Origin of the sequence: Phytopseudomonas daroniae, assembly GCF_004327275.1 — a bacterium.
GTDB lineage: Bacteria > Pseudomonadota > Gammaproteobacteria > Pseudomonadales > Pseudomonadaceae > Aquipseudomonas > Aquipseudomonas daroniae.
In genome coordinates, this window is record NZ_QJUJ01000011.1 from 115,344 (window position 1) to 173,014 (window position 57,671).

The following is a 57,671-nucleotide window of genomic DNA, read 5'->3' on the forward strand; positions in this document are numbered from 1 at the left end:
AGCGCTCTTCACGCCTGCCGCCGAGCGTTGCGGCAGAGGGCAAGACGATTCGGCACCTTTGGGCAACTGGTTGACGATCAATGGCCAGGTGTTCAACGGTGAGCTCAGGCTGGAGTGGACGTTCAGTCAGGATATGTACAGGCCCCAGACCATCGAGAACCTGGCTTTTGCTTACGAACAGGTATTGCGTGACATCGTTGACCACTGCGCTGATGAACGCCATGGCGGTGTCACATCGTCCGATTTCCCGTTGGCCGGACTGACCCAGCAGCAACTGGATCGCTTTCCGGTACCAGCCACCGATATCGAAGATATCTACCCCTTGTCGCCCATGCAGGAGGGCATGCTGTTTCATACGCTCATCGACAAAGACGCGGGCGACTATATCAATCAGCTACGGGTCGATATCAAAGGCCTCGATGTCACACGATTCAGGCAGGCCTGGCAAAAAACGATCGCACGTCATGAGGTCTTGAGGGCCAACTTCCTGACTGAATTCGACCGACCGGTTCAGGTCATTCGCAAGCAGATTGATCTACCGTTCACTGTTCTGGACTGGCGCCAGCAAGACGGACTCGAAACAGCGCTTGATCAATGCGCTGCGGCAGATCGACAGCGTGGTTTTGATCTGCTCGGTGAGCCATTGTCACGTTTGACGCTCATCCAGACAGGCCCGCAGAATCATCATCTGATTTACACGCGCCACCATATTTTGCTGGATGGGTGGAGCAGTTCTCGCCTGCTTGACGAAGTCCTTCAGCATTATCGTGGCGAACAGCCCGAGGCTCTTCAAGGACGATTCCGTGATCATATCGAATGGCTGGAGGCCCAGGACAAGCACAAGAGCGAAGCTTTCTGGCGTGAGCAGGTCAAAGCACTGGAGGTGCCGACACGACTGGTTCAGGCCATCCGGCAAGACAGCTCGACCCTCGGGGAAGGTCACGGCGACTATTATCAGATGTCAGGCAGGCCGCAAACATCGGCACTGACGGAGTTTTCCAGAAAGAACCGAGTGACGATCAACTCCGTGGTACAAGCCGCCTGGCTGCTGCTGTTGCAACGCTATACCGGGCAGGACTGCGTGGCCTTCGGCGCTACCGTATCGGGGCGTCCAGCCGATCTTAAAGGGGTCGAGCAACAGCTTGGGCTGTTTATCAATACCTTGCCGATCGTGGCCAGTCCGCGAGCCGAACAGCGCGTGGATGAATGGATTGCACAGGTTCAGAGTCTGAACCTGGCGTTGCGTGAGTACGAGCATGCACCGCTCTACGATATTCAACGATGGGCCGGCTCTGGAGGCGAAGGGCTTTTCGATACCTTGATGGTCTTTGAAAACTATCCTGTGTCGCAGGCCCTGCAAAAAGGCGGTACGACCGATCTTGAGTTCACGCAGCCCCATAATCTTGAGCAGACCAATTATCCGCTGACCTTGCTGATTGACTGCGATGACACGCTGTCGATTCGCTACACCTACGACCGCAGGCTGTTCAGTGATCAGACCGTGGTGCAAATTGCCCGGCACTTCGACCACCTGCTGCACTGCATCGTCGAACACCCGAGCCAGTGCATTGCCCGGTTATCCGTGCTCGCCATGGATGAGCAACAACAGGTGATAAGCCAGTGGAATACTCAGCACACCCGCTATCAGGACGCTGCCTGTATTCATCAGCTGATCGAAGCTCAATCCGGGCGACGGCCGGAAGCGGTTGCTGTTGTAGACGGCGAACGCAGACTGACGTATCGGCAATTGAATCAGCGGGCGAATCGAATGGCGCACGCGCTGCGTGAACAGGGTGTCGATCCCGATGTCTTGGTGGGCCTTGCCGTGCAGCGAAGTGCAGACATGGTCGTCGGCGTATTGGCGATTCTGAAGGCCGGTGGAGCTTATGTGCCACTGGACCCTGAATATCCTCAGGATCGTCTTGCCTTTATGATCCAGGACAGTGGTATTCGCTTGCTGTTGACCGATACCCACCTGCAGACGCCGTTATCTGTTCCCGCAGGCGTTCGCTGCCTGTCTTTGCAGGCCCTGGCCGATGAGTCGGCCCACTGCAGCGAGGCCGACCCGCATAACCTGACCCGTCCTGACAATCTGGCCTATGTGATCTATACGTCAGGTTCGACCGGCCATCCCAAAGGCGTGCTTGTGCCTCACGGCAATGTCGTGCGTCTGTTGCAGGCTACGCAGGACGAGTTCCAGTTCGACGAACACGATGTCTGGAGTGTGTTTCACTCCTATGCGTTCGACTTTTCGGTCTGGGAATTGTTTGGAGCCCTCTTGCACGGCGCCAGGGCGGTCATGGTGCCCAAGGATGTCGCGCGTGCCCCCGAAGCCTTTCATGCGTTGCTGGTCAACGAGCAGGTTACCGTGCTCAACCAGACGCCTTCGGCATTCAAGCAGCTGATTCCTGTAGCCTGCAAGGCGGCCGAGGAAGGTGCAGGTCTGGCGCTGCGTTACGTCATATTCGGCGGAGAGGCGCTGGATATCGGCAGCCTGCGTGCATGGTGGGCATGTCATGGCGATAAGCGGCCGCAGTTGTTCAACATGTACGGCATTACCGAAACCACGGTGCACGTGACGTATTGCCCTTTAAGCTGCAACGATCTGGACAGTGGTGCCGTTAGCCCGATCGGCAAGGTCATCAAGGACCTGTCATGGTTTTTACTCGACAACCAGCTCTCTGCGGCAGCACCCGGCTGTCAGGGGGAGCTGCATGTCGGGCAGGCAGGGCTCGCGCGTGGTTATCACCAGCATCCGGCCTTGACGGCCGAGCGCTTCATCCCCGATCCGTTCGACTCGTCCGCGCAGGGAGGCGGCCGGCTTTACCGCAGCGGCGATCTGGCCTGCTCCAGCGCCACGGGTGTCATCGAATACCTGGGACGCATTGACCACCAGGTGAAGATCCGCGGTTTCCGTATAGAGCTGGGAGAGATCGAATCGGCGCTGCGCGAACATGCCGATATTCAAGAGGCCGTGGTGCTTGATGTCGATGGGCCAGGAGGAAGCCGGCAACTGGCGGCCTATCTGATCGCCGCCGATGCCCGATTAACCGGGGTTGAAGATCAGGCTACTTCGCGCACGGCGTTGCGTGAGCATTTGCAGGCTGTTCTGCCCGACTACATGGTGCCTGCGCACCTTTTGTTCCTGGACGAGCTGCCACTGACGCCTAACGGCAAGCTGGATCGCAAGGCGCTGCCTGCGCCAGAGGGTGGTCTGCAACGCGATTATCTTGCGCCTCAAAGCGATCTGGAGCAGCAGATCGCCGCCGTCTGGGCCGATGTACTGCGCGTCGGGAACGTGGGTCTTGGCGATCATTTCTTCGAGTTGGGCGGGCATTCATTGCTGGCAACCCAAGTCGCCAGCCGTCTCAGTGAAGAGGCCGGAATCACGGTTTCATTAAGGGATGTTTTTGAGTTTCCCAGGTTGATGGATCTGGCAAAAATGCTGACCGGCAAATTGTCCCAGGTCGATCCTGCGCATGCCGAACTGGCTAAATCCATAGAGGCACTCAAACGTCTTACAGCAGAGGAAATTGATGAACTGATTTCATAGGGGATATTCCAGTGCAAGCGTTGCTCGACTCCGTACAATCGTTGTCCACTAAAGAGCGTAAGGCTCTGGCTGCTCTACTCAAACGTCAAGGGGTCAACCTTTACGGAGTCGCGCCCATTTGCGCAAGGGATAAAGGAGAGTCTTTGCGGCTCTCCTACGCTCAACAACGCCAGTGGTTTTTGTGGCAGTTCGACCCCCACAGTACGGCCTATAACATCCCCATGGCCCTGCGCCTGAAAGGCGCGCTCGATGTTGAAGCCTTGAGCAAGAGTCTTGAGGCTCTGATCCAGCGTCATGAGACGCTTCGGACCACGTTCGGGCAGGTGGGTGATCAGGTTGTTCAGATGATTCATCCGCCTGTGCCCTTCATTCTGAACGTTGAACCGGTCGAGCCAGCGTCCATGGATGAGCGAGAGGCCAGGCTTCAGGCTCAGGTCGAGGAGGAAGTACAACGAACCTTCGATCTGGAGAAGGGGCCTTTGCTGAGGGTCAAACTGCTTCGACTCGAAGAAGACGAGCATGTTCTTATTCTGACGCTGCACCATATCGTCTCTGACGGCTGGTCGATGCCGATCATGATCGACGAACTCATTCAACTGTATCAGGGGTACTGCACAGGGCACGCCGTGACGTTGCCGGCGTTGCCGATCCAGTATGCCGATTATGCAATCTGGCAGCGTCACTGGATGGAGGCCGGTGAACAAGAGCGGCAACTGGCGTATTGGCAGGCTCAGTTAGAGGGGGAGCAACCGGTACTGGAGCTGCCTTTCGATCGTCCTCGGCAGGCCTTGCAGGCGCACAGCGGGGCCAGCCTGGACATTGAGCTGGAACAAGGGCTTGCCACTGCTCTCGGTCGACTGGCGCAGAAAAGTGGTGTGACCCTGTTCATGCTGCTTCTGGCCAGTTTTCAGACGTTGCTGCATCGCTATACCGGGCAGCACGATATTCGCATTGGCGTGCCCATCGCCAACCGCAGCCGTGTCGAGACTGAGCGGCTGATCGGTTTTTTCGTCAACACCCAGGTGCTCAAGGCCCGGTTCGATCACGGCATCACCTTCAGCGAGCTCTTGCAGCAGGTTCATGCAACCGCTCTGGCTGCCCAGTCATATCAGGATCTCCCTTTCGAGCAGTTGGTCGAGGCACTGCACCCCGAACGCAATCTGAGTCATACGCCGTTATTTCAGGTGATGTACAACTATCAGACCAGCCGCCAGGGCGACCGCCGCCAGCTACCGGGCCTGATGATGGAGCATCTGTCATGGGCGAGAACGTCGACCCAGTTCGATCTGACCTTGAATACCTTTGAGCACGAAGGGGTTATCAGTGCGTCCCTGATCTACACAAAGAGCCTGTTCGATTCGTCGACCATCGAACAACTGGGCCGGCACTGGCTGAATTTGCTGAAAGGTATCGTCGAGCAACCTGCGCAACGCGTCGGTCAATTGCCGCTGCTGAGCCACGATGAGCGCCAATTGATGCTCCATGACTGGAAGGGTGCCGACATGGACTATCCGGTTTCATCCAGCCTTCATCAATTGATTGAAGCGCAATGTACGCTTGATCCCGAGGCGGTGGCAGTCGTTTTCGACAGTCAGACGTTGAGCTATCGGCAGTTGAATCAACGGGCCAACCGGTTGGCTCATAAATTACGAGAACTCGGGGTCGGTCCCGATGTACTGGTCGGCGTGGCTGCAGAGCGCAGTATCGAGATGGTGGTGGCGCTGCTGGCGGTGTTGAAAGCCGCAGGGGCCTATGTCCCCCTCGACCCTGAATATCCCCGGGATCGACTGGCTTACATGATCGAGGACAGCGGTATCGGTTTGCTGCTGACCCAAGAGCATCTGCAAGGGCAACTGCCGATTCCCGAGGGCGTAAGGTGCCTGGAGTTGCAATCAGGGCAGCAATGGCTTGAGGCATACAGCGAGGAGAATCCGGATAACGTCATTCACGCAAGCAACCTGGCTTATGTCATTTATACCTCCGGCTCGACGGGGCGGCCCAAAGGCGCAGGCAATACTCACGCCGCGCTGATCAATCGACTGTGCTGGATGCAGCGTGCCTATGCGCTCGATAACAGCGATGTCGTTCTGCAAAAGACCCCGTTCAGCTTTGATGTTTCTGTCTGGGAATTCTTCTGGCCGCTGTTGACGGGGGCCTGTCTGGTCGTGGAGCAGCCCGCAGCGCATCGTGAGCCTGAGCGTCTGATCGAAACGATCAACCGCTTCGGTGTCACGACCCTGCACTTCGTTCCTTCCATGTTGCAGGCCTTCATGGCCAGTGAGACGGTTGAAACGTGTACAAGTATCAAGCGCATCATCTGCAGTGGCGAGGCCCTTCCGGTGGCCTTGTCGCTTCAGACACTTGCAAGGCTACCGCAGGCCGGTTTGTACAACCTGTACGGTCCGACAGAGGTGGCAATCGACGTTACGCACTGGACATGCAGTCAGGAGGCAACGAACAGCGTGCCAATCGGCGTGCCGATCGACAACCTCAAGACGCATATTCTCAGCGAGCATTTGCAGGCTGTTGCGCCACGTACTACCGGGGAGCTTTACCTGGGCGGTGCAGGGCTTGCTCGTGGCTATCATCGGCGGGCCGCCCTGACTGCCGAGCGCTTCGTTCCTGACGCCTTCGATCAAAGCGAGCGAGGTGGGGGGCGGCTGTACCGTTCCGGTGACCTGACGCGTTATCGCCCCGATGGCGTGATCGAGTACATGGGACGTATCGACCATCAGGTAAAGATCCGGGGGATGCGCATAGAGTTGGGCGAGATCGAAGCCACATTACAAAAACACCCGGGTATTCGCGAAGCCGTGGTGATCGATATCGACAGGGCAGGCGCAAAGCAACTGGCAGCCTACCTTGTGCCGGCGCCCCATCAATCCTCGGACACGGAGGCGCTCGATCGTTTGCGTCACGGGCTACGCGATCATTTGAAGGCGGTTTTGCCGGAGCACATGGTTCCGACGTACCTGATGTTCGTTGCCGGTTTGCCGCTGACCGCCAACGGCAAGCTCGATCGCAAGGCACTGCCCAGGCCTGACGGCAGTCACGTGCAGAAAAACCATGTCGCCCCTCGCAGCGAGCTGGAGCAGCAGCTCGCAATGGTATGGATGCAGGTGCTCAACGTCGAAAATGTCGGGGTTCTCGATAACTTCTTCGAGCTGGGCGGGCATTCCTTGCTCGCGCTGGACGTGATCAGTCATATCCGCAGGCTGGGATGGACGGCGTCGGTCAAGGATCTGTTCCAGAACCCCGGCCTTGGCGAGTTTGCACAGGTCGTCACACCTGCGGATAGCCATGTCGAAACAGTGATTGCGGCCAACCGGATCCCGCATGATTGTGAGTCGCTTGCGCCGGAAATGATCTCGCTGGTCGAGCTGAGCGAAGAGGAAGTTCGCAGTATCGAGGCCGCCGTGCCCGGCGGGGCCGCCAACATACAGGATATCTATCCACTGGCTCCCCTGCAGGAGGGCATTCTGTTTCACCACCTGATGCAGAGTGAAGGCGATATCTATATCACCTCACAAGCCGTCAGTTTTGCTCAAAAGGCCGACCTTGAAGAGTTTGTCGACATTTTCAACCAGGTCATCGACCGACACGACATCTTACGCACGGCCATTGTCTGGGAGGGACTGAGGAACCCGGTGCAGGTCGTGTATCGCAAGGCGGTGCTGAGCATAGAGTGGCTTGAGTTCGATCAAGACACTTCTGTCATGGCGGCGCTGGAAAACCATGTCGACTCTTCCTGCTATCGAATCGATGTTCGCCAGGCCCCCCTGATCAAGGCGCTGGCGGCTTACGATCCGGTTCTGGAACGCTATGTGTTGCAAGTGCCCAATCATCATCTGGTGTCGGACCATACCACTCTGGAGATCGTGGTTCGCGAAATCTCCCTGATCAAGCAGGGGCGCCGGCACGAATTAACGGTTCCCCTGCCATTTCGCAATTATGTGGCCAAGGCCAGGCTCGGCGTCAGCGAAGCGGAGCACGAAGCATTTTTCAGCGAGATGCTGGCCGGTCTCGAAGAGCCATCAATACCGTTCGACCTGCAGAACGTACATGGCAATGGATCGCGGATCAGAGAAACGCGCAAACCCGTCGACCATGATCTGGCCGCAGCCATTCGTGTTCAGGCCAAGCGCCAGGGTGTCAGCGCCGCCTCTGTGTTTCACCTGGCATGGGCTCTGGTCGTGGCCCAGACCTCGGGTCGTGAGGATGTGGTATTCGGCACGGTACTGTTCGGCAGAATGCAGGGAGGCGAGGGCGTCGAGCGGGCACTAGGGCTGTTCATCAATACATTGCCCGTACGCATCCGGCTCGATACGGACAGTGTGCAGCAGGCGCTCAAACAGACGCATGCAACACTGACCAACCTTTTGCAGCATGAGCATGCCAGTCTGGGCCTGGCGCAAAAATGCAGCACCCTGCCCAAGGGCGCAGGGCTTTTTTCGTCCTTGCTCAACTACCGCTACAGCATGAAGACTCAAGCGTCGGATACTGAAGTGACGTGGCACGACATGGAGGTGTTGGGTAGCAAAGCCAGGAACAACTATCCGATTACCCTGTCGGTGGACGATTCAGGTTCTGGGTTCAATCTGGTTTCTCTCGTCGACGAGACACTCGATGGCGCGTCTATTTGCCGTTACATGGACACGGCACTGAGGGGCATCGTCCAGTCGTTGTCCGCCGACCCAGACTCTCCAGTGGTCAATATCAGCATTCTTTGCGAGGCCGATCAGCTACGCATTCTGGCCTTGTCCAGGGGGCAGGCGTGTGCGTTCGAGGTCGGGTCGGTCTATGAACTGTTCGAGCGCCATGCCCTGGCGTGTCCCGATGACATGGCCGTGTGTCACGAAGGCAGCAAACTGACCTATGGGCAGTTACTTCAGAGCGTTGATGAACTGGCAGACAGGCTGTTCGATCATGGTGTGGGCGCAGGCGACAGGGTTGGCATTCATGCACAGCGCTCCATTGACTTCGTCATTGCAATGCTGGCTGTCCTCAAGGGTGCAAGTACTTACGTGCCACTTGACCCTGCCTTGCCGCCGGATCGACTGGCGTACATGGCGACAGACAGTGGCCTCTCGATTCTGTTGAGTACGGCACCTCCTTCCTGGTCTACGCCGTTGCCCGTATTGCTCATTGAGGGCAAGGGGGCCGACAAGCCTCTGTCGACGAGGCGTGATCGTGCCCGTGTGGCCATGAGCAGCCATTGCCCCGCCTATATCATCTATACCTCCGGGTCTACCGGGCGGCCCAAGGGGGTGGCTGTCAGCCAGGCGGCACTGGCCAACTATGTCCAGGCCATAAGGACGCGCATTGGGCTGTCCCCAAGCCTTGCGAATTTCGCCATGGTGTCGACAGTCGCGGCGGATCTGGGGCATACCGTCTTGTTCGGCGCACTGTGCTCCGGCCGCTGCCTGCATATGATTGCGTCCGACGTGACCCTCGACCCGGATCGTTTCGCCTCTTATATGAGGGAGAATGAAATTGATGTGCTGAAGATTGTGCCCGGTCATCTACAGGCCCTGTTGAGCGCGGCCAGTCCTGCCGATGTGTTGCCGTCAACCTGCCTCATTCTAGGGGGCGAGCAGATCCGGACATCGCTGCTGACATCTATCAGGACGCTTAAAAAGACCTGTCGCGTGCTGAATCATTATGGGCCGACCGAAACCACTGTCGGTGTGCTGAGCCAGGATCTGAGCGATGACTATTTCGCCCTGAATACCCCGCTGCTGGGCAAACCCCTCGCCAACTGTGAAGTCTATGTGCTGGATGCCCGGCAGCGTCTGGTCGCTCCGGGGGTGGCGGGCGAACTTTATCTCGGCGGCGCCCAATTGGCACAAGGCTACGTGGGCCGTGCAGGGCACACCGCCGAGCGTTTTGTAGCCAGTGCGCTGCACAACGGTGAACGGCTGTATCGCAGCGCAGACAAGGCGCGCCTGCTTGAAAACGGCTGCATTGAGTTTTTAGGGCGACTTGATGATCAGGTCAAGATTCGCGGTTATCGGGTAGAAACCCGTGAAATCGCAGAGCTGCTGAAACGTCAGCCAGGTATCGTGCAAGCCGAAGTGGTCGCAGTCGAATCTGCCGATGGACAGAAAAAGCTCCATGCATACGTGGTTGCCGGCCTGGGCGTGACAGTCGATACGGACTATATACGCCAGCGCCTGACTACAGAGCTTCCGGATTACATGGTGCCCGAATCGATCATTGGCCTCGATGCCCTGCCATTGAATGCTAATGGCAAGCTAGATCGTGCGGCGTTACCGCTGCCCGATGTGCAGATACGCACTACCAGCGAGCCTGCACAAGGCCCGGTCGAGCAAGCATTGGCAGAAGTATGGAGTGACGTGTTGGGCCTTCAGCACGTGGGCCGCCATGACAATTTCTTTGAGTTGGGGGGCGATTCGATTCTCACGCTGCAGATCATTGCCAGGCTGCGAAAGCGTGGCTTGAAGGTTTCTCCCAAACATCTGATGCAACTGCAGACGGTTGCAGCCATTGCCGAGGTCTGCACCGTGCTTCCCGGCAAGACAGGGGCAGACACCGTTTCCAGGGGAACGTCTGCTTCTGCTGGAAAAACCTTTGAATTGACGCCGATTCAGCACTGGTTTTTTGAGCAGAAAATCGATGCTCGTCATCACTGGAACCAGTCGGTTATGTTGACGGTGACTGAAGTGCTCGACCTGGTGCATTTGCGTGCTGCTCTGGAGACTGTGATCGCCCGGCATCAAGCGCTTCGTTTGACATTCATCCGGCAGGATGGCCGTTGGCAGCAGACGTACGGGCAGGCGAACGACCTGAATCCTCTTGAGGTGGTGGATCTGAGCGGCACGCCGGACATCGATTCGACCATTACGGCGACGGCTGACAAGGCTCAGCGTAGCCTTACGCTCGAAAAACCGTTCAAGGCCGTGTGGATGGATCTCGGGCCTGCGCGTCCCGGCAGGCTACTGTTGGCAGCGCATCACCTTATTGTCGACGCGGTGTCCTGGCGGATCATTCTGGACGATTTGCAAGTCGCTTATCGTCAATGCTGCGATGGCAAAGCAGCCCTGCTGCCAGACCCCGAGACATCATTGTATGAATGGTCGCAAATGCTCAGGCGATATGCCGACAGTGAGGGCATCCGGGATGAACTTCCTTACTGGCGCTCGGTAGTCGATCAGGATGATCCCGACCTTCCTGGTCGCGTCGACGGGCAAAACCGGGTGGTCGATACTCGAATTCTTGAAGTCGCCCTTGATGAAGAACTGACCGAGCGTCTGCTCACCGAGGCGCCTCATGCCTACCGGACACAGATCAATGATCTGTTACTGACAGCGCTTGCACGCGCATTGTGCGCATGGGCACAGCGCAGCAGCATGCTTGTCGAGATGGAGGGGCACGGCCGCGAAACGCTGGAAGAAAGCACGGACTTATCGAGCACCGCAGGCTGGTTCACCACCTTGTTCCCTGTTCGTCTGACCCCGGCCGCAGACATGGGCGCCAGTATCAAGGCCATCAAGGAGCAGCTCCGGGCGGTTCCTGGTAAAGGCATAGGCTATGGTGTCTTGCGCTATCTGACCCAGGAAGGAAGAGTGTTGTCCCGGGCGGCCTACCCTCAGGTGACGTTTAACTATCTCGGGCAACTGGATCAGAGTTTCGATTCAACATCCTTGTGGCGCCTGGCCCGTGAGGATGCCGGTGCTCAGCGGGATCCTTTGAGCCCTCGGCGTACCCGGCTGGAAGTAGGTGCCCTGGTACACAGAGGGCAATTGCAGATCAGCTTCAAGTACAGCGAACACCTTCATGATGAGTCCACAATCCGGCAGGTGGCCGAGCGTTTCACCTCTGAATTGAAAGCGCTCATCGAACATTGCACCTCTGGCATCGTGGGCGTGACGCCTTCCGATTTCCCCCTGGCGGCTATTTCGCAACAGCATCTGGATCAACTCCCTGTCGCCTGGAATAACCTGGTCGATTTGTATCCACTTTCGCCCATGCAGTCCGGCATGCTTTTCCATAGCCTCTACTCGCCTCAAAGCACGGCCTATGTGAACCAGCTCCGTGTCGATATAACGAAGCTGGATGCCAAGCGCTTCAGGGCTGCCTGGCAAGCGATGCTGGATCGACACGAAATGCTGCGCACGGGGTTCATACACGGCGAGAAAAACCTGCAATGGGTCGCCCGATCCGTGCCATTGCCTTTTCGTGAAATAGACTGGCGCCATCGTGCAGATACGACGAATGCCTTGAATGAACTGGCCGCTCAGGAACTGAGCCAGGGCGTGGATTTACTCACGCCTCCGCTGATGAAATTTACTCTGGTTCACGTGGACGGGGGGCATCACTTCATCTGGACCCGCCATCACGTGTTGCTGGATGGCTGGAGTTCGTCGCAACTGATTGCGCAGGTACTCAGTCATTACATGGGCAAGGATTTACCGGCCAGCAAAGGGCGGTATCGCGATTATATTGCCTGGCTGGAGAATAAGGACGGTGCCCTGTCCGAGGCCTACTGGAAGCACCTCTTCGGCCGGCTGGAAAGCCCTACCAGACTCCCCGCCACAGCGGGGCCCGAAAGCGAAGACGCGGGCTATTTGCAGTACACGTATTCATTGGATAAAGAAAAAACGGCCCGTTTGCTCGATTTCGCGCGAACGACGCGCGTCACGGTCAATACGCTTGTACAGGCGGCCTGGGCCTTGGTATTGCAATGTGAAACCGGGCAGGCGACTGTGAGTTTCGGGGCGACCTCTTCCGGGCGCTCTGCAGATGTACCCGGTGTCGAAGCGCTTCTGGGGCTGTGCATCAACACGATACCGGTGGTGGTCGAATCGTCGCCTGGCGCCACGGTCGGACAATGGCTGCTCGATCTGCAGTCACAAGGTTTATCCTCGCGAGAGCATGAGCATGTTCCGCTGTTCGAGATGCAGAACTGGGCCGGTTTCGGTGGCCAAAGCCTGTTCGACAGCATCCTGGTGTTTGAAAACTACCCGGTGGATGAGGTGTTGCGCCAGTCGCCGCAAGAATCGGTAAACTTCACGATCAGCGGTCTTTATGAGGAAACCCATTATCCATTGACCTTGATCGTCACCCAGGGAAGTACGATCACGATCAAGGCCGCATACCAGGGCCAGGTTTTCAGCAACGCATCGGTCACCCGGTGGGTCGAGCGCCTGGCAAGGTTGCTGATGCTGCTGACCGACAGTTCCGAGCGTTACCTGGCCGACCTGGATCCTCTCACGTCGCAAGAGCGCACGTGTCTGTTGGGGTGGCGTCAGGCTTGCTGCAATGTGCATGGCGCAAACGGGGTGCATCGAGCGTTCGAGCGCCAGGCACAGGAGCATCCCGATGCCTGTGCGCTGGTGTTTGGTCGTGAGACGCTCACCTATTCAGCACTTGATCGCCTGGCCAACCAGGTTGCGCATCGCCTCATCAGGCAGGGGGCGAGGCCTGAAACCAGAATTGGCATCGTTGCCCGGCGATCCATTGAAACGATTGTCGGATTGCTTGGAATCCTGAAGACAGGTGGCGTGTATGTTCCGCTGGATCCGGAATATCCGGTGCAGCGTCTGAAGTACATGGTACAGAGCAGCGGCATAGCGTTTCTTCTTGCTCAAGGTCAGTGTGAACACGTTGTCGGTGCCTCAGGCGTCGTGCCCCTGGCGCTGGATCTGGCAGGCCTCATTGGCGAGCCCGAGCATGCCCCCGAAGTTCAGGTGCATGAGGACAACCTTGCCTATGTGCTGTACACGTCCGGCTCGACAGGGCGTCCCAAAGGCGTAGCCATGCCCCATGGCGTGATCACCCGGCTGGTTGAATGGCAGGCGCTGCACATGCCAGGAACCTGGCGCACACTGCTCTTTGCATCGCCCTGTTTCGATGTCTCTTTTCAGGAAATCATGAGCGGGCTCAGTAGCGGGGCAACGTTGATCCAGACCCTGGAAACAGAGCGTCGAGACTTTGCCCGCCTGATCGCTCTGGTCTCGATCCAGAACGTCGAGCGGATCTATCTTCCTTTCGCTGTGCTGCAGTTGTTTGCCGAACAGGCCTTATCTTCCGGCACCCGGCTGCCTGCGCTCAGGCAGATCATTACTGCAGGTGAACAGCTCAAGTTCACAGGAGCCCTGGCGCATTGGGCGAGCGTGGAAACACAGTGTCGGATCATCAACCAGTATGGCCCTACGGAATCTCACGTCGTGAGCAATTACATTCTGGCGGCGGACGATGAACATGAGCTTCCCTCCATAGGCGCGCCGGCTTCGTCAGCGTGCCTGTATGTACTGGACAACAATTTGCAGTTGGCGCCGGCCGGTGCTTCAGGTGAGCTTTACATCGGCTCGTCTGTACTCGCCAGGGGCTACCTGAACCGCCCTGACTTGACCGCAGAGCGCTTTATCGCCGATCCGTTCGCCCCTCATGGCGGACGCCTGTATCGGTCAGGTGATCGTGCACGCTGGCGTCCCGACGGTTTGCTGGAGTATCAGGGGCGTCTCGATGACCAATACAAGATCAGGGGTTATCGTGTCGAAGTGGCGGAGGTCGAAGCGCAGCTACTCGCGTTGCCAGGCATCAAGGAAGCCGCTGTTGTCGTACGCCAGGGTGTGTCAGGTCCAGGCCTGCTTGCCTTTGTCACCCGGCTTGGCGATTCGCCGCTGGATGCTGGTGCTTTGAAGCGACAACTGAGTGAGGTATTACCCGATTACATGGTTCCGTTCATGATCACGGCCGTGGATGCCTTGCCCTTGAGCGTCAATGGCAAGGTCGATAAAAAGGCACTCCACGCCTCGGGGGGGCTCCCCGAGAGAGAGTACCAGGCCCCTACAGGCTTTCTGGAGACGGCGCTGGCGCAGATATGGGGTGAGGCCCTGGGGATGGAAAGGGTCGGTCGCGAGGATAATTTCTTTGAAATGGGGGGCCACTCCATTCTGGCTTTGCAAGTGGTCATGCGTGCGGGTGCTACAGGCCTTTTCAATCCACCGCTGGCGGTACAGGATCTGATGCGATTGCCCACAATCGCAGCGTTGTGCGGCCCTCTGCAGGCACCCTCGGACAGCGATATGCTACTTCCTTTGAACAAGGTGCTGGCTGATAGCAGCCCGTTGTTCTGTATCCATTCAGGCTGGGGAACCTCACTGGGTTATTTGCCGCTGGCCAAAAGTCTCAACGGGCTGAAAACGGTCTATAGCATTTGTTGCAAGGCTCTCAGTGATCCAGCGGCACGGCACCCTTCTCTGGAGGCGATGGCCGATGACTACTGGGCACTGATCCGGCGCGTCCAGCCCCAAGGCCCCTACAATATTCTGGGATGGTCCCTGGGCGGGGCTGTAGCCGTGATGATGGCGGCGAGAGCCGAGCGCGATGGGCAACACTTGAGTTTTCTGGGGCTCGTGGACACCTATATCCCCGTACTCGAGCACATGACAGAGAATCAGACAGGATGGCAGTGCCAATACCCGATATTTCTGGAGGAGATTTCAACACCGTCAGGGGAGCACTGGAGCGTGCCGTCCGATGTGTGCGATCCGTTCGAATCACTGGCTCCCTTAACGCGGGTGACACAGGACCTGTTGACGACCGGGCGCTTGCGTCTGTCTCCTGATTATGAGGGCCTCAGTGCGCTGGAAATCGTCAGGTTCTTTGTCGCCAACCATAGTGTGAGACTGGCCAGAATGGCCTCTGCCAACAATCGCTTGCCAGCCTTGCAGGGCAACGTCTGCTGCTGGTGGGCGGATGATCGGCATAACAAGTCGCAGGCTTTGCATAGTGTGTCCGAGGACCTGGCGACCGAAATTGACCATATCAGTGTCAATGCCAGTCATACCGACATTATTTTCAATCAGGCGTTTCTGCAGGGGTTACATCGCAAGGTGCTTTGATACGGTTACCTGTGAGGGGCTACTGCAGGCCTGATGCTGGATGAAAAGGGTGTCCCCTGACAGGGGACACCCTTTTTTTCGCCTGTCAGAGTGTGTGACCGAGGCGCTCAGGTGCGTCAAGGCATCGGGCGCCGGCGATCGGCACAGAACCATCAAGGCTTTATCGAGTGTACGCAGTGGTGGCGGATGAATCGTTGCTGACAAGAGCATCCTCGACGTTTGTCGTGGGTCTCCAGAGGAGAACATGGCATCACCGTAACAGTGATGCCATGGGGGAGGTGAGCAGAGTGAGCAGGCACGTTCAGGACAGATGCCTGATAAGGGCGGGTTAAAGATCGATGGTCATCGACAATTTGAATTGCCTTGGCGCTCCGAGGTACAGAATGCCAGGGCTCCCTACGAACGTGGCCCAATAATCCTTGCCGAACAGGTTGTCGACATTCGCCCGAAGTGTCACGTCCTGAGCGCCGACCCTGGTCTTGTAACGAGCGCCAATGCCATAGATCGTGTAAGACGGAATGGATTGAGAGTTGTCACTGAGCATGTACTGGCGATCAGTGTAATTGGCCCGGCCGGTCAGGGTCAGGTTATTGACAAGCGGGGTATCCCACTCGAAACCCAACACCGCGCTAAGCTCTGGAACACCGATGCCCTTGTTGCCATCAAATGCCCCACCCTGGGTCTTGGTGAGTTCGCTGTCAATGTAAGTCACACCGCCCAGCAGACGCAGCTCGGGAAGAATGGCTCCAAAGGCGCTGACTTCCACACCGCGGTTGCGCTGCTCGGCGTCCGCCGTGTAGCGATTGTTCGCATCAATCATCCCGCTGGGACGATCAATCTGGAAGACACCGGTCGTCAAACCAAACTCGCCGAAATCAAACTTTGCCCCCAGTTCGATCTGCTTGGTTTTGGACGGGGGAAAGACTTCCCCGGCGTTGACGGTGGTGGTGGGGGCGGTAGGGCCTGACTCCAGGGACTCAATGTAGTTGCCATACAGCGAAAGATACTGCGTAGGTTTTACAAGCAGGGCGAACGCAGGCGTTGTCGCTGCCTCATCGTATTTGCTGTTACGCGCACCGGTGGTCGTGCTGAAGTTTTCAAGCTTGACCCGCTGACGACGCACGCCTGCGGTCAACAAGACCCGATCATCGAAAAAGCCCAGCGTGTCGGCGATCGCGGTGGACTCTGTCAGGGTCTCATCGGTTTTTGGCGGGTTGCGGGTGAGGTAGGCGTAGGACGGCTTGCCCTGGGAAACCGGCGTATACAGACTCGAGGCCACTGAATATCCAGGGACGTTAACACTCAAACGACTGTTTTCACTTGAAGAGGCCAGTGTTTCGATGACAAGGTTATGAGTGATCGATCCCGTCCGGAAGTTGCCCCTGATGCCGGCACTGCCTGCTTGCGAGGTGTACTCATCGGACTGTTGCTGCGCGATCTGGTTGTAATTGCCGGCGGCGTCGAGGCCTGTACCGATGGTGCGCAACCAGTAACTCTGATAATCCGTGGCCCCGTAAGCCGCATTGATTGTCCAGTTATTCAGAATGTCATATTCAGCGCGTACAAGGCCGCGCTTGAATTGAGAGTCGACTTTTTCCCAGGGCTGCTGAATGGCCTTTGATGTATCGGGAGCACTGGGCACCGCCGTCGCGGTAAAGATCTGATTGCCGCCCTTCAGAAGCTGGTCGGAATAATCGAAAATGGCCGAGGCCCTGAATTTTTCTGTCCGGGTGTCCAGGGCAAGGCTCAGGTTCTTCAGGTTTTCCTTGTTGTCTTCAAAAGAAGACTCTCCATCCCTGAACGTGCTGTTAAGCCGCGCACCAAACTGATCGGCGTCGCCAAAGCGACGGCTGATGTCTGCGTGTACGCCGCCCTTGGCGTCGGACTCATAAGAGGTAGTCAAACGTGTGAGCGACTCTTCCAGCGGTCGTTTGGGGACGAGATTGATCGTCCCGCCGACGGAGGCGGTTGCGCCCGTGAGCAGAGCATTGGGACCCTTGAACACTTCGACTCGCTCAACGGCGTCTATCGTGGAGCGCCGGCGGTGAGCCAGGCTCGGCAATCCGTCATAAAGATCGGCACCATTACCGCCTATATTGAAACCCCGTATGGAAAAGGCTTCGGATACACCCTGGCTGGGATTGACCAGGTGAGTGGAGGGGTCATTGAGGATGACATCGGCAATGGTTCTGGCCTGTTGGTTCTCCATCAGCTCTGAGGTGTAGCTTGTGACACTGAAGGGAGTATCGAAGATATCCTGATTGCCCAGCAGGCCTATCTTGCTGCCACGCGCTACTTGCCCGCCCGCATAAGGCTGCGCAAGGTCTGTACTGCGGATGGAGTCGGCATTGATGATGGCCGGTGCCAGGTTCACGCTGCCTTTTTGATCGCCTTGCGTCCCCAGCAAGGTCAGGGTGTTGCCACTCCAAGTGTAACTCAACCCGGTGCCCTGGATCAGCCTGCTGATAGAGCCCTCCAGTGGATAACTGCCGTTCAGGGCCGTGGAGTGCAGTCCCTGTACGTCGCCAGGGTTATAGAGCAACTGGACACCCGTTTCGTGGGCCCACGTCTGCAGCGCTTGAGCCAGTGGCTGGGCAGGGATATTCAGGCGCCATTCTTGTGCCTGCACGTGAGGCACGACTGCCATTGCCGTCAATAACCCCATGCGGGTCAGGGTGCGAGTCGACCCAAGGCTGCTGTGCATCAAAAGCACTTTGGTCAAGGAACTCAGTTTATTTAAATGTTGTGCTGGCATGATGTTCTCTGTTTTTGCAATTGAGAATTTTTTCTTTTCGTATTGTTTAACGTGCTCACTTGAAAAACCAGAAATCCGGCCCGGGCTTTTTCACGCGGGGACAACGTCACTCTTGACCTTGCCCGCTTCCATCCTGATCAACTGATCCGCGATGTCGAAATAACGGTCATCGTGGCTGATGACAATGATGGTTTTGCCCAGCCGTTTCAGATCCGGAAGAAGTTCGGTGTAGAAGATGCGTCGAAAGATGGGATCCTGGTCGGCGGCCCATTCATCAAATACAAGCACAGGTCGCTCTTCGAGCCAGGCATTGAGCAGCGCCAGCCTTTTGCGTTGTCCGGTGGACAGGTCGGTGGTGCTGAAAGCGCCATTGCGAATGGTGACCTTGTGGCTTATGTCGAGCCGTTTCAAATAGCGCTCAGCGTCCTGGGGAACGTGAACATCGCCCTGAACCAATTCGTCAAACAGGTAGTAGTCGGCAAAGACGGTGGTGAACAGTTGACGATAGTCATCTCGGGTCTGCGCGATGACGGCATGATCATCCAGGCGTATCTCGCCTTTGTGTGGTGGGTAAAGTCCCAGCAATAACTTGATCAGGGTGGTCTTGCCGCAGCCGTTTTCACCCACGATGAACACAATGTCGCCCTGCTCGATGCGCACGTTCACCGGGCCTAAATGAAAGGGGACAGACCCCTGCGTGGCAGGGAATGTGTACTGGACGTCACACAGTTCCAGGCTTTTCAGGGTTCTTTTTTGAACGCCGTTGTCGTGCATCAACAAATGGGGTTCGGGAGAGGAGAATTGCTCGGACAGTTCGGCAATACGCCGGAAAGCGATCTGCGCTCTGCTGACAATGGGCAGTGTTCCTACCAAGTGCTCCAGGGGCCCCTTCATGTACAGCAAGACGAGGATAAAACCGCTCATCGCCGTTTTATCGATACTCGGCCATTGCGATTGCAGCGTCAGGGCCAGTCCGATGACGACAAAAAACAGCATCGAGCCAAAGGTCTTTGCGACCACGAAGGTATTGATCGCTCTGATTTGAAGGTCGCGGATCTTCGCGACTGTGCCTTGGATGCGCTGATTGAACATGCGCTGCCGACGAGGTCGGTGAATACGTAATTCCTTCGCGCCTTCGGCGATGGCGCTGTAATGCTTTTGCAGTTCATCCTCGCAGTCGCGTGCCGCCAGAAAGCCCTTTATTCCGTGCGAGCGGGCGACATATTGAACGCTGGTGCCGATTGCTATGGCCACTAGCATTAACAGAAACATTGGCAGTGACAGCATGGCGAGATAGCCCAGGCAACCGAGCGTCACGGTCATTGATATGGCCAGTGGCGCGAATGCGAAAGCAAAATCACTGATGGTGTCGACGTCATGAGTGAGCACGGGAATCAATCGATGGGTACGATAGCGCTCAATCTGCTCAATGGGCGCTGACAGCACTTTTTCACCCAGTTCCTTGCGCAATCTGGAAATAATGTGCTGCCCGACATAATTGGTGCCGATGTCGGAGCAAATCGTACTGAGTAATGCCAGCAGGCAGAGCCCGGCAAAACCGGCTACTAGGCTTTGCGTCATGCCTCCAGAGGCGTGCAGGGCCTCGTTCATGATTGCCAGCAGGATGGTAATGCTCAACCCGCCCACCATGCCCAGTAAAATCGAGAGCATGACGATAGGCCAGAAGGGGCGAAGCAGAATTAGAAGTTCACGAAGGGCGCCGCGCGTAGGCTGGGACATTTAAGGATTCCTGGTAGCATCAGGCCCTGATCAATTGTGTGGGCTGGGCGTGTTGAAAGGGCTGGCATCTTCAGCGACAGGTATGGGACGAAAAAGCGATAGTTGAATTTAGCGGCGCACTGGCCTGCCGACTTCTCCTGTGCGTAGCTCAGACCGGGTGCCGCTGGCGAAGCATCAAGGTAGTCCAGATCAGATCCGCCTGTGCTTCGTCCACGGCACTTGGGTTTTAAAGTTCGCGAGCGACTCTGAATCCCAGAAAGTCACCCCTTATCGTCTTGGGTCGGTCATTGCGATTGGCTGAGCGCGAGAAAATGGGTGGCTCTCCCCAGTCGTTTCCACGCATGTGAGCCAGCTTGCAGCTGTCGTCCTCAATCCAGGCGCTCCCGTCTGTCGGGGCACCGACATAATCCTTGTGCCAGCAATCGGCTACCCATTCGTAGACGTTGCCATGCATGTCGTAGACGCCGAAGGCGTTGGGGGGATAGCTGCCCACCGGGGAGCTGTAGGTGTAGCCATCCTTCGGGCCATAGGTGTTGGCGTGTTTGCTGATCTGGTAGTCGCCTTCCTCGTCGAAGGGGAAAGGGAAGGGGCCGGTGGAGCCGGCTCGTGCGGCGTACTCGCGTTCGGCTTCGCTGATCATGCGGTAGGGTTTGCCGGTCTTCTCCGACAGCCACTGGGTGTAGGCCTGTACCTCGTAGTAGTCGATGCACACGGCCGGCTGCCTGGGGCCTTGTTCGTAGCTTGGCTTGCCTGCTTCGCACCAGCGACCAGGGCGTTCGTCGCCGCTCTTGATCACCACGCCTGATGCCTTGATATAGGCATCCAGTTCTCCGGCCGTGACTGGGTAGCGGCTGATGGCGAAGGGTTTGGCGAAGGTCACGGTGCGTTGCGGGCCTTCGTCAGGCTGACGCCCCAGTTCGTCTTCGGGGGTTCCCATGACGAAGCTGCCAGCTGGCAGAACCACCATTTCCGGGCAGTCCTTGCAGTCCTTGAAGACAGTGCCCGGTTGTGTCTTTTCTTCAGCAACACCCGCCAGCGATAGAGCCATGCAGGCGGTGGAGCACAGAAGAACGAGTAATTTCATGGGTTACCTCGTTGTGGAAAGTGAGCCGGTACAACGCCTTGCGTTCAAGCGCGGGGGATCAGAAATACCGCAGCCAGGCGATATCCCGCCGACGGTGCTTGAGGCGCGCGAACCAACTGGTTGGGAAGAACAGGGCAACGCTGAGCAGGGCGGAACAGATCCAGATGCTGGAAAGCCGTTCGAAGCCGTAGTAGCTGCCCATGTTCGGGCCCAGCGAGTGCAGCACGATCAGATACAGCGCCTTGAGCGCATAGAGGTGCAGCAGGTAGAAGAACATCGGTGCTCCACCATAGATGGCGAGAAGCTGGATGCTCCTGCCGCTCCGGTATTTCTCCAGAAGTGCCAGTGCCACCAGCCCGAACGCCAGGGAAGGCAGCAGGTACATCAGTGACGGCGGGTACTTGGTGGCGCTTTTGAAACTCAACAGGGTCTGCAGCCAGTCGCCTGTGTCGACCCAGGATTTTTCCCCATAGACGTTCAGGTAGCGCAGGCCGACAAAAGCGATGAACAACCAGGCGCCTATCTTGAACAGGGTCGAGATGCGCTTTTGCGAATCCGTGCCTGACGCATAGAGAGGGCCTGTTGCATAGCCGAGGATGATCACGCCAAACCAGGGCAGCAGGGGATAGCTGGTGAAGAGACGCGGGAAGTGGGCGAATTCGAATGACGCACGCTCGTGCAGCATGGCCCAGGGCAGGTAGAAGGCCGATTCGCGATCGATGCTGATGCCGTCCAGCAGGTTGTGGCCGCAGATGATCGATGTGCCCAGAATCAACAGGCAGGTTCTGGAAAGCCCCAGCAGGCAGGCCAGCACGATCATGCTGACGCCGATGCACCAGATCACCTGCAAATTGAGCGAGCGCGGCGGAAACTCGCCGCTCCAGGCGAAATCGACCAGGGTGATTTCCAGCAGCATTAGAAACAGGCCGCGCCTGAGCAGGAATTGCCGGGTGCTTCTCGTATCGTGGCTCTGGGCGTAAAGCCAGGCGGACAAGCCTGTCAGGAAGACAAACAGCGGAGCGCAGGGCTCGGTGATCATTCGCGTCAGGTAGAGCCCGACAGGTGTGCTGTAATCGACAGGGTCGGCTACTTCCTGGTGCAGGAAGAAGGTTTCCCGCACGTGGTCGATCAGCATGGTCAGCAGGATGATGCCGCGCAAGGCGTCGATGGAAGCCAGACGCGCGCGCGTCGTAGCCTGAATCGTGGCGCTTGCCAGGCCGGGGCCGGCAGCGTTCTGTGTCAGGGACGTGGTCATGGCTGTCCTCCGTGGTGCGTCAAGGGATCAGGTGGCCGTTATCGGTCGGCGGCAACGGCTACGCCCTTGCCGGATTTCTGCACCTGCTCCCACGCTCTGAGGAAGTTTCCGCCCCATAGCTTGGCGATGTCTTCGTCGGAATATCCGCGCTGGATCAGCTCGGCGGTGACGTTGCGCGTATCGCCGACGTTCTCCCAGCCGATGATTCCGCCACCATCGTTGAAGTCGGAGCTGATACCGACATGGTCGATGCCGATCTTCTTCACGGCGTAGTCGATGGCATCGCCGAATTCCTTGAGCGTCGCGCGCGGGTCTTCCTCGAGGATGGCGTACAGGGCTCCGGCGTATTCGCCGAACTTCTGCTCCGGCCAGATGGAGAACACCGGATCGGCCGGCATGCTTGCCTGGGACAGGTTCTGTACCTTGGGCAGGCCGAAACCGGTGCGCATACGGTTGACCTTGTCCAGGGTGTCCTCGGAGAAGGCCCTGAGCATGGACGAGAACCCGACGATCTGTACCACTCCGCCGGTATCCCTGATCAGGCGTAGCTCGCGGTCGTCTAGGTTGCGGGGCAGATCCACCAGGCCCCGCACCCCGGAATGGGAGGCGATCACCGGAGCGCGGCTGAGCTGGGTGACCTGTTCCAGTGCCTGGCTGGACATCTGCGAGACGTCGATCACCACACCCAGCTCGTTGAGTCGTTGCACGGCCTGACGGCCCAGTTTGGAGAGGCCGCCGTGTTCGTCCGGCGAATCGCCGAAGAAGGGCATCGGCCGCGACGAGTCCGCCCAGGCATTGTTGCCCACATAACTGAAGCCGAAGATGCGCATGCCCCGTGCTGCCCAGTCGTCCAGGCGGGAGACGTCGTCACCCAGGGGGTAGGCATTGAGCATGCTGATGACGATGGCGAACTTGCCTTCATGGGCCAGGCGCCGGAAGTCGGCGGGGGTATAGGCAATACCCGCCTGGTTGGGGTAATCCCGGGCGATGCCACTGATGATCCGGTAGCGGGTTTCCTGCTCGTGGCGGGCGGCTTCGACGAAGCCCGGAGTCGGTCGATGCGGAGCATTGGGCCCTGTCCAGAACTCCGGCCAGGCCCAGATGGTCAGTGCCGCACCGCTGAGTCGGCCCCGTGCGGCCTTGACCAGATCGAACTGAGTGGCGCCGTCCTTATTGGCCTCGTTACCCGGGCTGCCGAAGTCGGGCTGAATGTCGATATGGCTGTCGAATGAAAGAATTCGTTCCTGCAAGGCTTCGGCCCGACGCATCACATCCAGGGGATAGGGCGGTACCCGGTTGATGAAAATCCACCAGGCCAGTATCGCGGCGGCTACCGCCAGCACTGCTATGGTGCTCAGGAGTAGCCATTTCCTGGCTGTGCGACTCATGCTCATGAGGTTCCTTGGGCCGAAGACATTCGCCGGCCGACTGCCGGGCGATTCGCAGGAAGAACGAGTCAGCGCGTGGTGAATTTAATGTGGCGCTATTCCGGCTCCGAAAGGGATCGCCCGCGTTGCGATAATTTCGCCGCGATGCCGTTCGTTAACGAGTTATGCCGTGTAGCGCAGCACACGCAGCCTTCACGTGACACGTGATAAGAGTCCCAGGAGAGCCGACCATGGATTTGCTCGCGGTATTGACCCGTTTGTTCACTGGCGCTCAGGCGGTTGGTGTGCAAGGCGTGTATCAGTTCGTGTTTGCCGAAGACAACGTCATCTGGTCGTCTGTGGGGGAGCGGCTGGATACCCAGCGCGGACGACATCCGAACGCCGATGTGACCATCGAGCTGGAGGAGCAGGATTTTTCCGCAATCGTATCCGGCACCCGAGATGTCGAAGAACTGTTTGCCAACGGCAAGGTGAGAATCAGCGGCCAGATGGGCTTGGCGACTCTGCTGCCGCAGATCATCAGCGCAGCACGGCGGGGTGTGCCCGTCGAGCAGCCTGCGCGCACCATGAACCAGCGTTATCCGGCAGCGGAGCGGTACAGTGATCGACTTTCCTCAGAGCAGGCACCACTATTGGCGATCAAGCGGTGCCCACGCAGTGCTTTGTCGGTGGAGGACTTTCGTCGCGATTATCTGCCTCAGGGGACGCCGCTGATCATCAGCGATGCGCTCCAGGATTGGCCGCTGTTCAATATGAGCCGCGAAGAATCCTTGGCACATTTCGCCGAACTGCAGGGCATCACCCGGCATGGCGACTACGTACAGAAGACCTTTTCCACCGAGCGCGATTTCCGTTCCACCTCCATTGCAGAATTCATCGCCTCACTGGAGCGGCCGCTGGCGCCGGATGAGACGCCCCCCTACATGGGCAACAACGTTCTGCCCGGCCGACTGCTGGAACTGATTCGCGTCCCCGGTTATTTTCCGCCTGAGCTGTACATCAAACCGCGTATCTGGATCGGCCCCAAGGGCACGCTGACGCCGTTGCACCGGGATGATTCAGACAACCTCTTCGCCCAGGTATGGGGACGCAAGTCGTTCATTCTGGCGGCACCTCACCACCGCAAGGCGCTGGGTACCTGGTCTACGTCTGAGGCGGGTGGGCTGGAGAGCTGTACGGTGAATCCCGATCGACCTGATTACGCGCAATATCCCGACGCACGTGAGGTGGTGTTCCTGCGCATCGTGCTCGAGGCGGGCGATCTGCTGTTCCTGCCGGAAGGCTGGTTCCATCAGGTGGAGTCGCTGTCCACTTCGCTGTCGGTCAACTTCTGGGTCAACTCTGGACGGGGCTGGTAACGCATCAGAGCAGCCGCCATCGCTGGCGGCCTATGTTCAGGCGCCGAGCTTGAGGCGGCCTTTCATCAGCACCGAGTGGGCGGGGAAGGAGCAGAAGAACTGGTAATCGCCGTCTGCCTTCAGTGCTTTCGTGTCGAAGATCACGCTGTCTTGTTCGCCGCCGCCGAGCAGGCGGGTATGGGCGATGACGCGAGGATCATCGGGTTTCAAATAGCCTTGTTCGACGCCGGCCGCGCTGCCGTCGGCGATGATGGCTGGCACGTCGCTGGTCGCGCTCAGAACCCAGTTGTGCCCCATTACTTCCTTGGGCAGGGTGCCGGGGTGCTTCAGGGTGACAGTGAAGCGCTCGCAACTGGCGGGCACGACTATCTCGCTCTTGTCGAAGGTCATCTGGTCGGTGCCGTGGATCTCGATGGCGCAATCGTCGGCCGACCAGGCAAGGCCGGGTAGGGCAAGGCCAAGGGCCAGAAGCAGGGCTCGCTGCATGGAATTCTCCGTTGGGTTGAATTGGGTTCAAAGGTTCAGCCGAATGAACGAGTGGCATCGGCAGGGCTTTAGGCCCGCGCATAAATTCCAGGCCGAGGCATTCGTTCTTGGGGCATACGCTCACGGGGGCGGACAATCGGATGGGTACAGATGAAGGTTTCTCGGCGTGGATTGCTGGCGGGCGCGGCAGCGGTGGCTGCAGTGGCGGGCGGGGTAGGGGTGCCCATCGTGGGCTACCGGCACTATCGCGCCGCCGAGGAAGCTGCGCTGGTCGAGGAGCCCACCCTCGATCCGCCGACCCTCGAGCAGAACCTGCTGGCCGGGCGCTTGGTCGGTATCTGGGATTTTCACCTGCTCGACGGGCATGGGGCGTTCGCGGATTTTGCGGGTGAGGGACTGGAGTTGCTGCTGGATGTCGGGCCATCTGGCCGAGCGTTGCGCGGGCATCTCGGGCGCCGGCCATTTTCCGTTGGTGGCTTCGAGCTGTTCGGCGAGCTCTCCACCGGCACGGGTGCCAACCTGCGCTGGAAGCTGGTCGATGAGACTGGCCGAGCCTACGAATGCACGGCGATCTTCGACGAGATCTGGGGTGTCTGGAGTACTGGCGGTGGCGAGGCGACGCTCAGCGGCAAGCTGCGCCGGCGTGGCGATCAGCCGGGTTGGTCGACGGTTCAGGCCGAGTTCCTGGCCACGCGGCGGCCCTTCATTCAGGCCCGGGAGCGGTTGCCCTATCATCCTGACCTGCATGCCTGGCTGGTTTCCCCCAGGCATCGTCTGTTCCATCAGCTCTGGCACGCCAGTCGCGATCGCTGGCACCGTCTCGATGAGAGTCGGCGACAGTCGTTACGAGCGTTGGACTGGCAGCCGGGGCCGTTGGGCAGGGAGCGAGATGCCCGTGGCAAGCAACGGCATCGCAATGGATCGGGAGAGGATTTCCTGTTCATGCACCGGCAGATGCTGGGACACGCGCGCAGCTTCCAGGAGCTGAAGTCCTGGAAATGCTTGCCGCCGCCCAGGCCTTTCATCGGCCATGGTATCCAGCCGTTCGTTGATTATCTGGAGAACAAGGATGGTTATTCGGTGCCTCCGGCCTGGGAGGCTGCGGGTGACGATGCCTTCAATCAATGGCTCAGGGACGTGAAGAGCAGTGAGGGGTTTTATGGCAATTTCCAGCTATGGGAGGCTCAGTATCAGAACCCCGACTACCTGGCCACCCTGTGCTTGGGTGAGTTGGGCAGTCGCATCGAGCTGGGGCTGCACGACTGGCTGCACATGTGCTGGGCTGCGGTAGGGCGTGATCCGAACAGCCAGTACCCGATGATCTACGACCGGGCGCCCAATGATTTTTCCGAGCGCTGGTTCCGCGCCCAGAACGACTATCTGGCCGATGCGTTCTCGTCTCACGTGAATCCGGTGTTCTGGGCGTTTCACGGCTGGATCGACGACCGTATCGAGGATTGGTTCTACGCGCATGAGCAGGCCCATCCGGGCCAGATCCAGCGCCGGGAGGTCGACGGGGTTTCGTGGTTCGCCAAGGGACGCTGGGTCGAGGTCAATCAGCCGTGGCTGGGCCCGGCCGAGGCCGGCTGTGGCGCCTGGGGGCGCAGCAATGGTGGAGGCGGTGGCGAGCTGGATATCGAGACCATGAAGCTGGCGCTGCACGTTATCCACGATGCCGACGAGGAGGCCAGGCGACTGGCCCGACGTATTCCGCGCAGGCCGTGGTACGGTCGCCATCTGGCGCCGGGGCCCAAAGCGGCCGGCCGATGATTCGCGTTAAACCACGGATTAGGCCTGCGGCCCCGGATTACGCCTGCGGCTAATCCAGGCTACGTTCTGAACGCAGATCGACGGACACTGCTGTCGTGGTGCGTCGTGGATGGCTGCAGCGGACGTCGTGAGTCGATTGGTGAAGGTGACAGGCGGCTAACCTGCGCGGCCCGATCCACCCTACGCCTGCTCAGCCCGTTCGCTCGGATACGACATTTGATCCTTGACGCGACACTGGCAGGAAGGGGCCGGCGTGGTTGCCTGTCGTTCAGGCTCCAGCCAAGGGTGGATAGGGACACGTTGACGCCGCCCCTGCATTCAAGTTTGTTTTGGCGGGTGGCCCTCCTGAGGGCGCCGGACGTGGACTCAGCGGCGCTGGATCAGGGTCTCGCCCGCGTTATTGTGGTTCAGGGCGATGGGCAGTACCTTCGGTAGCATTCGTACCAGTCCGGCCACGTCATTGGTGTTGTAGATGCCGCCGATGCGCATCTCGGCCAGTGTCTGGTCGGCCAGTACTACCGGTTTGTCCAGGTAGCGGTTGATCTGCGGGAGGGCTTCGGCCAGGGTCAGGTTGTCGAGGATCAGCTTGCCATCGAGCCAGGCCAGGGCCGAGCTGCTGGCCGTGTCAATCTGCGGCAGGTTACCGTCGCCTCCATAGCGAGCCTGCAGGCCGGGCGTCAGGTAGGTGGTCTGATCCGCGCGGTCGGAACGACTCTGTACCCTGACCGACCCCTCGGTCAGGGTAACCACCACCTGATCCTGGTATTTCCACACATTGAAACGTGTTCCGGTGACCTGAATGCTACCCGCACCGGCCTGCACTACGAAGGGATGCTCGGCATCATGCTGAACCTCGAAGAACGCCTCGCCGTCCCTCAGGTAGACGCTGCGCTGGTCGCGGAAGTTGGCGAACCAGAGCGTCGTGTCCAGATTCAGGCGAACCCGCGAGCCATCGGCCAGCGTCACCTCCTGGCTGCTTTCTCCGGCGTGTACATGCTGCACGTGATCGGGTAGCCAGCCCCGCTGCCATCCCAGCAGGCCACCCAGGGCCAGCAATACCACCGCTGCACTGGCCAGTGCGGGTCTACTCCAGCGCTGGCGAGCCGAACCGCTCGACGGGGGCGCGTAGTGCCTGGGCAGGTGCTCGCTGAGCTGCCAGATGTCGAGCATCGCGCGGTATTCCTCGGCATGCGCCGGATCGCTATCGAGCCAGTGCTCGAACGTCGCGCATTCCTCCGCAGTGCAATCGTCGGCATGCATACGCATGCACCAGTGAGCCGCCTCGTCGGTGAGGGACTGGTTTATGGCGGGTGGAGAAGGGTGGAGTGTCATCGGCTACCGGTTCGGTTAGGGGGCTGGCATGAGCAAGAGGCTTCTCTTTATGATGAGAATTATTATGATTTGGCTTTTTGCCAGTATAGAATGCGCGGGGCACCCGCTCAAGGTGCCGTCCGGCCGTGGATTGCGGGCGTGGGATTCACCTGAATGGGTACGGGGTGGGGTGGCACATCGTGGAAAAATACTACCAGCAATTGGTGCGTTACCTGACGGTACGTCTGCGCGACAGCCAGTTGGCGGCGGACGTTGCCCACGATGCCTACCTGAAAGTGCTCGAAGGTGGGCGGGGAAACACGCTCGAATACCCTCAGGCATATCTATACCGCACGGCGCTCAATCTGGTCATCGATGGCCACCGCCGCTCGGCGATACGCCGCAGCGAATCGCTTGACGACATCGACCCCAACGCGCAGGGGCTGGAACAGTTTCGTGCACCCCATGACTCGCTTTACTTGCAGCAGCGCGCAGAACTGGTCAGCAAGGCCCTGAACGAGTTGTCCGAAAGTTGCCGGCAGGCCTTCCTGCTGCGCAAGCTCGACGGTTTGGCGCATCCGGAGATTGCCGCTCGCATGGGTATTTCCAAGGGCATGGTGGAGAAACACATCGTCAATGCCATGCGCCACTGTCGTGTTCGAGTCAGGGAAATGGAATACTCCATAGACGACCCCGATGACGCCAAACGCCGCTATAAGCGCCCCCCTTCCGGCAGTCTCTGATCAATGCTTGCGCCAGCAGCCTCGTTCAGGCTTTTTCACCCGGCCGCTTAAATTTCCTCGTCACTACCGCGTTTTCCATGTGCCGCGCTTCGGCGCGTTCCTGCACAGGGCTAACGGGGGTGAACGTGTACAAAGCAATTCTGCTGAGCATCGCCTGCCTGGGAGCGGCGAATCTGGCGAGTGCCGCCGAGGATGGAGCGGCCGCCCAGTCGGTGGAGATTCGCTGGACATCGTTCGGTGTTCCCCATATCCGGGCGGCCGATGAGCATGGCCTCGGCTATGGCATCGGCTACGCGTATGCCCGCGACAACCTGTGCCTGCTGGCCGACGAGGTACTCACCGTACGCGGCGAGCGAGCCCGTTTCCTGGGGCGTGAGGGGCGCTCGTCCAGCGGACTGGACAACCTGTCTTCGGATCTGTTCTTTCGCTGGCTGAACCGTAGCCAGGCCCTCGCCGAGTTCCGCGCGGCGCAGAGTCCGGCGGTTCGCCAACTACTGTCCGGTTACGTCAAGGGGTTCAACCGGTATCTCGCGGATGCCGAACAGCCAGCCAGCTGCCGTGGTGCCGCCTGGCTGCGGCCTCTGCAAGAAGACGATCTGGTACGCCTGGTACGCCGCCTGCTGGTCGAGGGGGGGCTGGGGCAGTTCGTCGAGGCGGTTCTGGGCGCCGCACCGCCAGGCGCGTCGGCGGCCCGCGTCGTAACGCCACCCAGCCTGGCGCGCCTCGCAGACTTTCGCCTGGAACGTGGCAGCAATGCCATCGCCGTGGGCGGCCAGCGCACCGAGAACGGCAAGGGCCGGCTCTTGGCCAACCCCCATTTTCCCTGGTTCGGTGGCCTGCGTTTCTACCAGATGCACCTGACCATACCGGGACGCCTGGATGTCATGGGCGCCGCCTTGCCGGGCCTGCCGGTGGTGAACATCGGTTTCAACCGTCATCTGGCCTGGACCCATACCGTGGACAGCTCCAGCCATTTCACCCTGCACCGCCTGGCGCTCGATCCCAAGGATCCCTCCCGCTACCTGTTCGATGGCCGCAGCCTGCCGTTGACCCGAACCACGCTGCAGGTCGAGGTGCGCGAGGCCGACGGCAGCCTGTCGAACGAACGTCATGACTTCTACGAGTCCCGCTTCGGCCCACTGCTGAACTGGCCGGGCAAGCTCGACTGGAGCCACGAGCAGGCGTTCGCTCTGCAGGATGTCAACCTGGCCAACACCGCCGTCCTCGAGCAATGGCTGGCAATGAACCGCGCCACCGACGTGGATGGCCTGCGCAGTACCATTGAGGAGCATCAGGGGATTCCCTGGGTCAATACCCTGGCGGTCGACGACCAGGGGCAGGCCCTGTACTTCAATGGTTCGCGCATTCCCCACGTACCGCCGCAGCGCTTGTCTATCTGCGCGTTGCCGGCGCTGGTCGCCGAAGGCCTGCCGGGCCTGGATGGCAGCCGCAGCGAGTGCGATTGGCAGAATGATCCGGGCGCCGCGGCACCCGGCGTGGTCGCCGGGCGCCACCTGCCGCTGCTGCAACGAGAGGACTTCGTGCAGAACTCCAACGACAGTGCCTGGTTGAGCAATCCGCAACACCCCCTGAGCGGTTTCTCGCCATTGATCAGCCGTGATGCCCGCCCACTCGGACTACGTGCCCGCTATGCCCTGGAGCAACTGACCAGGCGTGGCGAACAGCCATTCAGCGAAGCCTTCCTCAAGCAACTGGTGGACGACAACCGGGTCTACCAGGCCGATCTGCTGTTGGACGATCTGCTCGCATTCTGCGCGGCCCGCTCCAGCGATGCGCAACTGGCGCCGGGCTGCTCGGCCCTGGCCGCCTGGAACCGCAAGGCCTCCCTGGACGCCGGAGCGGGGTTCCTGTATTTCCAGCGTTTCATGGCCGCTCTGGGGCAGGACGCGGCGCTCTGGCGCGAGCCGTTCGATCCCGCCGATCCGCTGAGCACGCCCCGCGGCCTGGCCTGGCAGCAACCGGAAGTCGCCAGCAGACTGGCCAAAGCGCTGCTCCAGGCTATCCGAGAGGTCGCCGATAGTGGCCTGCCCGCGCAGGCGACCTGGGGGCAGGTGCAAGGGGTGCAACGCGGCAGTACGTGGATCCCGATTGCCGGTGGCGATGGGCGCCTCGGCATCTACAATGCCATCCAGAGCGAACCCCAGGCAGATGGACGCCTGGCCGTGGTAAGTGGCAGCAGCTACCTGCAACTGGTCAGCTTCGACGACCAAGGGCCGGTCGCCCAGGGCTTGCTGGCGTTCTCCCAGTCCAGCGATCCGGCATCGGTTCACTTCAAGGATCAGACCGAGTTGTTCAACCGCCAGGTCTGGCAGCGCCTGCCGTTCACCCGCGGGCAGATCGACGCCGACCCTGAATTGCAGGTGCTCGAGCTGCGCGTGGACGACTGAACCGCTGCGACGGCGGTCGGGCTGACGGACTGGCGGTGGTCGCGTTAAGCTCGCGCCGCCGCCCTGCCGACGAGCCGACCATGCAACCGCGTCCTATCCGCCCCAGCGACCTCGATGCCTTCCATGAGCTGTTCAGCCAGGTGACGGCGGAAGGGTTGTACTCGACCCGCCCAAGTGCTCCACCGAAAGCCGTTATTGCCCGTGCTCTGGAACGGGCGGGCGACAACGGCTGGGCGGTTTATGTAATCGAACATGAAGGGCGGATCATCGCTACCGCCGAAGCCTATCCGGATAACTACTGCCGGCCCGAGGGCGATGCGGCGGTGGGCATTCTCGGCATGCAGGTGCATGCCAACTGGCGGCGTCAGGGGCTGGGCAAGCGCCTGCTGGAGCGCGTGATCAGGCATTGTCGGGAGCAGGGCATGCGCTGCATCGAGTTGACGGTGCTCAAATCCAATCAGCCGGCGATAGCCCTGTATCTCAAGTACGGTTTCGTCTGGCTGGAAGATCTGTCGCCGTGCCATCTGCCGGGTGGCCAGGCCGATCTGCCGCAACGTATGCGTCTCGCTCTAGCCTAGGCCTTAGAACCTGTTCACGATCTTTCGACGAAATTCCATGTGCAATGACAGCAAATGGCGTAAACGGCCACCCGGAATGTTGTGTCGAATACGCCGGCCAAATATCGGATTACGCTTCGCTAGGCTGCGCGCCCCGATCCAACCTACGGTTCGTCGTGCCCCGAACGTAGCCTGGATTAGCCGCAGGCGTAATCCGGGGCCGAAGGCCTGTCCATGGTTCGACGCGGGTCATAGAGGGGCCGCTATTGCCGCCGATCCATAGGGATACGGGATCCCAACTAAAGATTATGAACAGGCTCTTACAGCATCTCCGGCTTGAAGCGCCCGCGCCGGCTGATCCAGTCGCCAGCCACCATGAACTCGCCATCGCCGCGGTAATGCACGGTCTTGGGCCGCTTTGGCGAAACGGCAACGTGGGCCTTGACGATGTCCCAGATGAACAGGCCGTGGCGGTCGATCTGGCTGGCATCGGCCAGGCGGCATTCGAAGTTGGCGTAGCACTCGTCGATCAAGGGTGCGTCGACCCGTTCAGCCGGTTTTGCGGTGAGACCGAAGCGCGCGAATTTGTCGACCTCGGCGCCGCTGCAGTTACCGATATCGACCACTGTATCGACGATGTCCAGGGTCGGCAGATTGATCACGCAGGCTTCGCTGTTTCTGATCATCTCGAAGCTGTGGTTGGCCTCCCAGATGTAGCAGGCGAAAGATTGAAAGCCGATCATCATGTGCCAACCCATGGTCATGATGTTGTGCTGTCCCTGCCAGCTGGAACTCACCAGCACGATGGGGCCGGGTTCCAGGTAGCGGCGCACGTCGTCCAGCGGGTGGTCTGTCTTGCGATAGCGTTTCATCGACTCTGCTCCTGTGATGACAGTGGCATGTGCTGAAGTGGACAAGTGCTTGGCGGCCAGTGTTCGATTGAATCGGCTTGCAGGCACTGCTGATGAGTCACTAACCTGCACCTCGAACATTCTTGCCCGCAGGAGCGCTGTGCGTGTCCATCCGTCCCAGACAAGCTGCCGACAATCCACGTCTGCTCGAAATCTGGCACCGTGCGGTGCTGGCGACCCATGACTTCCTCTCGGCCGAGGACGTCGAGACGTTGTATTGCCAGGTGCGCGACCTTTATCTGGATGCCGTAACCATCTCGGTCTATCGACTCGATGACGGGGGTGTGGCCGGCTTCATCGGCCTGGGCGAACGTCATGTGGAAATGCTCTTCGTCGATCCGCAGCTGCATGGCCAGGGCATCGGCTCACGGCTGCTCGATGATGCCCGGGCACGCCTCGGCGACCTGACGGTGGACGTTAACGAGCAGAACCCGGCGGCCCATGATTTCTATCGCCGTTATGGTTTTCGTGACATCGGCCGTAGCGCCACCGATGGGGAGGGGCGGTCGTTTCCGCTGATCCATATGGCGCTTTGATTTCAGGGCTTGGCGAATAGGGTGCTGGTCATGTGGTCGATGAATACTCTGAGCTTGGGTAACGCATATTTGCTGTTAGGCCAGAGCATCCAGAAAGCGCCGTTGCGTTCCATATGATCCACCAGCACCGGTTGCAGGCGACCAGAAGCGATATCTTCAGCGATCAGAAAATCCGGCAGACAGGCAATGCCGAGCCCGCTGCGGGTAACCCTGAGCAGACTGTCGAGGGTATTGCAGATCACGCGCTGCTTGAGCGCGTGTTGCAGATCCGCGTTCACGCCCTGCAGCGGCCAGCGTTCGAGCTTGCCGCTGGCGTGGAAGCGGTACATCAGGCAGGCATGGTCGAGCAGATCCGCCGGCTGCTTCGGGATGCCGTGGCGATGCAGATAGTCGGGGCTGGCCACCAGCTGTTGTGCAAAGGTGCCGAGTTGCCGGGCGGTCAGCCGGGAATCCTGCATGGGGCCCGTGCGGATCACCGCATCGAAGCCTTCTTCGAAGACATCCACCATGCGATTGGAGAGGTCGATGTCCAGTTCGATTTGTGGGTAGCGCTGCATGAAATCGATCAGCACCGGCATCACCAGTTCACCGACTCGCGGCATGCTGATACGCAAGCGCCCGCTGGGGCCCTCGGCGGCACTGGTGAGTTCCAGCTGCGCCGCTTCCAGTTCGCATAATACACGCCGGCAGCGTTCGAGAAAGCGCTGGCCTTCGGCCGTCAGCGTCATGCTGCGGGTGCTGCGGTGCAGTAGGCGTACACCCAGGCGCTGTTCCAGCCGGGCGATGCTCTTACCCACCGCTGAGGAGGAAATGCCGAGCTGGCGCCCGCTTTCGGTGAAGCTGCGCGTATTGGCGACCTGCACGAATACGCCGATGCCGCTGAGGTTGTCCATCCTGGATTCCATCATGGGCGCAAATCGCCAATGCGTTGGATTAAGGACAAGAATGTCCGATAAGTTGCGAACCTTAGCCTGTTTTTCTCGACAGCGCTGCTGCCTAACCTGCTGACCTGGTCGATTGGCCGCATCCCGCTGCGCCGAGACCTGCCACAGGCGTTTTCCATGTATACCGATGAACATTCCCTTGCCGCAGCTCAGGTAGCCTCTGAGCGCGAGCGTTTGCCACTGAACGGTTTGCTGGTGCTGGCGGGAGCCGGCTTCATCACCATCCTTACCGAGGCGCTGCCAGCCGGGCTGCTGCCGCAGCTGAGCGCGGATCTTGGCGTCAGCCAGGCCATGGTCGGGCAGATGGTGACGCTCTACGCGCTGGGTTCCCTGCTGGCTGCGATACCGCTGGTGATGCTGACTCGCAACTGGCGTCGGCGGCCGCTATTGCTGACCGCCATTGGGGGATTCGCGGTGGTCAACCTGGTGACGGCGCTATCCAGCCATTACCCGCTGACCCTGGTCGCGCGGTTTTTCGCCGGGGTGTTCGCCGGCTTGCTGTGGGCGCTGGTCGCCGGATATGCGGCGCGCATGGTGGCTTCTCATCTGCAAGGGCGGGCCATTGCCGTGGCGATGGTCGGCACGCCGCTGGCGCTGTCTCTCGGCATACCGGCGGGCACCTTTCTCGGCGGTGTGCTGGGTTGGCGTTACACCTTCGTGCTGATGAGCGTGCTGACGCTGGTTCTGCTGGTGTGGGGGCGCATCGTCTTGCCGGACTTTGCCGGGCAGCGCAGCACCGGCCCACTGCCTGTCGGTCGGGTGTTTCGCCTGCCCGGCGTGCGTCCGGTGCTATTCACCATCCTCATCTATGTGCTGGCCCACAACCTGTTCTACACCTACATCGCCGCGTTTCTGTCTCCCCTCGGCATGGTCGCGGAGGTGGATCGGGTGCTGCTGGCGTTCGGTCTGTCAGCGCTGGTGGGCATCTGGCTGACCGGTATGTTGATCGACCGTTGGCTGCGTGTGCTCAGCCTGCTGAGTGCCGCGGTACTGGCGCTGGCCTGCGTGATGTTGGCCATGTCGGGTTCTTCTGCCCTGCTGGTGTATGCCGGCGTAGCGGCCTGGGGGCTGGCGTTCGGTGGCGTCGCCACGCTGTTTCAAACCGCCTCCATCCGGGCGGCAGGTGACGATGCGGATGTCGCGCAGTCGATGTGCGTGACCGCCTGGAACCTGGGCATCGCCGGAGGAGGGCTGTGCGGCGGCGTACTCCTGCAAGGCGTGGGGCCCGCTGCATTGCCATGGGGGGCCGCGGGCTTGGCGCTGTTGGCATGGCTGATCGTGTACAAGGCCGGCGAACACGGCTTTACTCGAGGACGTTGAACCTCGCACGATGCCGATCGATCCGACAAGCCGAACGAATCGGCGCAGATACCTGTCCCCATGATAGGGCCTGTTGACGTTCCAGCACGACCGCGCCGGAGCCCGTTTTGCCGCGAGGCAAGGGCCGCGCCCGCTCCCGGCGGGCTTGCGGCATTTCCCACATCCATGTGGGTCACACAGCCGCGAAGTTTAGTGGGCTAAATGAGCCGGCGAGAAACGCAGCATCGCGGCAAAGCGGGCCCGGCCCTTCGGGTGGGGCCGCCTAGGTTGCGCGGGAAATCTCGCCATGCGTTGTTGGAGGACTTGGCAAGGGAACAACCATTGCCGGCGTCCTCCGCCTAGCGGATCGCCGCCCGGCCTTGCGAGATTTCTCGCAGCAACGCGGCTTGCGCTGAAACGTCAACAGGCCCTAGATCCCACTCGAACCATGGAGGCAGCATGCGTATCACTCTTCCCACCCTCGGCTTCGGCGGTGCACCGCTCGGCAACATGTTCCACCCGATCGACGAAGACCGCGCCCAGGCGACCCTGGACGCCGCCTGGGAGGCCGGTATCCGTTACTACGACACCTCGCCCCATTACGGCGCAGGCCTTTCCGAGGAGCGTTTCGGGCGTCTGTTGCAGGGCAAACCACGCGATGAGTTCGTGCTCAGCAGCAAGGTCGGACGCCTGCTGCAACCCGCCGACAAGCCGGAGAACGCCAAGCCTTTCACCCATGAGCTGCCCAACCGGCGCGTCATCGACTATTCGGCGGACGGTGCGCGGCGCTCCATAGAGAGCAGTCTGCAGCGCCTGGGCGTGGATCGTCTCGATGTGGTGTTCATCCACGATGTGTCCGAAGACCAGCACGGCCCGAAATGGCGCGAATACTTCGCCGAAGCGATGCAGGGCGCAGCGGTTGCGCTGACGAAAATGCGCGAGGAAGGGCTGATTCGTGGCTGGGGGCTGGGCGTCAATCTGGTCGAGCCCTGTCGCCTGGCGCTGGAACAGTCCGATCCCGATGTGTTCCTGCTGGCCGGTCGCTACACCTTGCTCGACCATCGCGTGGCGCTCGATAGCCTGTTTCCACAATGCGCCGAGCGCGGCGTCGGCATCGTCGTTGGCGGGCCATTCAATTCCGGCGTTCTGGCCGGTGGCGAGCACTACGAGTACGACCGGATTCCCGATGATATCCGCCGCAAGACCGAACGCCTGCGCGCCTTGAGCGAGCAATTCGGTATCGACACCCGCGCCGCTGCGCTGCAGTTCTGCCTGGCCAACCCGGTGGTGCAGTCGGTGATTCCCGGCAGTGCCAATCCGCAGCGGCCTGCGCAGTACGTGCAGCAGCTCGACGCAGCGATCCCGGCCGCGTTCTGGCATGCATTGCGCGAGGAAGGCATCGTTCCGGAGGACGCTCCGCTACCGGCCTGATTTCAGGCGTTCGGTTCGGCCAATGCCCGTTGGTACACCGCCAGGTCATTGGCCGAAAAGCAGCAGAACACTACCTCGACGATACCCGGATGATTGGCCAGCTCGGCCTGTACCGTGGTGATCGCGATCCGTGCTGCCTGATCGATCGGATAGCCGTAGATACCGGTGCTGATGCTGGGAAAGGCAATGCTGCTCAGCCCCTGTTCGGTGGCCAGGCGCAAGGCGTTGCGGTAGCAGGATGCGAGCAGTTGTGGCTCGCCCTGAGTGCCGGAGCGCCATACCGGCCCGACCGTGTGGATGATGAAGCGGGCGGGCAGGCGATGACCTCTGGTCATTTTTGCTTCACCGGTCTTGCAGCCGCCGAGCAGGCGGCATTCATGCAGCAGCTCACTGCCGGCGGCGCGATGGATCGCCCCGTCAACGCCGCCACCGCCGAGCAGTGAGGAATTGGCCGCATTGACGATGGCATCCACATCCAGGGTGGTGATGTCGCCCTGCAAGGCGATGAGGCGCGCGGACATGCTTCGGCTCCTGGGACAGAGTGGTACTGCTGATCCGACAGATCGGCCAGAGGAATGTTTCTCCAGAGATAGCATTCATCGGGAACGGATATTGCTCTATCTGTTAGCAAGAGGATTATCCATGGCTAGCAAGATGCATTTCGAACCTTGACAGCCAAATCCTGCACCAGGGCCATGTTCCCCATGGGGCGGATGGCAAGGGACATAGACAGCGCTAGCGCAGTCAGGTCGCCGTAGCGTATTTACCCGGCCCACGAGGCTGGCGGATAATGCGCCAGCCGTAGCGTTTGCGGCGAGCCATCAGGGGTCGCCTGCGTTGGATCAGAGGAAAAGATGGCTGCGAAGACCGTCACCAGCAAGCAAGTCGAAGTACAGCGCATCGTCGATGTGCTGTTCAAGGCCATCGCTCAGCATCGCTTGCCACCCGGGACGCGGCTGATCGAAGCGCAGATCGTCGAGACCCTGCAGGCCAACCGCAACCATGTGCAGGTGGCTCTGCAGCGCCTGGCCTTGCAGCGCGTCGTCACCATCGAGCCGAACCGTGGCGCCATGGTCGCTCAACCCAGTGCCAAGGAGGCGCGCGAGATCTTCGCAGCACGGCGTGCCATCGAGCGGGCGATCGTCGAAAGCATCACGCCGACGATCATGCACAAGCAGCGTCAGCGGGTGGCCACGCACATGAGCAATGAGCGCAAGGCCACCAATGCTACCGATCGCCGCGCCATCGTTCGCGAGCTGAGCGAGTTTCACCTGATGCTCGGCGAGATCAGCGGCAATTCGGTGCTCAGTGAAATCCTCGCCAACCTGATGGTGCGCAGCTCACTGATCGTCGCCCTTTACCAGCGCAACGATGTGCCGTCCTGCGCTTCGGACGAGCATCAGGAGATCATCACCGCCCTGGAGAAGGGCGATCATGAGCGGGCTGCCGCGGTGATGCTGGAGCACCTGGGCGAACTCGAAGATCAACTGGATCTGGACGATCAGGCCGAGCCCGAGATCAATCTGCGCCAGGCCCTGGCCGGCCTTTGACGCTGCCCGGCAGCGCCGACCTTTTCGAATCGCTAGAGAGCCTGGCCTTCAAGGTCTGAGCAGACGCGCCTGTGCCCGTTCGAAGGTCTTGCGCCCGGCCTTGTAGCCCATCAGCGGTGGGCTGATCTCGGCCACCACCGCAGCCGGCGAGGGCGCATCGAAGACGATGAAGTCAGCACGGCAGCCAGGCGTCAGGCCGTAGTCGGGCAGGCGCAGCAGGCGTGCCGACTCACTCGATACCCAGCCCAGGCAGCGCAGCAGTTCGGCTTCGGTGGCCAGTTGGCTGACGTTGGCGAACAGGTTGGCCTGGCGCACCAGGGAGGCATCTCCGTAAGGCGTGAAGGGGTTGCCGATATTGTTGGTCGACAGCGAGCAGGTCACCCCGCAGGCGTGCAGGTGCTGCAAGGGCGCCAGGCCACGGGGCTTGTTGTGGAAATGCTCGCGCCCGGTCAGAAACAGGTCGGTACTCGGCAGGCAGGTGACCTGCACGCCGGCTTCGGCCAGCGACTCGGCGACCGCCAGCAGGGTGTCCCGGGGCAGCGCCGACAGCTTGGTGACATGACCGATGGCCACCCGGCCGCCCCAGCCGTGCTGGTGGGTGCAGCGGATCACCTCGCCGATGGTCATGCCTTCCGGGTTCAGGTCGAAATCCAGGTGCAAGTCCAGGTCGCGGTCGAACTCGACCGCCAACTCGAACAGGCGGCGAATCTGCGCGATGGGCTCCGCGTCGGTGTAGGGACAACCACCGAGCACCTCGGCGCCCAGGGCCAGTGCCTCGCACAGCAAGGCTTCGGTGCCGGGGTTGTTGAGCAGGCCTTCCTGGGGGAATACGCAGATTTCCAGGCTGATGGCCCAGGCATAGTCCGCCTGCAGGCGACGCACCGCGTTGAAGCCGGTAAGGCCGATCTGTGGGTCGATTTCCACATGGGTGCGCATGTGCGTGGTGCCCTGGGCGATGGCTTTTTCCAGCACCTGGGCGCCGCGCTGGTAGACGTCCGCCTCGCTGAAGTCGGCCTTGGCCGCGCGGGTCTGGGCAATGGCCTCGGCCAGGGTGCCTTCTTCCAGCTGGCAGCGCTGCATGATGCAGGCCTTGTCCAGGTGGATATGGGTTTCCACCAGGCCGGGCAGTAGCAGCTTGCCGCCCAGGTCGAGCGTTTCACCGGCCGCGACAGTGGTGCTCAGGGCGCCGACGAAGCGGCCATTCTCTACGTACAGTGTCTGCAACGCTTGGCGGTCGTCGCCCAGGCGTGCGTTGATGATTTTCAGGGCATTCATGCGGCCGCTCCTTCGCCCAGGTAGGCCGCTTCCAGTTCCGGGTCGCCACGCAACGCTTCGGCGCTGCCGGATTTGACGATGCGCCCGGTTTCCAGCACGTAGGCACGGTCGGCCACCTGCAGGGCGAGGTTGGCCATCTGGTCGACCAGCAGCAGGGTCACGCCTTCGTCGCGCAAGGCGGCGAGGGCGTCGTACAGCTCGCCGATCATCGCCGGCGACAGGCCCAGGGACGGCTCGTCGAGCAAGAGGATCTTCGGTTTGGCCATCAGCCCGCGGCCGACCGCGACCATCTGTTGTTCGCCGCCGGAGAGCAGGCCGGCTGGGCTGTCGATGCGCTCGCGCAGGCGCGGAAAGCGGCGCAGGATAGCTTCGATTTCCGCGTCGGCGTCGAAGGCCTCCTTGCGCGAGTAGGCGCCGAGCAGCAGGTTGTCGCGCACGCTGAGCTGGCCGAACACCTGGCGGCCTTCCGGCACCAGGGCCAGGCCGCGGGCGGCGATGGTGCTGGCATCGGCGTGCTCGATGTTTTCGTCGTCGAGCAGGATGCTGCCGCCACTGGCTTTGTGCAGCCCGGCCAGGCACTGCAGGATGCTCGACTTGCCCGCGCCATTGGCGCCGAGAATGGCGATCAGCTCGCCCGGGTTGACCACGATATCGACCTTGTCCACCACCGGCGCGGCGCCGTAGTCGATGACCAGATCCTTGATGTACAGGCGCGCATCGCGCGAGCCATCCCAGGCTTCGGCGCGCGGGGTGGCCTGGTAGCGGGTGCCGCCGAGGTAGGCGGCGATGACCCGCTCGTCCTTGCGCACCTCGTCCGGTACGCCCCAGGCGATGGGTTTGCCGGCGTCGAGTACCAGCAGGCGTTCGGACACCGCCATGACCAGGCCCATGTCGTGCTCGACCAGGATCACCGCGATACCGAACCCGGCGAGGGTCTTGAACAGGCTGGCCAGGCGGTCGGTGTCGCTGCGGCTGAGACCGGCGGCCGGTTCGTCGAGCAACAGCACGCCGGGGCGCGTGGCCAGGGCGCGGGCGATTTCCACCAGGCGCCGGTCGACGTGCGCCAGGTCGTCGGCCGGGGTATTGACCGAGCCCTGGTAGCCGACCAGGGTCAACAGTTGCAGGGCCAGTTGCCGCTGGGTGTCGCTGGCGCAGGTGAAGGGCAGGCCGAGGCGGCCCCGCTGCATGGCCACCAGCAGGTTTTCCAACACCGACAGCTCGCCGAACAACTGGGTGGTCTGGTAGGTGCGGGCGATGCCGGCGCGGGCGATCTTCCACGCCGGCTGACCAGCCAGCGGTTGTGCCAGCTCGATGCTGCCGCTGTCCGGGGCATAGAAACCGCTGATCATGTTCAGCACCGTGGTCTTGCCCGCGCCGTTGGGGCCGATGATGCTGGTGATACTGCCGGGAGGCGCCTGCAGGCTGACGTTCTGCGCCGCCTGCACGCCGCCGAAGCGAATGCCGATGTCCTTGACCTGCAGGCCGCTGCGCGCCGGGGTGTCCTGCAGGAAGAACGCGCTCAGCTGTGCCGGGTCGAACGCGGGCGGCGCGGCCTGGTGCCTGGGGCGCAGCCACAGGCTGGCCAGGGTACCGAGCAGGCCGCGCGGCGCCGCCCAGAGCACGCTGAGCAGCAGAACCGAGAAGATCAGCAGGCGGTACTCGGCGAAATCCGAGAGCATTTCCGGCAGCAGCACGATCAACAGGGCGCCGAGCAGCGGGCCGAACAGGGTGCCGCTGCCGCCGACGATCACCGCCAGCACGAACAGGATCGACTGCGAGAAGGGGAAGGACGCCGGGTTGATGAACATCATCAGCGGCGCCACCAGGGAGCCGGCCAGGCCGGTGAGCAGGGCGGACAGGGCGAAGGCCAGGGTCTTGGTCTGCACCGGGTTGAAGCCGAGCGAGCGGGCGGCGATTTCCGCCGACTTCACCGCGCGCATGGCCATGCCCCAGCCACTGTGGCGCAGGCGCTGGAACAGGGCCAGGGCCGCGATCATCAGGGCCGTGGCGATCAGCGCCATGCTCACACTGGGGTCGAGGCTGCCGATTTCCGGCATGGGGATGCCCATCAGGCCATTGGCGCCACCGGTCAGCGAGCGCCATTCGATCAGGCCGTGGTGCACCACCAGGGCGAAGGCGATGGTGATCATCGCCAGGTACGGGCCGCTGACGCGCAGCGCCGGAATCGCCAGCAGTGCGCCAATGGCGCCGCAGGCCAGGCCGGCGGCGATCATCGCCAGGCCCAGGGGCAGGCCGGCCATGGTCAGCAGCGCCGAGACATAGGCGCCGATGGCGTAGAAGGCGATATGGCCGAAGGAGATCTGCCCGCTCAGGCCGATCAGGATATTCAGGCCCACGCCGACCACCACGGCCAGCGCGCAGAAGGTGAAGACCAGCAGCGAGTAGCTGTCGAGCAACAGCGCCATGGCGCCGCAGGCCAGGGTCAGCAGGGCGAGGGAAACGGGGGCGAACAGCGAATGCTTCAGGGTCATACTTTCACCAGGGTCTTGCTGCCGAACAGGCCGTTGGGGCGCAGCGCCAGGGCCAGGATGACCAGGGCGAAGGTGAACAGCTGGGTAAAGGCCGAGCCGAAGTAGATGGTCACCAGGGCCTCGACCAGGCCGAACAGCAGGCCGGCGGCGAATACCCCGCTGGCGCTGGCGATACCGCCGAGAATCGCCACGGCGAAGGCCTTGAGGCCGAACAGCATGCCCATCTCCGCGTTCACGCTGAACAGCGGGGCGATCAACAGGCCGGCAATCGCCGCGAACACCGTCGACACGGCAAAGGCCACGGCGACCACGCGGTTGACGCGGATGCCCATGAGCATCGCCGCCCTGGGGTTCTGCACGCAGGCTTCCAGTACCTTGCCCAGGCGGGTGTAGCGGCGCACCAGGAACAGCGCCAGGGCGATGGCGCCGCCCACCAATGGGATCAGCAACTGCAGCACACCGACGTTGTTGCCCAGCAGTTCCAGATGCTGGTTGGCCAGCGCCGAGGTGAACTGCCGCGGCTCCTTGCCGAAGGTGAACAACGCCAGGTTGTCGACCAGGATGCCCGCCGCCACCGTGGCCATCAGCCAGGCTTCGGAGCCCCGCGAATGGAAGGGCCGCACCAGGAAGCGTTCGATGGCCAGGCCATAGATCGCGCACAGCGTCAGGGTCGCCGGGATCGCCAGCCACAGCGGCCAGCCCCAGGTGATGTAGAAGCTGTAGCCGAGCACGGCGCCAACCATCATGGCGCTGCCCTGGGCGAAGTTGACCGTACGCGAAACCACGTAGGTGATATGGAAACCCAGTGCCAGCAGCGCGTACATGCTGCCCAGCCCGAGCCCGGTGATGATGGCGGCGGTGATCATGACGAGAGTCCTCGGGGCGGGCCGTCAGGCCCGCCCGTTTACGGCTTCAGGGTGCGAGTGGAACGATGCGACCGTCGACGAACTGGGTGAAGACGTAGTCGTCCGGGCCCAGGGCGTCGTGTTTTGTCGGGGTGAAGGGCTGCTGGTAGTCCTTGATCAGACCCTGGTAGCTGTCGATGGCATAGAAACCGTCGCGCACTTTGGTGCCCTGGGTATCGCCGGCCTTTTCGATGGCGGCGGCGGCCAGGTACATGGCGTCGTAGGCATTGGCGATGCCCACTGCCGGGGTCACGTCGGCCAGGCTCTTGATCTCCGGGAAGCGTTGCTTGAGGGCGGCCAGCACGCTGTCGCCCTTGGCGCTGTTGTTCTCGGTGAACACATAGGTCTGGATGAAATGCACGCGGCTGGCGTTAGGGCCAGCCAGCTCGCTGAAACGCCCGCCCGCCGGCCCCCAGTGCGACACCACCGGCACGTCCCAGCCCATGCGATCGAGGGACTTGACCACCTGCGCCGATGGGCCGACGTTGCCCACCATCAGCAGGGTATCGGTGCCGGCGTTCTTCAGGCGAGTGAGCTGCGGCACCACGTCGAGGTCGCTGTCCTCGATACGCTCGATGCCGGCGTAGGTCATGCCGCGTTTTTCCAGGGCATGCTTGAAGCCGATTTCGTTGGACTCGCCCCAGGGGTTGTTGATCAGGATCATCCCCGGCTTCTGCATGCCTTGCTTGGTGCCGTACTCGACCAGGGCCTCGTCGACCAGCTCATCCACCGCCGACACGCGGAATACGTAATTATCCTTGGCACCGTTCTCGGTGATCTTGGTGCCGGCAGCCCAGACACCCATGAACGGCACTTTCAATTGATTGGCCAACGGCACGATGGCCAGGGATACCGGTGTATCGAGGCCGCCGAAGAGCACGGTGACTTTTTCCCGCTGCGCCAGTTCGCGGGCGGCCAGCATGCCTTTGGCCGGGTTGCTTTCGTCGTCGCGGCGAATCAGCTGCACCGGGCGACCGAGGATGCCGCCGTTGGCATTGATCTCTTCGATGGCCACGGTGAGCCCGCGTGTCAGGGCCTCGCCGGATTTCGCCGACTGCCCGGACAGGGCGGCAACCAGGCCGACCTTGATCGGCTCCTCTGCATGCGCCGGAGCGCTCAGCGCCATGCCGAGGCTGGCAACAGCCGCTGCGCATGGCAACAGGCGGCGGAGTGGGGATAACAGTTTGCGCATGAGCTTTCTCCTGATTGCTAGCATTCGTATATAATTTGCTAGCAAGCCTGGTGCCATAACGCGCAAACTGACTATTCCGCGGTTTTCCCGGATTATCCGCGTCGAACGTGCACGAATAGCGTGCATGCCGCACCACATGCAGGCACGAAAGGTGCCCGAGCACGATCAATGAGTTGGGAGAGCAGATATGAGTGAGATGAATGAAGCAGTAAGGATTGTTAGCGATTTTCTAGCTGCATCCATGGCGCCCGATCCGGTCAAGGCGGCTACCTACATGAGCGATGACGTGCGCATCACCTTCACCGGTGGGCGACACATGCCCACGCCCCAGGACATCACTGCCTTCAATGGCGCGCGCTACGCCTGGGTGAAAAAAGCCCTCGGCCAGTTCGACTGGACCGAGCACGACGAGCATACCGTCGTCTACTCCAACGGCACGCTGTATGGCGAGTGGCCGGATGGCCGCAGTTTTTCCGGGAACCGCTATCTGGATCGTTTCGAAGTGCGCAACGGCAAGATCACCCGCATGGATGTCTGGAACGACAGTGCCGAGTGGCTGCTGAGTCCGGACATCGCCAAGGCCTGAGAAGAGGGACGCCGCACACGATTGCCAGTACGACGTGCGAGGAGCATGATCGCCGCCCTTGAAGCTGTGCCTGAGCGGCTGCCCAGGGACGGTCGACTTGAGCGGGTGCCAAGGTTTGCCTGGCCTGGGTGGCGTCTTCTCGCTAATGCGAGGAGACGTACATCGATGGCGTGGACGGCGCAGGCAATGCGTACGTCGCCTTCATCCATTCGATCTCCGCATGGGGCGTTCGGCCAAATAAGCGTTTGAACTCGCGGCTGAATTGCGAGGCGCTTTCGTAGCCTACATTGAACGCCGCCGTCGAAGCGCTCATGGCATTTCGCAGCATCAGTAATCGCGCCTGATGCAGGCGCGTCGACTTCAGGTATTGCATCGGCGAGGAGTTCGTCACGCTGCGAAAGTGCAGGTGAAAACTGGGCACGCTCATGCTGGCTTCCTGTGCCAGGGACTCGACGTCCAGGTGCTCCTGATAGCAACCGTGGATCTTGCGGATCGCGCGAGTGATCTTGCCGAAATGACCCTGGTGAGCGAGCGCGGCGCGCATCGAGCCACCCTGTTCGCCGGTCAGGATGCGGTAGTAGATTTCCCGAACCAGCGACGGCCCGAGTATGTGCGCGTCGACCGGATTGCTCATCGCCTCAAGAAAACGCAGCGTCGAGGCACTCAGCAAATCGTCCATTGGCGAGGCATACATGCCCTTGGGCCGGGCATCACTTGGCCCGAAAGCTTCATCCACTTGCAGCATCAACTCGCTGGCCAGCTGCAAGTCCAGGCGCATGTAGACCGCCAGCATGGGCTTAGCCTCGCTGGCATCGGTCTCCATGGTGAAAGGAACGGGGACGGACACCACCAGGTAGTGCTGGGCGTCATAAACGTAGACGTCATCCCCGAGATAGCCGCGCTTGCGCCCCTGGCACAGGATCACGATACCGGGGTCATACAAAACCGGCGTACGGGTCAGTGGCCGGTTCGAGCGCAAAAAACGGATGTCCTCCAGGGCGCTGGGATTGTAGCCCTCGGCTGGCGCGAGCTTTTCCATCAGGCGCACCATGCGCGAGGTGTGTGAAGCGGCCTGAGTCATTGACGTCCCCTGCTTGCCGCTCAACCATCGGTCGAACGGCTCAGTGCTTCCCATTGATCGATCTCACTGGCTGCACGACTCAGTTCGTCACGCACCAGGCTCAGTGCATCGCTGCCCAGGAGCAAGTGTGCAGGCGGCGTAGCACTGGCAATGACCTGCAACATCGCGTGCGCTGCCTTTTGCGGGTTGCCGAGCTGTTTGCCGCTCTTTTCTTCACGCGCTTTGCGCACCGGATCGAAGCTGGCGTCATAGTCGGCAATACTGCGTGGCGTGCGCTGCATCGAACGACCGGCCCAGTCGGTGCGAAACGAACCGGGCGCCACTGCCGTCACGAAGATGTTGAAAGGTTGCAGCTCTTTGCTCAGCGTATCGGAGATACCTTCGAGAGCAAACTTGCTGCCACAGTAGTAGGCGATACCCGGCATCGTGATGGTGCCGCCCATGGAGGTGATATTGAGGATGTGCCCGGCACGACGCTTGCGGAAATAAGGCAGAAAAGCCTTGATCACCGCCACCGCGCCGAACACATTGACGTCGAACTGGCGACGAATATCCTCCAGTGGCGACTCCTCGAGGATACCCTCATGGCCATAGCCGGCGTTGTTGACCAGCACATCGACGGGGCCGTGGGTTGCCTCGATGGCAGCAACCACACCGTCGATACGGGCGAAGTCAGTGACATCCAGGATCACTCCATGGGCATGCTCCACCGAGAGTGCCTGAAAGGCCTGCAAGGCCGCTTCGTTACGCACGGTACCTATGACGCGGTGGCCCGCAGCGAGCGCTTCCTGCGCCAGGGCATTGCCGAAGCCGCTGCTCACCCCCGTGATGAATAGGGTTTTTCTGCTGTTCATGGTGGCTCTCAGGTAAGTGGATATGAGTAGCCATGGTATCTATCGAAAACCCGGGTACCCATGCCGGTTCGTCTTCGAGCATTGCCTATTCCTATCACAGCCAACAGGGGGCTGCTGACCCTGGCAAGGCGTGTTGGGCAGATGCTTATGCTCGACCTTCGGTCACCCCGGAGACCTGGCTTTCTCGATCCTGCGAAGCAGCTTGTACAGGAGGCTGCGCTCGAGGATCGCTCGGTCGTGTGTGTGCGACATGGTATCCAGGGGGAGAATTGGCGAATAATGCCGTCACTGGCTTCGCGCCGCCCACGACAGGAATCCATCGCCCCCATGAGCGCTTCCCTTCCGCCCCTCGTCCTCTCCATCCAGTCTCATGTCGCCCTTGGCCATGTCGGCAACGACGCCGCCGTGTTCCCGCTGCAGCGCCTGGGTTTCGAGGTGCTGCCGGTGCACACGGTGCAGTTCTCCAACCACACCGGCTACGGGCAGTTCCGCGGCCAGGTGTTCGATGCCGAGCACATCCGCGAAGTGCTCGCCGGCCTGCGCGATCGCGGCGTGCTGTCGCGGGTATCGGCGGTGCTCTCCGGCTACTTGGGCGATGCGGCGATTGGTGCGGTGATCCTCGAAGCGGTGGACGAGATCCGCCGTGACAATCCGGGCGTGCGCTACCTCTGCGATCCGGTGATGGGCGATGTGGGGCGTGGGGTATTCGTCAACGCGGCGATCCCGGATTTCCTGCGTAACCTGGCGATCCCCTGCGCCAACATCATCACCCCCAACCAGTTCGAGTTCGAACTGCTGACCGGCAGCAAGCTCGACAGCGTCGACGAGGCCGTGCGCACCGCGCGTCAGTTGCGCGGCCGCGGGCCTGACGTGGTGGTCATCACCAGCCTGGCCACGCCGGACATCCCCGCCGATCAGCTCGGCACCCTGGCGGTCAACGGCGAAGGCGCCTGGCTGGTGAGCACCCCGCGCCTGGCGTTGCATCCGCTGCCCAACGGCATGGGCGATGTGTTCTCGGCGACGCTGCTGGCCCGTCTGTTGTCCGGGCATGCTCTGCCCCAGGCGCTGGAACTGGCCACCGCTACGCTGTACGCCCTGGTGCAGAAGACTGCCGAGGGATCCCGTGATCTGCCTCTTGTGGTTGCCCAGGAGCAGATCGTCGAACCGCAGCAGCGTTATGACGCGATTGAAGTGGTGGTCAAATGAAGGTGCGTTTGTTGTGCATGGCGGGGCTGCTGGTTGCGAGTGGATGGGTCGTAGCCTGTGAAGTGGATACGGCTGCAGCCTATCGAGATGACACCTATGGCAACTACGTGATTCCGGTGCGGGTCGCAACGGGTGAACGTTGCGTGATTCTCGACCAGGCCAGCGAGGCTGGCTGGAAAACGCGCCGAGCGCTGTGGCTGTCGCTCGAGAAGATCGGCGTGAGCACCGCCAACCGGTTTGGTCGGTTCAAGCGCGAGTATCAGGTCGATGGCGACGTGGCGCGCATCGATCGCTACGTCTACCAGGCTGGTGAGGTGCCTGGCGAGGAGTCCGTGGTATTCGCCGCTTTCCCCGATGGTCAGGAGCGGCGGGCTGTGGAGTACCGCATCAGAATCGAATGACCGATTGCCCCATCACCGCCACGCCAGGATCGGCCATTTCTCCCGTTCGGCATGTTCGCGCAGCACCGGGTCGGGGTTCACCGCGTGGGGTTTGTCGATCCGTTGCAGCAGTGGCAGATCGTTGCGCGAGTCGGAGTAGAAGTAGGCGCCGTCCAGGTTCTCGCCGTGCTCTTCCAGCCAGGCGTGCAGGCGGGTGACCTTGCCTTCGCGGTAAGTGAGCACGCCGACGGTCTTGCCGCTGTAGTGGCCGTATTCCTCGTGCAGGTCGATGGCCAGCACGTCCTCGACCTTCAGCCGTTCGGCGATGGCGCTGACCAGGAAATGTGCCGAGGCGGAGATGATCAGGATACGGTCGCCGGCCGCGCGGTGGTTGGCCAGGCAGCGGGTGGCGTCGCTGAAGAAGATCGGTTCGATCACGTCTTCCACGAAGGGCTCGACGACGAAGGCGACTTCTTCGGGCGTACGCCCCACCAGCGGCGACAGGCTGAAGGTCATGTAGTCCTCCATGGCCAGTTTGCCTTCGGCGTACAGCGCCATCAGCTGGTGATCCTTGGCGATGAAACTTTCCCCGTCGACCCAACCGAGCGTGGCCATATGCTCGCTCCACAAACTGGCGCAGTCGCCATCGATCAGGGTTTCGTCAAGGTCGAAAATTGCCAGGGCCATCAAGCCACCTCTCTTACGGCGCCAGCCGCGATATCCAATGAGATCGGGTGGCCGTCGACGTGCAGGTCGTCGGCGCTGCGGTTGAGCACGTCGACCAGCAGTTCCACGCCTTCGGCTTCGACCCGGTAGCGGATGATATTACCGAGCAGGCTGTGACTGCGAATCCGCGCCGTGATGTTGCCCTGGCCGAGCACGATGGCTTCCGGGCGGATGGCCACCTGGCCGCCGACCGGGTAGCCGAGCAGGCGGCTGGCGGTGTCGGCGTCGAGCAGGTTGTAGTTGCCGATGAAGCCGGCGGCGAAGGCGTCGACCGGCGCGGTGTAGAGGGTTTCCGCGTCGCCGCTCTGGACGATCTGGCCGGCATTCATCAGGAAGATGCGGTCGCTCATGACCAGCGCTTCTTCCTGATCGTGGGTGACGAACAGGGTGGTCAGGCCGAGTTCCTGCTGGATGCCGCGGATCTGTTCGCGCAGGTGCCGGCGGATGCGCGCATCCAGGGCCGACAGCGGCTCGTCGAGCAGCAGCAGGCGCGGGCGGGTGACCAGCGAGCGGGCCAGGGCCACGCGCTGGCACTGGCCGCCGGAGAGCTGGTGCGGGTAGCGGCTGGCGTAGTCGCCGAGTTCGACCATGGCCAGGGCGTCCTGCACGCGCTGGGCCGCTTCGTCCTTGTCGATCTTCTGCATGCGCAGGCCGAAGGCGACGTTCTGCGCGGCGGTCATGTTGGGGAACAGGGCGTAGCTCTGGAACACCATGCCGATGCCGCGCTTCTGCGGCGGCAGCGGCACCAGGTCTTCGCCATCCAGCAGGATGCGCCCGCCGTTGACCTCGGTGAGGCCGGCGATGCAGCGCAGCAGGGTGGATTTGCCGCAACCGGAAGGGCCGAGCAGGGTGATGAATTCGCCCTGTTCGATCTCGGCGTTGATGTCGCTGAAGATCGCGGTGGTGCCGTAGCGTTTGTGCAGGTTCTGGATGCTCAGGAAGCTCATGCCTTGTCCCTGTTCAGTCGATTGGCCGCCCAGGTGAACACCAGGACGAAGAAGAAGTAGGAGATCACCAGGGCGCTGTTGAAGTGGCCGCTGCTGTTCTTCATGTTGTTTAGGTAGACCTGCAGGGTTTCATAGCGGGTGCCGACCAGCAGGTTGGCGAACACGAACTCGCCGAACAGAAAGCTGAAGGAGAGGAACAGCGACACCATCAGGCCCTTGCGCAGGTTGGGCAGGATCACCAGGAAGGCGGCCTTCCAGGTGCTGGCGCCGAGCAGGTGGGCGGCATCCATCAGGTCGCGCAGGTTGATCGCCTGCAGGTTGTTGGTGATGGCCCGGTACATGAACGGCAGGGCGATGGTGAAGTAGCAGCCGATCAGGATCCACGGCGTGCCGACCATGGCCAGCGGGCCGGAGCCATACAGCTGCAGCAGGCCGACCGCGGAAACCACCGGCGGCACGGCGAACGGCAGCAGGATCAGCACGTTCATCAAGGCGTCGAGCCGGGGGAAGTGGTAATGCACGACGAACAGCAGCGGCAGGATCAGCAGCACCGACAGCGCCAGGGCGCCGAAGCAGACCAGCAGCGACTGGCCGAAGGCGGCGAGGAAGCGCGGCTCGCTCCACAGCGCCAGGTACCACTTGAAGGTCAGGCCGTCCGGCAGGATGGTCGCCGACCAGCTGGTGGCCAGGGAGTAGAGCAGGGTGCCGGCCAGCGGCAGCAGCAGGATCAGGAACAGCAGCCAGACCACCGCGCGGTGGTAGAGGCTGGCCGCGGGGGCGTCAGCGCGAGACATGGTAGCTCCTCCTCAGCAGCAACTGATGGACGAGGGTGATCGCCGCCATCAGCCCGACCAGGATCATCGCCAGGGCGCTGGCCATGTTCGGATCGAGGGAGATATCCCCGGAAATCATCGCCGCGATACGGATCGGCAGCACGTTGAAGTTGCCGGTGGTCAGGTAGTAGACGGTGGCGTAGGCGCCCAGGGCATTGGCCAGCAGGATGACGAAGGTGCCGAGCAGCGCCGGGGTCAGCACCGGCAGGCCGATATGCCGCCAGAAGTCCCAGGTGTTGGCCCCCAGCAGCGCCGCCGACTCGCGCCAGTCCTGACGCAGGGCGTCGAAGGCCGGGTACAGCAGGAGTACGCCGAGGGGAATCTGGAAGTAGGTGTAGAGCACGATCAGGCCATTCTTCGAGTACAGGTTGAAGCTCTCGATCAGTCCGGCCTGGATCAGCAACAGGGTCAGTGCGCCGTTGAAACCGAGCAGGATGATGAAGGCGAAGGCCAGCGGCACCCCGGCGAAGTTGCTGGTCATGTTGGAAAAGGCGATGACGAAGTCACGCAGCTTCGAGTCCACCTGGCGCAGCGAATAGCTGCCGATGATGGCGATGAGCATACCGAGCAGGCTCGACCAGAAGGCGATCTGCAGGCTGTGCTTGACCGCTTGCATATAGAACTTCGAGGAAAACGCCTTCTCGAAATTGCCCAGGCCCCAGCCATCCGGCGTGTTCAGGCTATTGAGCGCCACCCATACCAGCGGGGCTATCTGAAAGGCGATGAAGAACACCGCGAAGGGCAGCAGGCACAGCAGCGCCAGCCATTTGCCCCGCGGTTTGCGGGTGGTGCTCATTGCAACAACTCCCGGCACGAAGGTTTGTCATGGGCCACGCCGAGCAGCTCGCAGATCGTGCCGCACAGCTCCAGCTGCTTCGGTGTCGCTGTCTCATCGAGGCTGAAGGCATCGCCCAGCACGAACAGCGGCACCTCGCGCTCCTCGGCCAGCAGGCCGTTGTGCGAGCGGTCGTCGTTCATGCCGTGATCGGCGGTTACCAGCACCTGGTAGCCGGCATCCAGCCAGCCCTGCAGGTAGTCGGCGAGGAGGATGTCGGCAGCCCGCGCCGCATTGCGGTACTGGCTGCTGTTCAGGCCGTGCTTGTGGCCGGCGTCGTCGATGTTCATCGGATGCACCAGCAGGAAATCCGGCGCGTGCCTGAGGCGCAGGCTCTCGGCATCGGCGAACAGGTGCGAGTCCGGGTAGTGGTCGGCATAGTAGAAGTGCCCATGCTGGATCGGCAGGTCGGCATCGTGCGTATGCCGGTCGCGTGCGGCGACGAAGGGCGCGCGGTTGTACAGCTCGCTCATCCAGTGATAGGCGGCGGCCGCGGTGCTCAGCCCGGCGGCGCGGGCATAGTGGAACACGCTGCGCTGATGGCTCAGGCGCACCACGTTGTTGTGCACGATGCCGCTGTCGATCGGCGTCACCCCCGTGAGGATGCATTCATAGAGCGGTCGCGACAGCGAAGGCAGCTCGCATTCGAGCTTGTAAAGGGCGGCGCGCCCTGCGGCGCACCAGGCCTGCAGATGGCCGAGTGCATGCCGGGCGACCTCGTAATTGAGGCCGTCGAGAACGACGAGGATGACCTTGGACAGCATGGGTGATCCTGGGTTGAGAGGGTGTTGGGGTAGGGTGGATCGGGGCGCGTAGCTGACGCTTCATCCGTCCACCACTTTGCGATCGCAATGGTGGATGAAAAGAGCGTCATCCACCCTGCGTAAGCAGCCTCGTGGATCACTCCATGTTGATGATCACGTGCTCCTGCCACAGCTGCGGCAGGGTTTTCGAGGTCGCTTCCCAGGCGGCGGCATCCTCGATCGGCTTGACCTTGGCGTACTGCTCGTTGGGCAGCAGCTTGGCCTGCACCTCGGCCGGCAGGGTCAGGTGCTCGGCGCGGATCGGCCGGGCGTTGCCCTTGGCCAGGTTGATCTGCCCGGCGTCGCTGAGGATGTACTCGCGCGCCAGCTTGGCGGCGTTGGGGTGCTTGGCGTACTTGTTGATGATGGTGGTGTAGCCGGAGATCACCGAACCGTCGGAAGGGATCAGTACGTCGAAGCGATTCGGGTCGATCTGGTCGCGGTAGCTGAGGCCGTTGAAGTCCCAGACGATGCCCACTTCCACTTCGCCTTTTTCCAGGGTCTGGATGGTCGGGTTGGCTAGTGACAGGCGCCCTTGCTCGGCGATTTCGGCGAAGTAGTCCAGGCCCGGCTGGATGTTCTTCTCGTCGCCACCGTTGGCGATGGCCGCAGCCAGTACACCGTTGACCGCCTGGGCGGCGGCGCTGACGTCACCGATGGCCACGCGGTATTTGCCGGTCTTCAGGTCGGCCCAGCTTTTCGGCGCGTCCTTGACCAGCTGCTTGTTGACGATGAAGGCGATGGAGCCGGTGTAGGCGAGCATCCAGTGGCCGTCGGCATCCTTGGCCCACTCGGGAATCTGATCCCAGGTGCTCGGCTTGTACGGCTGGGTCACGCCCTGCTGCACGGCGATGGGGCCGAAGGCGGCACCGACATCGCCGATATCGGCGCTGGCGTTGTCCTTCTCGGCGGCGAACTTGGCGATTTCCTGGGCCGAGCTCATGTCGGTGTCCATGTGCTTGAGGCCGTACTTGTCGCTCAGGTCTTTCCAGGTGTCCTTCCAGTTGGCCCAACTGTCCGGCATGCCGACGCTGTTGACGGCGCCTTCTTTGCGCGCGGCCTGTTCCAGTGCAGTTATATCCGTCTCGGCGGCCATGGCCTGGGAGGCCAGGGCGATGGCGCTGCCCATCAGCGATGCCAGTAGCAGTTGTTTCATTGGAAACTCCTTTGCGTTGAGGGTTGGTCTAGATCAGCAAGACCCAAGCCAATGTAGGCGGCGCCAATGACAGTTTTATGTCGGCATGGCCGTCGCGGACATCCAGGGCCGTCGACGACGCCCCGCTCAGCAAGCGTAGACCAGGTTAAGCCGTTGAATTGACGGGCTTGTCACTGGCATGGGGCGTGCTTGAAACCAGCCTGTCATCTGCCGGTCATCCAGCTTGCCTAGGCTTGCAGGCAAGGATTGCAGCCAGCCGATGGCTGTTATGTGCCCCTTAATGGGGCTGGTCTAGTCCAAAAGGAATCAGCGTGATGCGCGATGACACGCCACGGGCCGTCACCACCATTTGCCGGGCGTTACAGGAACAGATCGAACACGGCCTGCTCCCCGCCGGTGGCAAGTTGCCGGCCGAGCGGCGCCTGAGCGAGCTGTTCGAAACCACGCGCATTACCCTGCGTGAGGCATTGGGGCAACTGGAAGCGCAAGGGTTGGTGTATCGCGAGGAGCGACGTGGCTGGTTCGTGTCCCCGGCGCGGGTCGCTTACAACCCCCTGGTGCGCACCCATTTTCATGCCATGGTCGCCGAGCAGGGCCGGGTGCCCGCCACCGAAGTGTTGAGCGCCCGACTGATGCCGGCACACTCGCAGATCTGCCAGTTGCTGGGATTATCGGGGCTTTCCAGCGTGTATCAGATCCGCCGGGCACGGCGGATCGACGGGCGTCTGGTGCTGTATGTCGAGCACTACCTCAACCCCGACTATTTTCCCGGCATCCTCGATTACGATCTGACGCGCTCGCTGACCGAGCTGTATGCCAGCGAGTACGACGTGCACTACGGCCGGGTGCGCTTCGACATGGTGCCCACCGCGTTGCATGCCGATGCGGCGGCAGCGCTCAGGGTGGCGCCCGGCAGTCCGGCACTGCGCATCATCCGGGTCAACCGCGACCAGCGCGGCCGGCTGATCGACTGCGACCTCGAGTACTGGCGCCACGACGCGATTCATATCAGCGTGGAAGTGCCGGATTAGGGCCGGTAAGTGGCGCAAGCGGACGGTCGTAGGATGGGTCGGGCCGCGCAGGTGAAACCCATCGGGAATTGATGGGTTTCACCCATCCTACGGGCTGTAGAACGTAGCCTGGATTAGCCGCAGGCGTAATCCGGGGCCGAAGGCCGTGATCCATGGTTCAACGCGGGTCACCGACCGGCCGCTTGCGCCTTGAAGCTGCCTCTTCCCACGCTCGTAAACGGCAATCAACGATCGTTCTGAAGACCGGCTATCGCTCGGCGTTTCAACGTGTTCCCGCCCATATTGTCGGCGTGCCTGGCCGAGCGTAGAATCGCCGCCGCAGGCCATCCCCATACCTATAATTTTCCGCTCTCCGCATCCGCCACTCCCAGCGTTCATCGCCCAGGGAGCGCGAGCTGCCGTGTGCGTATTCGTCGTGTATGGGGCTCTATTTTTTCGTTCGCTTCCTACAATCGCTCGCTGCCATTCAGGCCGCGGGCGAAAGGCCGTTGTAGCTGAAGCGTTCCCCAAGAGCAGACATCACCCGAATGAACACACCCGCGGATGCGCGCAGCGGCAGCTGGCTCAGCGTTATCGCCCTGGCGCTGGGCGCCTTCATCTTCAATACCACCGAATTCGTGCCGGTGGGGTTGTTGAGCCAGATCGGCCATAGCTTCGACATGACCACCGCGAGCGTCGGCCTGATGCTGACCATCTACGCCTGGGTGGTTGCGCTGGCGTCGCTGCCGTTGATGCTGCTGACCCGCAATATCGAACGGCGCAAGCTGCTGGCCTTGGTGTTCATGCTGTTCATCGCCAGCCATGTGCTGTCGGGTATGGCCTGGAGTTTCGGTGTGCTGGTGATCAGCCGCATCGGCATCGCTCTGGCCCACGCGCTGTTCTGGGCGATCACCGCATCCCTGGCGGTACGCGTGGCGCCCGAAGGCAGACAGGCCCAGGCGCTCGGGTTGCTGGCGACCGGCAGCGCGCTGGCCATGGTGCTGGGCATCCCCCTGGGGCGGGTGATTGGCGAGGTGCTGGGCTGGCGTACCACCTTCACCACCATCGCGGTGGTGGCGGGCATGGTGGTGTTGTGCCTGATGAAGAACCTGCCGCTGCTGCCAAGCCAGAACTCCGGCTCGCTGCGCAGCCTGCCGGTGCTGTTCAAACGCCCGGCGCTGGTCACCGTGTACGTGCTCACCGCGCTGGTGATCACTGCCCACTTCACGGCGTACACCTATATCGAGCCGTTCGCGCTGGAAGTCGCGGGCATCGCCGGGGACATGATCACCGTATTGCTGCTGCTGTTCGGCTGCGCGGGCATCATCGGCTCCATCCTGTTCAGCCGTTACAGCACGCGCTACCCGCGCGGTTTTGTGATCGCGGCGATCAGCGTGCTGAGCCTGTGCATGCTGTTCCTGCTGCATGTGGCTCGCGAGCACGCTTACCTGGCGACGCTGAGCGTGATCTGGGGCATCGCCATGATGTGCTTCGGCCTGGCGCTGCAGGCCAAGGTGCTGAACCTGGCATCGGACGCCACCGATGTGGCCATGGCGCTGTTTTCGGGCATCTTCAATATCGGCATCGGCGGCGGTGCCTTGCTCGGCAGCCTGGTGAGCAGCCAGCTGGGTGTGGCCAATGTCGGCATCGTCGGCGGCCTGCTCGGTATCGGGGGCTTGTTGCTCTGCTGCGTGACCACCTACCACTTTTCCCGACCGCTCAAGCCGCAGCCGCTGTAGGTATTTGCGCTCAGCAGATATCAACCCTGCTGAGCCCTGCACGGCTTCAGGTGCTGGTTCGCATAACGGCTGCCAGATGCTCCTGATAGCTGGTCACGTCGCGCTCGACGTCCGGGCGCTTCATCACGTCCACGCAGAGGAAGGTCGGCAGGGCGCTCATGCCGAGGAACTGCTGAGCCTTGTGGAAGGGAAAGTAGACGGCATCCACGCCCTTGCCTTCGAAGAAATCGCTGGGGTCGTCGAAGGCCTGCTGCGGGGCGTTCCAGGTCAGCGAGAGCATGTACTGCTTGCCCTGGATCAGGCCGCCGCTGCCGTATTTCTGCGAGGCATCGGAGCGGGTGCGGCCGTCGTTGGCATACAGGCTGCCGTGGCCTTCGGTGAACACTTCGTCGATGTACTTCTTGACGATCCACGGCGCACCCATCCACCAGCCCGGCATCTGATAGATCACCACGTCGGCCCAGAGGAATTTCTGCACTTCTTCGGCGACGTCATAACCGGCGTCGATCTCGGTGGTCTTGAACTCGACGCCAGTCTGGTCGAGAAACGCCGCGGCAGTTTCGTGCAGGGTGCGGTTGAGTCGACCTTCGGAGTGGGCGAACTGCTTGCCGCCATTGAGGAGCAGGATCTTCTTCATGGGGTGCTTCCCGTAACTGATTGAATGCCGGCAGGTTACGGGCTCCCGCACGTGGGAAAAATGCC

Annotated in this window: 38 protein-coding genes and 1 pseudogene (1 of these 39 only partly in view); 16 read left to right on the top strand and 23 right to left on the bottom strand. The window is 61.2% G+C overall.

Annotated elements, in window-relative coordinates; all coding sequences use genetic code 11:
- Positions 1 to 3,553, top strand: the final stretch of a protein-coding gene (locus DNK10_RS21875; protein WP_131193008.1) for a non-ribosomal peptide synthetase. The gene continues 4,274 nt to the left of window position 1, outside the view; only the last 3,553 of its 7,827 coding nucleotides appear in the window; its start codon lies off the left edge, out of view; it ends in the stop codon at positions 3,551 to 3,553.
- Positions 3,554 to 3,702: 149 nt separating this feature from the next.
- Positions 3,703 to 15,423 (top strand): annotated as a pseudogene (locus DNK10_RS21880) (amino acid adenylation domain-containing protein); the annotation flags it as partial.
- Between the two features lie 328 nt (positions 15,424 to 15,751).
- Here the strand turns inward: DNK10_RS21880 and DNK10_RS21885 are convergent.
- The 5 genes from DNK10_RS21885 to DNK10_RS21905 form a co-directional block, all read right to left on the bottom strand.
- A complete protein-coding gene (locus DNK10_RS21885; RefSeq protein ID WP_131193010.1) occupies positions 15,752 to 18,178 on the bottom strand; it encodes a TonB-dependent receptor in 2,427 nt (808 codons plus the stop codon).
- A 90-nt stretch (positions 18,179 to 18,268) separates the two neighbouring features.
- Entirely contained in the window at positions 18,269 to 19,918 is a 1,650-nt protein-coding gene (locus DNK10_RS21890; RefSeq protein WP_131193011.1) for a cyclic peptide export ABC transporter, read from the bottom strand.
- Positions 19,919 to 20,144: 226 nt separating this feature from the next.
- The gene (pvdO, locus tag DNK10_RS21895; RefSeq protein WP_244216304.1) at positions 20,145 to 20,966 is read right to left on the bottom strand and encodes a dihydropyoverdine dehydrogenase; all 822 of its coding nucleotides are present in this window, start codon (positions 20,964 to 20,966) and stop codon (positions 20,145 to 20,147) included.
- A gap of 94 nt (positions 20,967 to 21,060) precedes the next feature.
- A complete protein-coding gene (locus tag DNK10_RS21900; protein ID WP_131193012.1) occupies positions 21,061 to 22,257 on the bottom strand; it encodes an acetyltransferase domain-containing protein in 1,197 nt (398 codons plus the stop codon).
- Positions 22,258 to 22,295: 38 nt separating this feature from the next.
- Positions 22,296 to 23,651, bottom strand: coding sequence for a dipeptidase (locus DNK10_RS21905; RefSeq protein WP_208738854.1), 1,356 nt, complete (start codon positions 23,649 to 23,651; stop codon positions 22,296 to 22,298).
- 224 nt (positions 23,652 to 23,875) lie between these two features.
- Here DNK10_RS21905 and DNK10_RS21910 point away from each other — a divergent pair, with 224 nt between their 5' ends.
- Positions 23,876 to 25,003, top strand: coding sequence for a cupin-like domain-containing protein (locus DNK10_RS21910; protein WP_131193013.1), 1,128 nt, complete (start codon positions 23,876 to 23,878; stop codon positions 25,001 to 25,003).
- A gap of 36 nt (positions 25,004 to 25,039) precedes the next feature.
- Here the strand turns inward: DNK10_RS21910 and azu are convergent, their stop codons facing one another.
- Positions 25,040 to 25,489: an azurin gene (gene azu / locus DNK10_RS21915; RefSeq protein WP_131193014.1), complete on the bottom strand. Its 450-nt coding sequence runs from the start codon at positions 25,487 to 25,489 to the stop codon at positions 25,040 to 25,042.
- A 150-nt stretch (positions 25,490 to 25,639) separates the two neighbouring features.
- Between azu and pvdP the strand changes: the two genes are divergently transcribed.
- Positions 25,640 to 27,259 (top strand): pyoverdine maturation tyrosinase PvdP, encoded by a 1,620-nt coding sequence (gene pvdP, locus DNK10_RS21920; RefSeq protein WP_165496023.1) that lies wholly within the window; start codon positions 25,640 to 25,642, stop codon positions 27,257 to 27,259.
- Positions 27,260 to 27,625: 366 nt separating this feature from the next.
- Here pvdP and DNK10_RS21925 read toward each other — a convergent pair whose 3' ends face one another.
- The gene (locus DNK10_RS21925; protein ID WP_131193015.1) at positions 27,626 to 28,591 is read right to left on the bottom strand and encodes a FecR family protein; all 966 of its coding nucleotides are present in this window, start codon (positions 28,589 to 28,591) and stop codon (positions 27,626 to 27,628) included.
- Positions 28,592 to 28,767: 176 nt separating this feature from the next.
- Between DNK10_RS21925 and DNK10_RS21930 the strand changes: the two genes are divergently transcribed.
- The 3 genes from DNK10_RS21930 (at position 28,768) to DNK10_RS21940 (ending at position 32,299) form a co-directional block, all read left to right on the top strand.
- Complete coding sequence (locus DNK10_RS21930) at positions 28,768 to 29,313, top strand: sigma-70 family RNA polymerase sigma factor (protein WP_279635873.1); 546 nt, start codon at positions 28,768 to 28,770, stop codon at positions 29,311 to 29,313.
- A gap of 77 nt (positions 29,314 to 29,390) precedes the next feature.
- Positions 29,391 to 31,721 carry a bifunctional acylase PvdQ gene (gene pvdQ / locus DNK10_RS21935; protein ID WP_131193017.1) on the top strand — a complete coding sequence of 777 codons (2,331 nt, stop codon included), beginning with the start codon at positions 29,391 to 29,393 and terminating at the stop codon, positions 31,719 to 31,721.
- A gap of 80 nt (positions 31,722 to 31,801) precedes the next feature.
- Positions 31,802 to 32,299, top strand: a complete 498-nt coding sequence (locus DNK10_RS21940) for a GNAT family N-acetyltransferase (protein ID WP_131193018.1) — start codon at positions 31,802 to 31,804, stop codon at positions 32,297 to 32,299.
- A gap of 299 nt (positions 32,300 to 32,598) precedes the next feature.
- Here the strand turns inward: DNK10_RS21940 and DNK10_RS21945 are convergent, their stop codons facing one another.
- On the bottom strand, positions 32,599 to 33,150 hold the full coding sequence (locus DNK10_RS21945) for a flavin reductase family protein (RefSeq protein WP_131193019.1): 552 nt from the start codon (positions 33,148 to 33,150) through the stop codon (positions 32,599 to 32,601).
- Positions 33,151 to 33,293: 143 nt separating this feature from the next.
- On the opposite strand from DNK10_RS21945, the gene DNK10_RS21950 reads away from it, so the two are divergent.
- Positions 33,294 to 33,725 (top strand): GNAT family N-acetyltransferase, encoded by a 432-nt coding sequence (locus DNK10_RS21950; protein ID WP_131193020.1) that lies wholly within the window; start codon positions 33,294 to 33,296, stop codon positions 33,723 to 33,725.
- Positions 33,726 to 33,727: 2 nt separating this feature from the next.
- Here the strand turns inward: DNK10_RS21950 and DNK10_RS21955 are convergent, their stop codons facing one another.
- Entirely contained in the window at positions 33,728 to 34,618 is an 891-nt protein-coding gene (locus tag DNK10_RS21955; protein WP_131193021.1) for a LysR family transcriptional regulator, read from the bottom strand.
- 168 nt (positions 34,619 to 34,786) lie between these two features.
- On the opposite strand from DNK10_RS21955, the gene DNK10_RS21960 reads away from it, so the two are divergent.
- Both DNK10_RS21960 and DNK10_RS21965 read left to right on the top strand, forming a co-directional pair.
- Positions 34,787 to 35,989 carry an MFS transporter gene (locus DNK10_RS21960; protein WP_131193022.1) on the top strand — a complete coding sequence of 401 codons (1,203 nt, stop codon included), beginning with the start codon at positions 34,787 to 34,789 and terminating at the stop codon, positions 35,987 to 35,989.
- A gap of 438 nt (positions 35,990 to 36,427) precedes the next feature.
- Positions 36,428 to 37,399 carry an aldo/keto reductase gene (locus DNK10_RS21965; RefSeq protein ID WP_131193023.1) on the top strand — a complete coding sequence of 324 codons (972 nt, stop codon included), beginning with the start codon at positions 36,428 to 36,430 and terminating at the stop codon, positions 37,397 to 37,399.
- Between the two features lie 2 nt (positions 37,400 to 37,401).
- On the opposite strand, the gene DNK10_RS21970 is transcribed toward DNK10_RS21965, so the two are convergent.
- Entirely contained in the window at positions 37,402 to 37,920 is a 519-nt protein-coding gene (locus DNK10_RS21970) for an O-acetyl-ADP-ribose deacetylase (protein WP_131181224.1), read from the bottom strand.
- A gap of 333 nt (positions 37,921 to 38,253) precedes the next feature.
- On the opposite strand from DNK10_RS21970, the gene DNK10_RS21975 reads away from it, so the two are divergent.
- Positions 38,254 to 38,949 carry a GntR family transcriptional regulator gene (locus tag DNK10_RS21975; protein ID WP_131181223.1) on the top strand — a complete coding sequence of 232 codons (696 nt, stop codon included), beginning with the start codon at positions 38,254 to 38,256 and terminating at the stop codon, positions 38,947 to 38,949.
- Between the two features lie 48 nt (positions 38,950 to 38,997).
- Here the strand turns inward: DNK10_RS21975 and DNK10_RS21980 are convergent, their stop codons facing one another.
- From DNK10_RS21980 to DNK10_RS21995, 4 genes are read right to left on the bottom strand one after another with little or no spacing between them, the layout of a single operon-like run.
- Positions 38,998 to 40,224 (bottom strand): amidohydrolase family protein, encoded by a 1,227-nt coding sequence (locus DNK10_RS21980; RefSeq protein WP_131193024.1) that lies wholly within the window; start codon positions 40,222 to 40,224, stop codon positions 38,998 to 39,000.
- Positions 40,221 to 42,716 carry a branched-chain amino acid ABC transporter ATP-binding protein/permease gene (locus tag DNK10_RS21985; RefSeq protein WP_131193025.1) on the bottom strand — a complete coding sequence of 832 codons (2,496 nt, stop codon included), beginning with the start codon at positions 42,714 to 42,716 and terminating at the stop codon, positions 40,221 to 40,223. Before DNK10_RS21985 ends, DNK10_RS21980 begins: the two co-directional genes overlap by 4 nt.
- Entirely contained in the window at positions 42,713 to 43,582 is an 870-nt protein-coding gene (locus tag DNK10_RS21990) for a branched-chain amino acid ABC transporter permease (RefSeq protein WP_131181220.1), read from the bottom strand. Before DNK10_RS21990 ends, DNK10_RS21985 begins: the two co-directional genes overlap by 4 nt.
- Before the next feature lie 46 nt (positions 43,583 to 43,628).
- Complete coding sequence (locus tag DNK10_RS21995) at positions 43,629 to 44,813, bottom strand: ABC transporter substrate-binding protein (protein ID WP_131193026.1); 1,185 nt, start codon at positions 44,811 to 44,813, stop codon at positions 43,629 to 43,631.
- A gap of 187 nt (positions 44,814 to 45,000) precedes the next feature.
- Here DNK10_RS21995 and DNK10_RS22000 point away from each other — a divergent pair, with 187 nt between their 5' ends.
- Entirely contained in the window at positions 45,001 to 45,399 is a 399-nt protein-coding gene (locus DNK10_RS22000; RefSeq protein ID WP_131193027.1) for a nuclear transport factor 2 family protein, read from the top strand.
- A 142-nt stretch (positions 45,400 to 45,541) separates the two neighbouring features.
- On the opposite strand, the gene DNK10_RS22005 is transcribed toward DNK10_RS22000, so the two are convergent.
- Positions 45,542 to 46,480 carry an AraC family transcriptional regulator gene (locus DNK10_RS22005; protein ID WP_131193081.1) on the bottom strand — a complete coding sequence of 313 codons (939 nt, stop codon included), beginning with the start codon at positions 46,478 to 46,480 and terminating at the stop codon, positions 45,542 to 45,544.
- 20 nt (positions 46,481 to 46,500) lie between these two features.
- Complete coding sequence (locus tag DNK10_RS22010) at positions 46,501 to 47,334, bottom strand: oxidoreductase (protein WP_131193028.1); 834 nt, start codon at positions 47,332 to 47,334, stop codon at positions 46,501 to 46,503.
- A gap of 327 nt (positions 47,335 to 47,661) precedes the next feature.
- Here DNK10_RS22010 and pdxY point away from each other — a divergent pair, with 327 nt between their 5' ends.
- Both pdxY and DNK10_RS22020 read left to right on the top strand, forming a co-directional pair.
- Positions 47,662 to 48,540: a pyridoxal kinase PdxY gene (gene pdxY, locus DNK10_RS22015; RefSeq protein ID WP_131193029.1), complete on the top strand. Its 879-nt coding sequence runs from the start codon at positions 47,662 to 47,664 to the stop codon at positions 48,538 to 48,540.
- Complete coding sequence (locus DNK10_RS22020; protein ID WP_131193030.1) at positions 48,537 to 48,941, top strand: hypothetical protein; 405 nt, start codon at positions 48,537 to 48,539, stop codon at positions 48,939 to 48,941. The genes pdxY and DNK10_RS22020 overlap by 4 nt, the downstream gene beginning before the upstream one ends.
- 12 nt (positions 48,942 to 48,953) lie before the next feature.
- Here the strand turns inward: DNK10_RS22020 and DNK10_RS22025 are convergent, their stop codons facing one another.
- The 6 genes from DNK10_RS22025 to DNK10_RS22050 form a co-directional block, all read right to left on the bottom strand.
- Positions 48,954 to 49,607 carry an HAD family hydrolase gene (locus tag DNK10_RS22025; protein WP_131193031.1) on the bottom strand — a complete coding sequence of 218 codons (654 nt, stop codon included), beginning with the start codon at positions 49,605 to 49,607 and terminating at the stop codon, positions 48,954 to 48,956.
- Positions 49,607 to 50,593 carry an ABC transporter ATP-binding protein gene (locus tag DNK10_RS22030; RefSeq protein ID WP_131193032.1) on the bottom strand — a complete coding sequence of 329 codons (987 nt, stop codon included), beginning with the start codon at positions 50,591 to 50,593 and terminating at the stop codon, positions 49,607 to 49,609. The genes DNK10_RS22025 and DNK10_RS22030 overlap by 1 nt, the downstream gene beginning before the upstream one ends.
- Entirely contained in the window at positions 50,590 to 51,387 is a 798-nt protein-coding gene (locus DNK10_RS22035; RefSeq protein WP_131193033.1) for an ABC transporter permease, read from the bottom strand. Before DNK10_RS22035 ends, DNK10_RS22030 begins: the two co-directional genes overlap by 4 nt.
- Positions 51,374 to 52,222, bottom strand: a complete 849-nt coding sequence (locus DNK10_RS22040) for an ABC transporter permease (RefSeq protein WP_131193034.1) — start codon at positions 52,220 to 52,222, stop codon at positions 51,374 to 51,376. Before DNK10_RS22040 ends, DNK10_RS22035 begins: the two co-directional genes overlap by 14 nt.
- Complete coding sequence (locus DNK10_RS22045) at positions 52,219 to 53,025, bottom strand: alkaline phosphatase family protein (RefSeq protein WP_131193035.1); 807 nt, start codon at positions 53,023 to 53,025, stop codon at positions 52,219 to 52,221. Before DNK10_RS22045 ends, DNK10_RS22040 begins: the two co-directional genes overlap by 4 nt.
- 136 nt (positions 53,026 to 53,161) lie before the next feature.
- Entirely contained in the window at positions 53,162 to 54,220 is a 1,059-nt protein-coding gene (locus DNK10_RS22050) for an ABC transporter substrate-binding protein (RefSeq protein WP_131193036.1), read from the bottom strand.
- A 314-nt stretch (positions 54,221 to 54,534) separates the two neighbouring features.
- Here DNK10_RS22050 and DNK10_RS22055 point away from each other — a divergent pair, with 314 nt between their 5' ends.
- Both DNK10_RS22055 and DNK10_RS22060 read left to right on the top strand, forming a co-directional pair.
- The gene (locus DNK10_RS22055; RefSeq protein WP_131179232.1) at positions 54,535 to 55,251 is read left to right on the top strand and encodes a UTRA domain-containing protein; all 717 of its coding nucleotides are present in this window, start codon (positions 54,535 to 54,537) and stop codon (positions 55,249 to 55,251) included.
- Between the two features lie 527 nt (positions 55,252 to 55,778).
- A complete protein-coding gene (locus tag DNK10_RS22060; RefSeq protein WP_131193037.1) occupies positions 55,779 to 56,969 on the top strand; it encodes a sugar transporter in 1,191 nt (396 codons plus the stop codon).
- A 46-nt stretch (positions 56,970 to 57,015) separates the two neighbouring features.
- On the opposite strand, the gene mdaB is transcribed toward DNK10_RS22060, so the two are convergent.
- Positions 57,016 to 57,606, bottom strand: a complete 591-nt coding sequence (mdaB, locus tag DNK10_RS22065; protein WP_131193038.1) for an NADPH:quinone oxidoreductase MdaB — start codon at positions 57,604 to 57,606, stop codon at positions 57,016 to 57,018.
- Positions 57,607 to 57,671: the final 65 nt, after the last annotated feature.

What these genes read in the sequence shown, in the direction of transcription:
- DNK10_RS21980 (WP_131193024.1), bottom strand. Translation starts at nt 40,224, where the DNA reads ATGAATGCCCTGAAAATCATCAACGCACGCCTGGGCGACGACCGCCAA.
- DNK10_RS22010 (WP_131193028.1), bottom strand. Translation starts at nt 47,334, where the DNA reads ATGAACAGCAGAAAAACCCTATTCATCACGGGGGTGAGCAGCGGCTTC.
- DNK10_RS21995 (WP_131193026.1), bottom strand. Translation starts at nt 44,813, where the DNA reads ATGCGCAAACTGTTATCCCCACTCCGCCGCCTGTTGCCATGCGCAGCG.
- DNK10_RS22060 (WP_131193037.1), top strand. Translation starts at nt 55,779, where the DNA reads ATGAACACACCCGCGGATGCGCGCAGCGGCAGCTGGCTCAGCGTTATC.
- DNK10_RS22050 (WP_131193036.1), bottom strand. Translation starts at nt 54,220, where the DNA reads ATGAAACAACTGCTACTGGCATCGCTGATGGGCAGCGCCATCGCCCTG.
- pvdO (WP_244216304.1), bottom strand. Translation starts at nt 20,966, where the DNA reads ATGGCTCTATCGCTGGCGGGTGTTGCTGAAGAAAAGACACAACCGGGC.
- DNK10_RS21960 (WP_131193022.1), top strand. Translation starts at nt 34,787, where the DNA reads ATGTATACCGATGAACATTCCCTTGCCGCAGCTCAGGTAGCCTCTGAG.
- DNK10_RS21900 (WP_131193012.1), bottom strand. Translation starts at nt 22,257, where the DNA reads ATGACCACGTCCCTGACACAGAACGCTGCCGGCCCCGGCCTGGCAAGC.
- DNK10_RS21925 (WP_131193015.1), bottom strand. Translation starts at nt 28,591, where the DNA reads ATGACACTCCACCCTTCTCCACCCGCCATAAACCAGTCCCTCACCGAC.
- DNK10_RS21940 (WP_131193018.1), top strand. Translation starts at nt 31,802, where the DNA reads ATGCAACCGCGTCCTATCCGCCCCAGCGACCTCGATGCCTTCCATGAG.
- pvdP (WP_165496023.1), top strand. Translation starts at nt 25,640, where the DNA reads ATGAAGGTTTCTCGGCGTGGATTGCTGGCGGGCGCGGCAGCGGTGGCT.
- DNK10_RS21885 (WP_131193010.1), bottom strand. Translation starts at nt 18,178, where the DNA reads ATGCCAGCACAACATTTAAATAAACTGAGTTCCTTGACCAAAGTGCTT.
- DNK10_RS21975 (WP_131181223.1), top strand. Translation starts at nt 38,254, where the DNA reads ATGGCTGCGAAGACCGTCACCAGCAAGCAAGTCGAAGTACAGCGCATC.
- DNK10_RS21890 (WP_131193011.1), bottom strand. Translation starts at nt 19,918, where the DNA reads ATGTCCCAGCCTACGCGCGGCGCCCTTCGTGAACTTCTAATTCTGCTT.
- DNK10_RS22035 (WP_131193033.1), bottom strand. Translation starts at nt 51,387, where the DNA reads ATGTCTCGCGCTGACGCCCCCGCGGCCAGCCTCTACCACCGCGCGGTG.
- DNK10_RS22000 (WP_131193027.1), top strand. Translation starts at nt 45,001, where the DNA reads ATGAGTGAGATGAATGAAGCAGTAAGGATTGTTAGCGATTTTCTAGCT.
- DNK10_RS22055 (WP_131179232.1), top strand. Translation starts at nt 54,535, where the DNA reads ATGCGCGATGACACGCCACGGGCCGTCACCACCATTTGCCGGGCGTTA.
- DNK10_RS22025 (WP_131193031.1), bottom strand. Translation starts at nt 49,607, where the DNA reads ATGGCCCTGGCAATTTTCGACCTTGACGAAACCCTGATCGATGGCGAC.
- DNK10_RS21945 (WP_131193019.1), bottom strand. Translation starts at nt 33,150, where the DNA reads ATGAAACGCTATCGCAAGACAGACCACCCGCTGGACGACGTGCGCCGC.
- pdxY (WP_131193029.1), top strand. Translation starts at nt 47,662, where the DNA reads ATGAGCGCTTCCCTTCCGCCCCTCGTCCTCTCCATCCAGTCTCATGTC.
- DNK10_RS21990 (WP_131181220.1), bottom strand. Translation starts at nt 43,582, where the DNA reads ATGATCACCGCCGCCATCATCACCGGGCTCGGGCTGGGCAGCATGTAC.
- azu (WP_131193014.1), bottom strand. Translation starts at nt 25,489, where the DNA reads ATGCAGCGAGCCCTGCTTCTGGCCCTTGGCCTTGCCCTACCCGGCCTT.
- DNK10_RS21905 (WP_208738854.1), bottom strand. Translation starts at nt 23,651, where the DNA reads ATGAGCATGAGTCGCACAGCCAGGAAATGGCTACTCCTGAGCACCATA.
- DNK10_RS22040 (WP_131193034.1), bottom strand. Translation starts at nt 52,222, where the DNA reads ATGAGCACCACCCGCAAACCGCGGGGCAAATGGCTGGCGCTGCTGTGC.
- DNK10_RS22005 (WP_131193081.1), bottom strand. Translation starts at nt 46,480, where the DNA reads ATGACTCAGGCCGCTTCACACACCTCGCGCATGGTGCGCCTGATGGAA.
- pvdQ (WP_131193017.1), top strand. Translation starts at nt 29,391, where the DNA reads ATGTGCCGCGCTTCGGCGCGTTCCTGCACAGGGCTAACGGGGGTGAAC.
- DNK10_RS21910 (WP_131193013.1), top strand. Translation starts at nt 23,876, where the DNA reads ATGGATTTGCTCGCGGTATTGACCCGTTTGTTCACTGGCGCTCAGGCG.
- DNK10_RS21965 (WP_131193023.1), top strand. Translation starts at nt 36,428, where the DNA reads ATGCGTATCACTCTTCCCACCCTCGGCTTCGGCGGTGCACCGCTCGGC.
- DNK10_RS21970 (WP_131181224.1), bottom strand. Translation starts at nt 37,920, where the DNA reads ATGTCCGCGCGCCTCATCGCCTTGCAGGGCGACATCACCACCCTGGAT.
- DNK10_RS22030 (WP_131193032.1), bottom strand. Translation starts at nt 50,593, where the DNA reads ATGAGCTTCCTGAGCATCCAGAACCTGCACAAACGCTACGGCACCACC.
- DNK10_RS21955 (WP_131193021.1), bottom strand. Translation starts at nt 34,618, where the DNA reads ATGGACAACCTCAGCGGCATCGGCGTATTCGTGCAGGTCGCCAATACG.
- mdaB (WP_131193038.1), bottom strand. Translation starts at nt 57,606, where the DNA reads ATGAAGAAGATCCTGCTCCTCAATGGCGGCAAGCAGTTCGCCCACTCC.
- DNK10_RS22020 (WP_131193030.1), top strand. Translation starts at nt 48,537, where the DNA reads ATGAAGGTGCGTTTGTTGTGCATGGCGGGGCTGCTGGTTGCGAGTGGA.
- DNK10_RS22045 (WP_131193035.1), bottom strand. Translation starts at nt 53,025, where the DNA reads ATGCTGTCCAAGGTCATCCTCGTCGTTCTCGACGGCCTCAATTACGAG.
- DNK10_RS21985 (WP_131193025.1), bottom strand. Translation starts at nt 42,716, where the DNA reads ATGACCCTGAAGCATTCGCTGTTCGCCCCCGTTTCCCTCGCCCTGCTG.